This is a genomic window from Algoriphagus terrigena DSM 22685 (assembly GCF_000429445.1).
Classification (GTDB): Bacteria; Bacteroidota; Bacteroidia; order Cytophagales; family Cyclobacteriaceae; genus Algoriphagus; species Algoriphagus terrigena.
In genome coordinates this window covers 1-57,671 of sequence record NZ_AUBW01000027.1, presented here as the reverse complement: position 1 = coordinate 57,671, position 57,671 = coordinate 1, and the positions used below count along the sequence as shown (strand labels likewise).

General features: G+C 46.4%; 46 protein-coding genes and 2 pseudogenes (1 of these 48 running past the window's edge). 14 read left to right on the top strand and 34 right to left on the bottom strand.

The features are described 5' to 3' along the window. The 6 genes and pseudogenes from G459_RS28165 to G459_RS0121050 form a co-directional block, all read right to left on the bottom strand. Positions 1–100 (bottom strand): annotated as a pseudogene (locus tag G459_RS28165) (dihydrofolate reductase family protein) (it extends 455 nt beyond the left edge of the window). 60 nt (positions 101–160) lie between these two features. Then, positions 161–1,279, bottom strand: coding sequence for an epoxide hydrolase family protein (locus G459_RS0121070; protein ID WP_026969400.1), 1,119 nt, complete (start codon positions 1,277–1,279; stop codon positions 161–163). Positions 1,280–1,415: 136 nt separating this feature from the next. Next, complete coding sequence (locus G459_RS0121065) at positions 1,416–2,216, bottom strand: helix-turn-helix domain-containing protein (protein ID WP_026969399.1); 801 nt, start codon at positions 2,214–2,216, stop codon at positions 1,416–1,418. A 145-nt stretch (positions 2,217–2,361) separates the two neighbouring features. Beyond that, positions 2,362–3,228, bottom strand: coding sequence for a helix-turn-helix domain-containing protein (locus G459_RS29180; RefSeq protein ID WP_169725054.1), 867 nt, complete (start codon positions 3,226–3,228; stop codon positions 2,362–2,364). Between the two features lie 120 nt (positions 3,229–3,348). Further along, on the bottom strand, positions 3,349–3,801 hold the full coding sequence (locus G459_RS0121055; RefSeq protein WP_026969397.1) for a VOC family protein: 453 nt from the start codon (positions 3,799–3,801) through the stop codon (positions 3,349–3,351). A gap of 139 nt (positions 3,802–3,940) precedes the next feature. Beyond that, complete coding sequence (locus G459_RS0121050; RefSeq protein WP_026969396.1) at positions 3,941–4,456, bottom strand: YdeI/OmpD-associated family protein; 516 nt, start codon at positions 4,454–4,456, stop codon at positions 3,941–3,943. A gap of 308 nt (positions 4,457–4,764) precedes the next feature. Here G459_RS0121050 and G459_RS0121045 point away from each other — a divergent pair, with 308 nt between their 5' ends. The 7 genes from G459_RS0121045 to G459_RS29170 all read left to right on the top strand — a co-directional run bounded on the left by G459_RS0121045 (position 4,765) and on the right by G459_RS29170 (position 15,708). Continuing rightward, the gene (locus G459_RS0121045; protein ID WP_026969395.1) at positions 4,765–5,361 is read left to right on the top strand and encodes a TetR/AcrR family transcriptional regulator; all 597 of its coding nucleotides are present in this window, start codon (positions 4,765–4,767) and stop codon (positions 5,359–5,361) included. Positions 5,362–5,574: 213 nt separating this feature from the next. Next, a complete protein-coding gene (locus G459_RS0121040; RefSeq protein ID WP_245588222.1) occupies positions 5,575–6,768 on the top strand; it encodes an efflux RND transporter periplasmic adaptor subunit in 1,194 nt (397 codons plus the stop codon). Positions 6,769–6,783: 15 nt separating this feature from the next. Further along, positions 6,784–9,954, top strand: a complete 3,171-nt coding sequence (locus G459_RS28155; RefSeq protein ID WP_035456566.1) for an efflux RND transporter permease subunit — start codon at positions 6,784–6,786, stop codon at positions 9,952–9,954. A 199-nt stretch (positions 9,955–10,153) separates the two neighbouring features. Next, positions 10,154–11,566, top strand: a complete 1,413-nt coding sequence (locus G459_RS0121025; RefSeq protein WP_026969393.1) for a TolC family protein — start codon at positions 10,154–10,156, stop codon at positions 11,564–11,566. 261 nt (positions 11,567–11,827) lie between these two features. Continuing rightward, entirely contained in the window at positions 11,828–13,360 is a 1,533-nt protein-coding gene (locus G459_RS29175; RefSeq protein ID WP_245588221.1) for a sensor histidine kinase, read from the top strand. Next, entirely contained in the window at positions 13,354–14,052 is a 699-nt protein-coding gene (locus tag G459_RS0121015; RefSeq protein WP_211234411.1) for a LytR/AlgR family response regulator transcription factor, read from the top strand. Before G459_RS29175 ends, G459_RS0121015 begins: the two co-directional genes overlap by 7 nt. A 12-nt stretch (positions 14,053–14,064) precedes the next feature. Then, positions 14,065–15,708, top strand: a complete 1,644-nt coding sequence (locus tag G459_RS29170) for a serine hydrolase (RefSeq protein ID WP_051315351.1) — start codon at positions 14,065–14,067, stop codon at positions 15,706–15,708. Between the two features lie 358 nt (positions 15,709–16,066). Here the strand turns inward: G459_RS29170 and G459_RS0121005 are convergent, their stop codons facing one another. The 22 genes from G459_RS0121005 to G459_RS0120890 form a co-directional block, all read right to left on the bottom strand. Next, positions 16,067–16,678 carry a dihydrofolate reductase family protein gene (locus tag G459_RS0121005; RefSeq protein ID WP_026969391.1) on the bottom strand — a complete coding sequence of 204 codons (612 nt, stop codon included), beginning with the start codon at positions 16,676–16,678 and terminating at the stop codon, positions 16,067–16,069. Positions 16,679–16,732: 54 nt separating this feature from the next. Next, positions 16,733–17,155 (bottom strand): NAD(+)--rifampin ADP-ribosyltransferase, encoded by a 423-nt coding sequence (gene arr / locus G459_RS0121000; RefSeq protein WP_026969390.1) that lies wholly within the window; start codon positions 17,153–17,155, stop codon positions 16,733–16,735. Between the two features lie 23 nt (positions 17,156–17,178). Further along, complete coding sequence (locus tag G459_RS0120995) at positions 17,179–17,631, bottom strand: MarR family winged helix-turn-helix transcriptional regulator (RefSeq protein WP_026969389.1); 453 nt, start codon at positions 17,629–17,631, stop codon at positions 17,179–17,181. Between the two features lie 1,690 nt (positions 17,632–19,321). Further along, the gene (locus tag G459_RS28140) at positions 19,322–19,918 is read right to left on the bottom strand and encodes a GrpB family protein (RefSeq protein ID WP_157373400.1); all 597 of its coding nucleotides are present in this window, start codon (positions 19,916–19,918) and stop codon (positions 19,322–19,324) included. A 23-nt stretch (positions 19,919–19,941) separates the two neighbouring features. Further along, a complete protein-coding gene (locus G459_RS0120985; protein WP_026969388.1) occupies positions 19,942–20,430 on the bottom strand; it encodes a DUF416 family protein in 489 nt (162 codons plus the stop codon). Between the two features lie 378 nt (positions 20,431–20,808). Continuing rightward, positions 20,809–22,293 (bottom strand): sulfatase family protein, encoded by a 1,485-nt coding sequence (locus G459_RS0120975; RefSeq protein ID WP_245588220.1) that lies wholly within the window; start codon positions 22,291–22,293, stop codon positions 20,809–20,811. Positions 22,294–22,340: 47 nt separating this feature from the next. Continuing rightward, positions 22,341–23,687: a sulfatase family protein gene (locus G459_RS0120970; protein ID WP_245588219.1), complete on the bottom strand. Its 1,347-nt coding sequence runs from the start codon at positions 23,685–23,687 to the stop codon at positions 22,341–22,343. A 92-nt stretch (positions 23,688–23,779) separates the two neighbouring features. Then, complete coding sequence (locus G459_RS0120965; RefSeq protein ID WP_026969385.1) at positions 23,780–25,258, bottom strand: RagB/SusD family nutrient uptake outer membrane protein; 1,479 nt, start codon at positions 25,256–25,258, stop codon at positions 23,780–23,782. A 45-nt stretch (positions 25,259–25,303) separates the two neighbouring features. Beyond that, on the bottom strand, positions 25,304–28,705 hold the full coding sequence (locus G459_RS0120960) for a SusC/RagA family TonB-linked outer membrane protein (protein WP_245588218.1): 3,402 nt from the start codon (positions 28,703–28,705) through the stop codon (positions 25,304–25,306). 147 nt (positions 28,706–28,852) lie between these two features. Next, positions 28,853–29,863 carry a FecR family protein gene (locus G459_RS29165; protein ID WP_051315349.1) on the bottom strand — a complete coding sequence of 337 codons (1,011 nt, stop codon included), beginning with the start codon at positions 29,861–29,863 and terminating at the stop codon, positions 28,853–28,855. A gap of 177 nt (positions 29,864–30,040) precedes the next feature. Beyond that, entirely contained in the window at positions 30,041–30,709 is a 669-nt protein-coding gene (locus tag G459_RS28130) for an RNA polymerase sigma factor (RefSeq protein WP_051315348.1), read from the bottom strand. Positions 30,710–31,150: 441 nt separating this feature from the next. Beyond that, a complete protein-coding gene (locus tag G459_RS0120945; protein ID WP_026969383.1) occupies positions 31,151–31,876 on the bottom strand; it encodes an alpha/beta fold hydrolase in 726 nt (241 codons plus the stop codon). A 70-nt stretch (positions 31,877–31,946) separates the two neighbouring features. Next, positions 31,947–33,281, bottom strand: a complete 1,335-nt coding sequence (locus G459_RS0120940; RefSeq protein WP_026969382.1) for an O-acetylhomoserine aminocarboxypropyltransferase/cysteine synthase family protein — start codon at positions 33,279–33,281, stop codon at positions 31,947–31,949. Positions 33,282–33,565: 284 nt separating this feature from the next. Then, positions 33,566–34,702, bottom strand: coding sequence for a chromate transporter (locus G459_RS0120930; protein WP_035456565.1), 1,137 nt, complete (start codon positions 34,700–34,702; stop codon positions 33,566–33,568). A gap of 5 nt (positions 34,703–34,707) precedes the next feature. Beyond that, a complete protein-coding gene (locus G459_RS28125) occupies positions 34,708–35,160 on the bottom strand; it encodes a chromate resistance protein ChrB domain-containing protein (RefSeq protein WP_035456564.1) in 453 nt (150 codons plus the stop codon). Positions 35,161–35,221: 61 nt separating this feature from the next. Further along, positions 35,222–36,076: a chromate resistance protein ChrB domain-containing protein gene (locus tag G459_RS0120920; protein ID WP_026969380.1), complete on the bottom strand. Its 855-nt coding sequence runs from the start codon at positions 36,074–36,076 to the stop codon at positions 35,222–35,224. Positions 36,077–36,381: 305 nt separating this feature from the next. Next, complete coding sequence (locus G459_RS28120) at positions 36,382–36,633, bottom strand: hypothetical protein (protein WP_051315347.1); 252 nt, start codon at positions 36,631–36,633, stop codon at positions 36,382–36,384. A 172-nt stretch (positions 36,634–36,805) separates the two neighbouring features. Then, entirely contained in the window at positions 36,806–37,030 is a 225-nt protein-coding gene (locus G459_RS28115) for a hypothetical protein (protein ID WP_035456563.1), read from the bottom strand. Continuing rightward, entirely contained in the window at positions 37,006–37,434 is a 429-nt protein-coding gene (locus G459_RS0120905; RefSeq protein WP_026969379.1) for a hypothetical protein, read from the bottom strand. Before G459_RS0120905 ends, G459_RS28115 begins: the two co-directional genes overlap by 25 nt. Further along, positions 37,434–38,183, bottom strand: a complete 750-nt coding sequence (locus G459_RS0120900; RefSeq protein ID WP_026969378.1) for a hypothetical protein — start codon at positions 38,181–38,183, stop codon at positions 37,434–37,436. Before G459_RS0120900 ends, G459_RS0120905 begins: the two co-directional genes overlap by 1 nt. Before the next feature lie 977 nt (positions 38,184–39,160). Then, the gene (locus tag G459_RS0120895) at positions 39,161–39,811 is read right to left on the bottom strand and encodes a DUF6266 family protein (RefSeq protein ID WP_026969377.1); all 651 of its coding nucleotides are present in this window, start codon (positions 39,809–39,811) and stop codon (positions 39,161–39,163) included. Positions 39,812–40,052: 241 nt separating this feature from the next. Continuing rightward, positions 40,053–40,247: a hypothetical protein gene (locus G459_RS0120890; protein ID WP_026969376.1), complete on the bottom strand. Its 195-nt coding sequence runs from the start codon at positions 40,245–40,247 to the stop codon at positions 40,053–40,055. Positions 40,248–40,693: 446 nt separating this feature from the next. Here G459_RS0120890 and G459_RS0120875 point away from each other — a divergent pair, with 446 nt between their 5' ends. Then, on the top strand, positions 40,694–41,104 hold the full coding sequence (locus tag G459_RS0120875; protein WP_026969375.1) for a lantibiotic dehydratase: 411 nt from the start codon (positions 40,694–40,696) through the stop codon (positions 41,102–41,104). After that, positions 41,071–42,876, top strand: coding sequence for a type I restriction enzyme endonuclease domain-containing protein (locus G459_RS28110; RefSeq protein ID WP_245588217.1), 1,806 nt, complete (start codon positions 41,071–41,073; stop codon positions 42,874–42,876). Before G459_RS0120875 ends, G459_RS28110 begins: the two co-directional genes overlap by 34 nt. 187 nt (positions 42,877–43,063) lie before the next feature. Here G459_RS28110 and G459_RS0120865 read toward each other — a convergent pair whose 3' ends face one another. From G459_RS0120865 to G459_RS0120840, 5 genes are all read right to left on the bottom strand, one after another. Continuing rightward, positions 43,064–43,552: a hypothetical protein gene (locus G459_RS0120865; protein WP_157373399.1), complete on the bottom strand. Its 489-nt coding sequence runs from the start codon at positions 43,550–43,552 to the stop codon at positions 43,064–43,066. 463 nt (positions 43,553–44,015) lie between these two features. Further along, entirely contained in the window at positions 44,016–44,624 is a 609-nt protein-coding gene (locus G459_RS29160) for a hypothetical protein (RefSeq protein ID WP_051315346.1), read from the bottom strand. 158 nt (positions 44,625–44,782) lie between these two features. After that, the gene (locus G459_RS0120855) at positions 44,783–45,652 is read right to left on the bottom strand and encodes a hypothetical protein (protein WP_026969373.1); all 870 of its coding nucleotides are present in this window, start codon (positions 45,650–45,652) and stop codon (positions 44,783–44,785) included. 140 nt (positions 45,653–45,792) lie between these two features. Beyond that, complete coding sequence (locus tag G459_RS0120850) at positions 45,793–46,515, bottom strand: DUF6438 domain-containing protein (RefSeq protein WP_026969372.1); 723 nt, start codon at positions 46,513–46,515, stop codon at positions 45,793–45,795. A 796-nt stretch (positions 46,516–47,311) separates the two neighbouring features. Further along, complete coding sequence (locus G459_RS0120840; RefSeq protein WP_026969371.1) at positions 47,312–48,139, bottom strand: KilA-N domain-containing protein; 828 nt, start codon at positions 48,137–48,139, stop codon at positions 47,312–47,314. 173 nt (positions 48,140–48,312) lie between these two features. Between G459_RS0120840 and G459_RS29950 the strand changes: the two genes are divergently transcribed. Continuing rightward, positions 48,313–48,585, top strand: coding sequence for a hypothetical protein (locus G459_RS29950; protein WP_157373398.1), 273 nt, complete (start codon positions 48,313–48,315; stop codon positions 48,583–48,585). Between the two features lie 290 nt (positions 48,586–48,875). On the opposite strand, the pseudogene G459_RS30460 reads toward G459_RS29950, so the two are convergent. Then, positions 48,876–49,340, bottom strand: a pseudogene (locus G459_RS30460) (endonuclease domain-containing protein). A gap of 389 nt (positions 49,341–49,729) precedes the next feature. Here G459_RS30460 and G459_RS0120825 point away from each other — a divergent pair. The 4 genes from G459_RS0120825 (at position 49,730) to G459_RS0120810 (ending at position 57,323) form a co-directional block, all read left to right on the top strand. Next, positions 49,730–49,987 (top strand): hypothetical protein, encoded by a 258-nt coding sequence (locus G459_RS0120825; RefSeq protein ID WP_026969370.1) that lies wholly within the window; start codon positions 49,730–49,732, stop codon positions 49,985–49,987. A gap of 215 nt (positions 49,988–50,202) precedes the next feature. Continuing rightward, the gene (locus G459_RS28095) at positions 50,203–55,899 is read left to right on the top strand and encodes a PAS domain S-box protein (protein ID WP_035456562.1); all 5,697 of its coding nucleotides are present in this window, start codon (positions 50,203–50,205) and stop codon (positions 55,897–55,899) included. Between the two features lie 304 nt (positions 55,900–56,203). Next, positions 56,204–56,629: a response regulator gene (locus tag G459_RS0120815; RefSeq protein ID WP_026969369.1), complete on the top strand. Its 426-nt coding sequence runs from the start codon at positions 56,204–56,206 to the stop codon at positions 56,627–56,629. Positions 56,630–56,894: 265 nt separating this feature from the next. After that, complete coding sequence (locus tag G459_RS0120810) at positions 56,895–57,323, top strand: hypothetical protein (RefSeq protein ID WP_157373397.1); 429 nt, start codon at positions 56,895–56,897, stop codon at positions 57,321–57,323. Positions 57,324–57,671: the final 348 nt, after the last annotated feature.

The following is a 57,671-nucleotide window of genomic DNA, read 5'->3' as shown; positions in this document are numbered from 1 at the left end:
CCAGATTCTCGGGACTTTGGACGAGGTGGTTAAGTCTGCCGTTTTCGTCCGCCACGAATCCGTCAACTGAGGTATGGATGACTAATACTATTTTTCTCATGGTTTCCACTTAAATCGCCCCCTGCTCTTCAGGGAAAGAGAGAGCCCGGATGTGAGAGGATCAGCCCAAGCCGAAAAAGAATCTTCTCAATTCTTCAGCAAATAGCTCTGGCACCTCGAGTGCCGCAAAGTGACCGCCCTCTTCCATTTTGGTGTAGCTGACGACGTTCACAAATCTCTCAGCCCATTCTTTCGGAAATTGGGCCTCTCTGGGGAACACGGCCACGCCTGCAGGCACATTTGTTTTCTTCAGTGGCTGAGCACCGCCCCAGTGTGCCACAGCGTCTTCCTTGTACATTCTCATGGAGGTGGCGATGGTTTGTGTAAACCAGTAAATCAGTATGTTTGTCAGCATCTCATCTCTTCCGCCGAAAGCTGATTCAAGAGTGTCCGGACTGGCACCGGATGATCCGAAACTTAGAATCCAAGCGGCCAGGCCAACAGGGGACTCATTCAGCCCGTAGGCTAGCGACTGTGGTTTGGTTGCCTGCACCATTGCATAAGCGCCTTCGCTGTACCACCACTGTTGGACAAACTGGGCAAATTGTTTTTCGCCTTCAGACATAGTACCCGGGTCCTCTTGGCCCATCGGGTACCCCAGGTCAGTGAAATGAACTCCAGCCACGACATCCGGATACTTGGATGCGAGCGCCTTTGTGACGCCCATCCCGATGTCGCCACCGGCTGCATAGAACTTTGCGTAGCCGAGGTTTTCTGTCATTAGCTTTGTCCAGAGGTCAGCCACGGCCTCAGTCGTCAATGACTTTCTTTCCGAAAAGCCGAAACCGGGAATGGAGGGAATCACCAGATCGAAATTCTGCTCGCCGGCGGTCAGTAATGGGATGATCTTATGAAAACGATAGTAACTGTCAGGCCAGCCATGTGTAAGGATCAACGGCTTACTGGCTTCTCCGCTACCTTTTATGTATTGAAAATGGATCTTGATTCCATCCACTTCGGCAATATACTGGGGGTAGGAGTTGAGTGACGCTTCCTGTTTTCTCCAATCATAGCTTGTCAACCAATAGTCCACCAGCTCTTTGAGGTACTCTTCGCTCGTACCAAAGTGCCAGTCCGAGCCTTCTGCTTCACCGGGCCACCGAGTGTTTTTCAGGCGGGTATTCAGATCGTCCAGTTCTGATTGGAGAATTGCAACTTCGAATTCGCTTACGTTTTTCATTGTGTTTTATGTTGATAAATAGATGGTTATCAATTTCAAAAGTTAGTCTTAAAGCTCGTTGGGCATTTCCCATTTAGACAGCTCTTTGCGAAGGAATGCAAATACGAAAAAGAAGTATAGAACAAATCCGACATCTTCAGCCGATCAGCAGTGATCCGCTTTCTTTTACAAGTTCATTTTGTGCGAGCAGTGTAAGTGGCGTCATGGCAGAAAACTGCTTAAACTCTCTGTTAAAGTGTGACTGATCCGCATAGCCAAGTTCGTAAGCTAGGTCAGCGAGCGATTTGTAGCACTTCTGCTGGATTCGAAAGAGAGCCTTCTCAAAGCGCAAAACCCTTTTGTAATACGATGGAGTAAATCCAATGGATTGCAAAAACTTCCGTTCAAACTGGCGCTCGCTTATGCTATAAGACTTTAGAAGGTGACCGTAGTGCGTATTGGTGGATAGCTTCGAAAAATTCACCACTCTCCAATCCACTGTTCTTATCACATTCAGTCGCCTGAGCAAGTAGGCCTCCAAGAGCGCTAGGCGCACGTGAGTATGGCGAGCCTCCATGATTTGCTCGATGGTGTAGGGATCACAAAAGTGATGTAAATCCAGTACGGCATCGGCTGTCTCATGGCCATCAATACCGAACAGTGCCTGTATGCTATGGGGAAAGAGAGAGGCCGCAATATGGGAATACGTAGACTCCATGCGGACTAAGACCGGTTTTGTGGCGATGCCTTTCAAACTGGCTGCGTAGACCGCTTCATAGTCAGGACTGTAGAGCGCATTTTTCCCTTCCAGACACTGTATCACGATTCGAGGGTATCGATCAGCCATCACTTGAAGATTCAGCATCGATTCTTCATTCAACTGAACATCCAATGTCCAGTAGTACCTCACATAGTGTTTTAAAGCGGGATGCGGTTGGTGTATCTGGTACGATGCCATATTCTTAGAAAACTAGCCCTTTCCCTCGCTGATTCCTTTATCTCTTACAAAGGAAGCAAACTCAAAAACTCCACGCTGGGCGAAAAGTCGGTAGGACTGGTAAGAACCCCGGTTTTAAAACGGCAGCAGAGCAGGTAGCCATTCTTTATGCCACCCGATATGAGGAAGGAGTGGTGCCGGTTTGTTTCTTGAAGATTTTGGTGAAGGATGATGCATCCTCATAGCCCAAAAAATAGCAAATTTCCTGAATCGAAAGCGGGGTTTGCTTCAATAAGCTCTTGGCCTCGAACGCCACAAACTCATCGATAAATTTCTTGGCACTTTTGCCCAGTTGGCACTGGAGAACCTCGCTCAAGTAGTCAGGGGTGATGTTCAGCGACGATGCATAAAACGCCACCGCTTTATGCTCTCTGTATTGCTCAGCCACCAATTTTCTGAATTGGGCTGCAATACGCTCTTTTGTGGAGTTCGCCTGTGTCTGGTTCTTGTCATCCATTCCAGCATGAATGGAGTTCGCAAACATAATCAAAGAATGAACGATACCCGGTATGACAGATCTGTCTTCCTGCAACTCCTTTAGCGTCCTAATCAGGGCTGTCACTTTTCTAATCTGTTCCTCGGTAAGCGGGATGACATGGCGTCCTCCATGCGAGAAGAAATCCAGGGATTGAAGGAATAAGCTACTACTATATCCATTAAACAACTCCTCTGTGAAGTAGACCGTATCGTGCTCAGCGGAATAGTTGCTGCTCCAAGTGCACACGATTCCCGGGCCGATAGTAGTGAGGCAGCCTGGATGAACCTTGTAATCTACGTTACCAATTTTTACGTCATCGATGCCGCCGGTATATGTGATGCCTATGCCGTAAGTAAATGTCCGGAAGGGGAATTTCACATAGGCATTTTTATAGGTGTTGTTGTCTGCCAAAAAAAACGGAGTGTCCAGACTGTGATTGTTCTGATGCTTCAAGTACTCGTATAGGCTGATTGCTTTCAGATTATTTTTCTTCATCTTACAAAAGTTGATCAGATTTTTCTGCTCGTTTCTTCTGGCGGGCATTGACGGGGCCACGCTCCCGTGCCCTGAAATCTATAGCGCCGACGCATGCCACAGAGGTGCCAATCTCCAAATTTAATTCCCGGTGAGTTCCTCAGCCAGTCCGATCAAAAGCCCCTCGACACCACGGATGTAGCAAAGCCGATAGGCGTTTTCGTACTGGACGACTTCACCTACCAGCTGGGCACCATGCTCGATGAGTTGGGCTACCAGCACGTCGATATTCTCCACTGTGAACATAATACGCAGGTAGCCAAGAGACTGGACAGGCGCTGCCCTGTGGTCTGCCACAGGTGTCGGTGCTAAAAATCTCGAAAGTTCGAGTCGGCTGTGCCCGTCAGGTGTGACCATCATTGCAATCTCCACAGACTGATCTCTCAAACCAGTCACCCGACCGGCCCATTCACCTTCTACCATCATTCTGCCTTCCAGTCTTAGTCCCAACAGGGAGAAAAAAGAAATCGCGTCGTCGAGAGATTCCACGACGATGCCCACGTTGTGCATCCGTGGCAGTTCGTTTCTTGTCATAGTCAACTCAGTTTAAACAGAGCGGGTGGCTCTTTGTACTTATTGGTAGGATTGATTCAGTAGCAGATCTACTGGTTTTTATCATCCAGTATAGTGATCAACGCCCACTTCGGATCGGTATTTTGGATTATGCCGATGATTAGGTTGGATTACTTTTCTTTATCGGATCCCTTCCGACAAACTTGTTTTTGCCCTTCAGAAACCCTATTGCCTTTTCAATATTCTCCCGGATGCTTTTTTCGCTCTTTAGGAACGAGATGTATCTGACGATTTCCTTTTGTAGAGAAGGTGTCAGTGTGTCAAATGCTTCTTTTGCCTCTCTGTCCCCGTTCAAAGCCTGGGTAAGCTTTGGGTGTGGCTCTATGATCCTTTCCACGGGATCAAATTCTACGGTGAGTTCAACAACCTCCCCTATTCTTTTGGGCGAGTTGTCGAGCATACTGGTGTTGATATACAGCCGCCATTGGCCGCTGTATTTTACCAGCGTCTGCAGGTACGGATCTCCGTTGATCGTTCCTCTGACCGGTATCGCACCTTTGTTTTTTTCCGCCTGCCTGAAGATACGCTGCAGTATAACGTCCGGTATGGAGACGAATGGGTTTATTCCGATAATATCAATTTCCGCCGAAAAGGTATCTGTCTTGATCTGATCCATTTTATGTTCTCTTGCGATCCTTTAAAGGAACGGAGCTTAAGTTCAAAACTTATTCTTTGTGCTCAGGTTCAGGTGTCTGGCAGACCTTCGACACTCAGAATGCAAAATAAATTAAGCTGGTTTTCTTCATTCATGGATTTCTATGCCGCTCCGCCAAGTTAAAAATTCAGCGCAGATTGCCAGTAGTATGCCCTGGATTCAATGAGGAGCCGGTCGTTCTAAATTTTTTCAGCAATTTTGAAAAAAAGATAAGTCATTGTGAACTTATTCCATTTAACACTGTTAGACCGTTTAACTCATATAAAAAAATGGGAAGCAAAGACCGAATATTGAGACTGAAAGAGGAGACTAGAAGCAATATCCTCACCGCTGCCTTTGAAATCGTCAAAGAAGAAGGCTGGAAAGGGCTCAGTATGCGGAAGATTGCCGACCGGATCGAGTACACCGCGCCTATTATCTATGAGTACTTCGACAATAAGGACGCCATCTTGAATGAATTGACCAAGATGGGATTCGAAGCTTTGGATAAGGTGTTGGAAAAAGAACAAGCTAAGCATGCAGAACCGGAGAAGCAGCTCTATGACATGTGGCTGGCCTATTGGGACTTCGCCCTCAACAACCGGGAGATCTATCAGGTCATGTTTGGGGTTGAGATGACATGCTGTATCGCAATGGTCGGTGAAGCGCAGTTGCCTTCCAAGCGTTTTTGCCCGGTAATTGACCAATTGATGTCAGGATATGAGCATACGATGGAAGATTGTAAACAGAAGTACTTCACGTTTTTCTCAGTCATTCACGGACTCGTATCCATCAATATTGTAGGCGACGGACTTTCCACTAAAATGAACAACCAGATTCTCAACGATGCTATCGGAGGCATAATCAAAGCAATTCAACAGGGATAATTTTTTTTCCCTTTTTTACTATCAATATAAAATAATCTAACACTGTAAAATACCGGCTCTTTTCGACACCCGATTTTACATTGTTAGCCCATATCCTCTCTCCATTCCTAAAACCAACTGATCCTATGAAAACCAGGACACAAAAACAGAACACCCCTTGCCATCTACTTAACGATGTTAGATTTTCTATTCTAGTTAAACCGGTACTGTATCATGCTTAATCCCACACCCCACAAAACCAACTCAACTTTTCACCACAAAAACAGACACAACTCCATGAAAAGCCTTATCTATATCGTCGCAGGACTAATTTTCCTTGAAGGCTGCAGCCCTGCCCATTCAACTAATCCGACTCCGGCAGCTCCTTCCCTGCCAGTCATCGAAATCAAACAGTCCACCGCCTTCACCACGGTAGAATACCCTGCCACCATAGAGGGCACCGCAGACTTGGAGATCCGTCCGCAGGTCAGCGGCTATCTGGACAGGATCTTTGTGGATGAGGGCTCATATGTTTCAAAGGGCCAGCCTTTGTTTAAGATAGATGAAAACCCCTTCCGTGAGGCGCTGAACCAAGCTCAAGCCAATCTCAGTGGTGCCGAGGCAGCTTTGGTCCAGGCGGAACTGGAAGTAGAGAAATACACGCCTCTAGTTGCAAACAAGGTCGTCTCTGAGTTCCAGCTCAAGACAGCTGTGGCTGCCAAACAGATGGCCGCAGCCAATCTGGAACAGGCAAAGGCCTTGTTGGGGACAGCCAAGATTAACCTCGGATACACGCTGGTGCAGGCCTCTGTCAGTGGCTATGTAGGCAGGCTTTCCAAAAAACAGGGCACGCTGGTCTCCCCTACCGATCCGCTTCCCCTGACGACACTCTCCGACGTACATGAAGTCCATGTTTATTTCGCCCTGGGTGAGACCGCGTTTATCAATTTCAAAAACCAATTTGAAGGTGAAACGCTGGATGAAAAAATCAAAAACCTCCCCGCGGTCTCCATGCTACTGGCAGACCACAACCCCTATCCTGAGACGGGAAAAGTGGATATGGTGGATGGCCAGTTCAACAGAAATACCGGTACGATTACCTTCCGGGCCACATTTCCCAACTCCAAGGGGCTGCTGAGATCAGGAAATACCGGACGGGTGCAGCTGAATCTGCCCCATGAAGATGCCATCCTGGTTCCGCATGAAGCGACTGTCGAGATTCAGGATAAAGTCTTCGTCTTCACCGTGGGCAAAGACAACCAGGTGACCAAGCAGCCCATCTCGATTATAGGAAGAAGCGGACAGGAGTATCTGGTGAGTCAGGGCGTCAAACCCGGCGACCGAATTGTATACAAAGGCTTTGAAACCCTGCAAGAAGGTTCGGTCATCGATCCGCAACCCACTGAGAATTATTTGACTAAGAAGTAAACCACCTCCCAGAACATGTTTCAAAAATTTATAGACAGGCCGGTACTGGCGTCTGTTATCTCAATCCTATTGGTCATACTGGGCGTGCTCGGTATGTACACGCTGCCGCTGCAACAGTTTCCGGACATCGCTCCCCCTGCCGTACAGGTAGTGGCGCTCTATCCGGGGGCCAATGCAGAAACACTCCTCCGGTCCGTCGCTCCGTCTCTGGAAGAATCCATCAATGGCGTGGAAAACATGAGCCATATGAGTTCTACGGCCAGCAATGACGGTTCCCTGATCATCACGGTGTACTTCAGACTGGGCACAGATCCAGACCAGGCCGCCGTCAATGTACAAAACCGCGTGGCACAGGCTACCAGCCAGCTCCCGGTGGAAGTGGTCCAGGCAGGGATCACCACGGCCAAGCAGCAAAACAGCCTGTTGATGGTGGTGTCCCTGTATTCTGAAGACCCTGAAACCTACGATCAGACGTTTCTCGCAAACTATTCCCAGATCAACATCATCCCGGAAATCAAGCGTATCCCCGGAGTGGGTCAATCGATGATCTTCGGCGGCAACAAAGATTACTCCATGAGAGTATGGATGGACCCTGCACAGATGGCCACCTACAACCTTACTCCCAGAGAGGTCGTTGCCGCCATCCAGGACAAAAGTCTGGAAGCTGCTCCGGGCAAACTCGGACAGAGCAGCCAGGAATCCTTTGAGTATGTGGTCAAGTATCAGGGAAAACTCAACCAGCCGGAGCAATATGAAAACATCGTGGTCCGGGCAAATGAGGACGGGACACTGCTGAGGCTAAAGGATGTGGCAAGAATTGAGCTGGGCTCCTATGCCTATGACAATTTCACCAGCGTGGATAGTAAGCCCGGTGTAAACATCGCATCATTTCAGATAGCTGGATCCAATGCGAGCGAGATTCAGATTGCGATCGCTGAATTCATGAAGAAAGCGGAAAAGGACTTCCCCGAGGGGGTGGAATATCTCATCCTGTACAATACCAAGGATTCCCTGGACCAGTCAGTAGACCAGGTGGTCACCACCCTGATCGAGGCGTTTATCCTCGTGTTCATCGTGGTCTTCCTGTTTCTTCAGGATTTCAGATCCACGCTGATCCCGGCCATTGCGGTGCCGGTGGCGATCCTGGGCACATTTTTCTTCATGATGCTGTTCGGGTTTTCGATCAATCTCCTGACCCTGTTCGCCCTGGTACTGGCGATAGGCATCGTAGTCGATGATGCAATCGTGGTCGTGGAAGCGGTTCACTCCAAGATGGAGCATGACCGGCTTCCCCCAAAGGCTGCCACCACATCGGCGATGAGGGAAATCACCGGAGCCATTATTTCGATCACGCTGGTCATGGCCTCCGTGTTCTTACCCGTAGGCTTTATGGAAGGATCCACGGGTGTGTTTTACAGACAGTTCGCCTTCACGTTGGCTATTGCGATCCTGATCTCTGCATTGAATGCACTGACTCTGAGTCCTGCCCTGGCCGCATTGTTTTTGAAAGACAAGCATGCTGATCCAAAGACCGGATCCAAAAACCTATCCTTCAGGGAGAAGTTTTTTGTGGGATTCAATACCGGCTTTGACAAGCTTACGGCCAACTACACCGGAAGCATCCGGTTTATGATGCAGAAAAAATGGTGGAGTCTTGCCGGACTGGCTTTGGTTACGTTGGCTACCGTGGTGCTGGTACAACGGACACCATCGGGATTTATTCCTTCGGAGGATCAGGGCTTCATCGCGGTGTCGCTTTCGCTCCCGGCCGGAGCTTCGCTGGATCGTACCCAGGCCGTGATGCGGGAGGCCGAGGAAATCCTCGGTGACATGGAATTCCAGCGTACGCTCAACATGATGTCCGGATTTAATATCCTTACCCAGTCCGCCAGTCCATCTGCCGGCGTGTCCTTCATCCTGCTCAAGCCGGCCAAGCAGCGGGGCAGCGTCAGTGATATCAACGAGATCATGAAACTGGTCAGCGAGAAGCTGTCGGTAATCAAAGGAGCGAACTTCTTTGTCTTCACCTTCCCTACCGTGCCGGGATTCAGCAACGTGGACGGACTGGAAATCGTGCTCCAGGACAAGACCGGTGGTTCCCTGCAAAAGTTTAGCGAAGTGGGCGGTACCTTTATCTCCGAGTTGATGAAGCGGGAGGAAATAGCCATAGCCTTCACTTCCTTCAGGTCCGACTATCCCCAATACGACCTGGTCGTAGACGAGATCAAGGCAGCCCAACTTCAAGTCAATGTGAAAGATGTGCTGCAGACCATCCAAGCTTACTTCGGCAGTACTCAGGCTTCTGATTTCAACCGGTTTGGCAAATACTATCGGGTGATGGTGCAAGCTGAACAATCGGCCAGGACCGATCTATCCTCCCTGGATGGCATCTATGTGAAAAACATCCGGGGTGAGGCGGTGCCCGTCAACACGCTGGCCAGCCTACACCGGGTATATGGTCCGGAAACCGTATCCAGATACAACCTCTTTAACTCCATCGGAGTCAATGCGATGGCGGCTCCCGGTTATAGTTCCGGAGATGCACTGGAGGCCGTCAGAGAGGTCGCTGCCATTCACCTGCCGAATGGGTACGGGTTTGAGTTTACCGGGATGACCAAGGAGGAAGTGGGGTCCGGAGGGCAATCGGTCATCATCTTCCTGCTCTCCCTGTTATTCATTTATTTCCTCCTTTCGGCACAGTATGAGAGCTATATACTGCCTTTCGCGGTGATACTTTCGATTCCTACAGGGATTTTGGGAGTATTTATGGCAATCGGGCTTGCCGGAATAGAGAACAATATCTACGTGCAGGTAGCCCTGGTGATGCTGATCGGCCTTTTGGCCAAGAATGCGATCCTCATCGTGGAGTTTGCCTCCCAACGAAGAAAGGCCGGCAATTCGCTGATGGCTTCTGCAATTGAAGCATCAAGGCTGCGACTAAGACCGATCATCATGACTTCCCTGGCATTCACGGTGGGACTGATCCCGATGATGTTTGCCAAAGGACCGTCTGCGATGGGCAACCACTCGATCAGCATCGGTGCTGCAGGGGGCATGCTCTCCGGTGTCATCCTGGGCGTGTTCATCATCCCGGTGTTGTTCATCGTGTTTCAGCGCCTGCACGAAAAAATCTCCAAAAGCAGTCCAACGGTGCAAGTCCGCGAAGAGGAGCTGGCTGTTCACTAACCAATCCTAACGATTAATCCCGTCAAGATGTGTTCCGGTACTCCTCAAAAAGGAGGCTGAGCCGTCATGGCTATCTCACTGAAAAAATCCAAGCAGAGTCATTGGAAACCGACCATGCCGGATACAGCATCTGGAGCAAAACCGCGATATCATCGGGGTGCATGGGAGATTCCAGAAGACCTTTAAAAAACATGAACAGATGAAACCATATTTTAATCTTATCTCCGCCTTACTGATACTGGCAGTGGCTGTTTCCTGCCAGGTGTCCAAGGACATTTCAGTCCCCGAAGATGCCATCCCAGAGCAATTCCGGGGGCCGTCCTCGACAGATACAGCCAGCCTAGGCACCCTTTCCTGGGAAGAGTTTTTTCAGGATCCCAATCTGAAAACACTGATTGACAGTGCCATTCAGAAAAACAACGACCTTGCTGTCGCCCACAGCAATATCGAAATCGCACAATGGCAACTTAAGCAAGCCAAATGGGGAAATGTGCCGGAAGTTGACCTTCAGATCGGCGCAGTCTCCAGCAGGTTCTCGGACAACAGCCTAAACGGATTAAGCACAAGCACTTTTCTGGAACGGAATCATCTGGAAGATTTCCTCTTGCAGGGCGCTGTCTCCTGGGAGGCAGACATCTGGGGAAAGATAAGAAGCCAGAAGAAACAGGCATTGGCCGAGTACCTTCAGACCGTGGAGGCCCAAAAGGCCCTGCAGACAGGCATCATCGCCTTGGTGGCAAGAAGCTATTATAACCTGCTGATGCTGGACTCCCAGCTGGAAGTGGCCACAAGTAATTTCAAACTCAGCGAAAACACCAAATTCATTGTTGATCTCCAGTTTGAATCGGGATTGGTCACCTCACTGGCACAGCAGCAAGCCGCTGCCCAGCTGATGCAGGCAGAGCAGTTGATCCCCTTGATCGAGTCCCAGATCACAGTGGAGGAGAATACCCTGAGTATCCTTACCGGAGCTTTTCCAAAGGCCATCCAACGGTCCCGCTTACCGGATACCGTACCCGTTCCTGACTTGCTCGCTACCGGAGTGCCGGTAGACTTGGTACAGGCAAGGCCGGATGTCAAAGCCGCCGAACTGGGGCTGCAGTCAGCAAATGCTGCAGTTGGAGTGGCCCAAGCCAATATGTATCCGAGTTTCCGAATCACTGCGGCCGCCGGGCTCAATGCCTTTGAAGCTACCAACTGGTTTAATGTTCCTGCATCCGTATTTGGCATCGTGGGTGCGAGTGTAGCGCAGCCCATCCTCAACAGGAAAAGGCTGAAGACCGCTTTTGAAACAGCCAAGCTGGAGCGTGAGCAGACAGTTTTCCAGTTCCGCCAGTCCGTCCTGACCGCAGTCAAAGAAGTGTCGGATGCGCTGGTGCAGACTGAAAAACTGAAAGCCCGCCAATCCATCATTGACCGAAGGACGGAGACACTTCAGTCTGCCGTTTCCGATGCGGATATGCTGTTTGAGAACGGCGTAGCCAACTACCTGGAAGTGATTACTGCCCAGGGAAATCTCCTCCAAAGCCAACTCGACCAGGCTGCTGTGAAGCGTTCACAGCTGGATGCCTCCATCGAGCTCTACCGCGCTTTGGGAGGCGGTTGGAAATAGCTTCCCTAACAAAGTGAAGCCCTTCAGGGAATTGGATTCCTGAAGGGCTTCACTGTTTGTCTAGCTTGGGAGGCCAGCCCGTGGCTCAGTTGATCCCTCCCTCCACGGGCAGGCGCAATGACGGTCTATACCAACCCATTTCCAAACCCTTTTATCGTCGCCAATTTTCATTCAGGCACTTTCGTCACATTTTTTAATGGGTTAGTCACTTATCCCGGAAAGAGTCTCTGCCCCTATCTAATATTACTGAAAATCCCCGCTATGAAAGTCAGATGGAGACAACATGAAATGATCGGCATTGCCGTCTTAGTCCTGTGGCAACTCATCCTTTTACTGATGATGGTTAATGACCATTCGATCAATGAGTTGGAGCAGGATTATTCAGCGCCATTTAAGGAGAATGGTATTCCTTTTTCCTTTTGGAAGAACGTCCTGATTCCGCAGTTGAGCGCTCCCCTATTGGTATTTGGAGTCTACCTCCTGATTAACGTTTGGGTCCTGCTTTCTTTCAAACGGATCAACGGAGAAGATATCGAGCGGCTCCTTTCCAAACGAATCTTGCTGGCGCTCTTTTCCCTCCTGTGTGTAGGCTCGCTGCTTGCCATCGGGATCAATGCTATCTCTTTTTATGCCCGGCCGCATTTATTCAATTATGGGGGCTACCAACTGTTGGCTATTGCCGGCTACAATGAGCACCCGATGTCCAATTTATTCTTTGGTTTTGGACGGACCTTGGCAGCAGTAGCGCTGGTCACCGCACTGGCCGGAGCAAGAGAATTGATCATCTGGCTTATTGAGCGAAAAAGGGTGAAAAGAGACTACTGGATCATGGTGGTCAACAACGCGACCCCGCTGCTCATCGTATTTTGGTGCGTTGTGATCATCAGCAACCCACTTCACCAGGACTTCCTCCGATACCTTTTTTTCGTGCTGCCGGTGATCGGACTCTACCTATACCTGACCTTCTGGCTCTTCCCATTTATGGAGGGGAAAGCGGTTTTGTCCCGGCCCGTTCTCCTCCGGATCGTGATTGCGACATTCATCTGTGCTATACCCGGACTCCTGCTGCTTTTCAGCCACCGGCTTATTGTCCCGGTATTCTATTGGGGGTCCTTGATTTTGGTTGCCACCCCGATATTCTGGATAATCTACAACCAGCGAAAAGACCGCATCCTGCAATCCATCAGGATGGAAACCGCTTTGGCCAAGTCGGATGCATCCCTCCAGTTTCTGAAGTCTCAGATCAATCCGCACTTTCTGTTCAATGCACTCAACACACTCTATGGAACTGCGCTCAAAGGCGACTCGGACAAGACCGCCGAGGGTATCCAAAAGTTGGGGGACATGATGCGGTTTATGCTTCACGAAAACACCCTGGACCGGATCCCGATGTACAAAGAGATGGAGTATCTGAAAAACTATATTTCCCTCCAAAAGCTCCGGATAGTGGACTCTCCCCTGATCAGCATTGAAGATGAGATCGAAGAGAGGAACTGCAACAATGAGATCCCGCCTATGTTGTTGATCCCCTTCGTGGAAAACGCCTTCAAACACGGGATCAGCCTGAAAGAAAGATCGTGGATCAGGATCGAATTACAATGCCGGGAAAAACTGGTGGAATTTGAGGTGCGAAACAGCATCCACAAGGACGACAGCGACCCGGAAAAGGAGATATCCGGGATTGGGCTGAAAAATGTGACAGGAAGACTGCAGCTGATGTATCCCAACCGGCATACCTTGGATATTCGGGAAACAGATCGGGAGTTTACCGTTAAACTGACACTGCAATGCTGAAAGCAATAGCCATTGATGACGAGCCCATTGCCTTGGACGTGATACAGGGCCTTACCGACAAGGTGACGTTTGTCGAGATGGTCGGATATTTCTCCAGCGGACTGGAAGCGATGCAATTTCTAAAACCGAATGCGGTGGATCTGATCTTCCTTGATATCAAGATGCCGGACATGTCGGGCTTCGAATTTCTGAAATCTGTTCCCAATCCGCCCATGATCGTCTTCACCACGGCCTACAGTGAGCATGCGATCGAAGGATTTGAATATGATGCCATCGACTATTTGCTCAAGCCTTTTTCGCTGACCCGGTTTCTGAAGGCCTGCAACAAGGCCTATGAACAACATGCCCTTCGGGAAAACCTACCCGCTGCCCCACCCCAGCAGCCCTTCATCTTTGTCAAAAGCGGCTACGAGAATATCAGGGTCGAGTTCAAGGATCTGTTGTATGCCGAAGCCCTGGGCAATTATGTCCAGCTGGTCTTGGAAGGCCGAAAGGTCATCACCCGGCTGACGATGAGTGAAGCGGAAGTGCTGCTTTCAGCGCAAGGCTTTTTGCGGATTCACCGGTCTTATATCGTTGCCAAGAACAGGATCCTGAAATTTGACAAAAAAAGTCTCTGGATCAGGAATACAGAATTACCCATCGGCCCCCTGTTTCTGCCTGAGATAGAAAAGACCATCATCCCCTTATAAACAACTTACATCATGAAATTTCTACTGCTGATGCTGCTGGCTTCCGGGCTGGCCCTGTACTCTTATGCCCAAAAAAACGATTCTTCAAAAATCCAGGACATCGATTCCTTTCTTGTCCGGCAGGAAGGCCTGAACAAGTTTAACGGGACCGTTCTGGTAGCCCAAAAGGGTCAGATTCTACTGAAGAAAGGTTACGGCTACGCCGACTTTGAGAATAAGAAAGCGAATGATTCCAGCGGCATTTTTCAGATCTATTCCATCACTAAGACTTTCACGTCTTCGATGATCTTTATCCTGATCGAACAGGGGAAGTTGTCGCTGGATGATCGCTTGAGTAAGTTCTATCCCGCCTTTCCAAACGGCGACAACATCACCCTTGAACATCTGCTTACCCATACTTCCGGTATCAATGATACTACTGATGATCCCAATGCCCGGGAGACCGAATCCTATCGCGTGGAGCGATTTGGGAAAAACACGGTCAATTTTGCGCCGGGTGAGGGCTGGTCCTATTGCAACGGAGGCTATCAGTTGCTGGGATATATCATCGCGAAGGTTACCGGGGTGAGTTATGAGGAAGCTGTAAGAAAACACATCTTCAGTCCGTTGGGGATGTCAGCCAGTGGATTTGATTTCAAGAATCTCCCGAGCCCTGAAAAGGTCACCGCCTATCATGTCTTCACCGAGGAAATCAAAGAAAAAGCTTCCTTATACGACTCAACAGGCCCCTATGCTGCGGGATCGATCTATTCGACGGTTGGTGACCTGTACAAGTACTACAGGGGTTTTAGGTCCTCTCGGATTATCAGCAAAATCTCACAGGATATAGCCTTCAATCCCAGCAAGACAAACAAAGGATATGGCTACGGCTGGCAACTGAGACAGGACTCTCTCAAAAGTAAAGTGATTTCCCACAGTGGCGGTGCGGCGGGTTTCAGGAGCAATTTTGCCATGATCCCCGAAGACGATATCTGCGTCATTATCTTAAACAACCATGAAAATGCCAATACCGAATTTCTCACCGGAAGGATCATTGACATCCTGAGCGGCAAGGTTTTCGAACCGGTCAGAGAGGTGAAACTGAAAGATGCTGATTTGAAGAAGTTTGTCGGGGTATTTTCGGTTCAGGAGCCACCAAGGATGATCCATACTTCTGTGTTAGCCGGCAGGCTGGCGGTAGAAGTGTCGGGTCAGGGAAAACAACCGGTCATTGCCACCGGGGAGACTGTCTTTTTCCATGAAGAAGCGGATGCAATCCTCGAGTTTGCCTCAGACGAAAACGGCGTCTTTTCCGAGATCACCATCAGTCTGGGATCCCGAAAGATGGTCGGAAAAAGGATAGCGTCTTCTTGGGGTTTGGTTGGAAGTGCCACGCCAAAGGGATGGGATGACTCCTTACCGGACCTTAAGTTTTCCGAAGACAGCGTCAGAAAAGGACTTTGGATATTGAAAGATATTGCTCTCGAAAAGGGTGAGATCAAATTCAGGCTAAACAATGACTGGAATATCAACTATGGCGACACCAAGGGGGATGGTGTCTTGGAGATGAATGGAGAAAATATCAAGGTAGAGGCCGGTGTCTATGATCTTATCCTTGACTTGACAGATGAGTCAAGTCCTCGCTATCGTCTGTTAAAAAAAGCGGGGGGTCGATAGAGCCGCAAAAAAGCTTCTCCCCGCGAGGCCGGACGCCGACCCGCTTCCACCACAGGCGGACAGGTTTGCGTCAGCCCAAGCGCCTATCTGAATTGGGATTTGTTTCCGCCAAAGGGCGGGATTTGACGTCATGACCCAGAGTGGGCGAACGCGTGCCGTAGGTACGGCCGATACCATAGCCTGGGGTTTCAACCCCAGGCAAATGTGGATCAGATATTTCAACCTCGGCGCAGGGATTTGGATTGGAAAAAACGGCAGGTGCCGAGAAGGAGTTGAATACAAATGTCGAGTAGCGTGAGCTCCGGCCTACAGGCTGGCTGCTCGCTAAAACCGCCCTGTCAACGTGAACAACAAAATCTCATTTCAAGACTTTGTATCTGATATGTGTCACCATGCTTGTACCACTTACCTCAATCGGTTCAAGGTTAAGACTTGGCATGCCTTCAAAAAGGCGGGTTCCCGAACCGATCGTAACAGGCACTATATGCAGCCACAATTCATCGATGAGACCAGCTGCCAAATACTGATTGACCGTATTTGCTCCTCCCATGATCTTTACATTCCGATCACCTGCTGCCTGCTTTGCCTTTTTAATCGCCGACTCGATCCCGTCGGTTACAAAATAAAATGTCGTTCCTCCGTCCATTTCTATCGGCGCACGTTCTGTGTGGGAAAGCACAAAAACCGGAGCATGGTATGGAGGATTGCTACCCCACCACCCTTTCCAATCCACGTTCTCTCGTCTGTCCTTCGGACCATACATGTTACTGCCCATTATAAAAGCACCCGCATCGAGGATAGCATCTATTTCCTTTTTATGCCTATGCTTTTCCGGCTCGGCAAACATCCATCGATCAAGCAATTCTGAGTCGAAATTATCTCCAAACGGCTTTTCAAAGCTCTGATTATGACCGGCTGAGTACCCGTCAAGAGACACCGCTAATCCAGCTGTTACTTTTCTTTCGTTCATAGTTTCATTCAGGTTTAGTGCGCTGCTTATCATCGGCTGAAGTCAGTCAATGCTTCAGTTAATAATTATAGCGTTCGGGTTTGCTTTTAATTTTGCCAGATTTTCCTGCCAAGTTTTAAGTTCATCGGGTGTGAGTCTTGTCCAGTCTGTTACTTCGCCAACTATTTTTAAAGGCTCCTTACTGCGATAGGATCGTGTTGGGTTACCGGGAAATTTTTTGTCAGTGACATTCGGGTCGTTTTCAAAGCTTCCGGTTGGTTCAACCATATAGATACGCGGACGGCCGTCACCAGGCGCCAATTCAGCAGCCAGACCTGCTGCACCATTGGGCAGGGCCGTAAAATAAATGTGATTCATCGTCACATCAGGATGGTAATTCGATTTAAACCCCGGTGTTAGCAGATCACCAATTTTCAAATCTGCTTTTGTTCCGTGATAAAACGGCCCAGTATCAAGAATATCATCTTTATCATTCATGTCACCCTGTTTTTTAGTCCTTTTTATTCTTTGAATTTATTGTGGGTTGCTTTCATCAGTGAAATGCCTTTTAACAAGAATGACTGAATAGTTGCAATTTCGCCTGCCGAAAATGTGGCTAACAATTTCTCGGATTCTTCTCGAAACTGCCTGTAGAAAGGCTCAAGTATCTTTACTATTTTTTCGTAATCTGCGACTATCAGAACCTTCCGTCTGTCGCTTTCGTCGTACTCCCTTTTTACAAGGCCCTTTTTTTCAAACCTGTTGATCAGCCCGGTTACGGCACCGGTGGTTAGCCCGGACAACTCAGCAAGGTCACCGGCTGTCAACTTGCCCTTTTGCAGCAGGAAACCTAAATACTTATGGTCAGTACCAGAAAAGCCGGCCTTCCTGGCAATCGCTTCGTGCATTTGAAGGGAGGCATACGCGTATTGCTGGCTCAGTTTTCTCGATTCAATGATGCTGTTGTCATCCATCTGATAGTCTTTTGAAGATATCTTAGTAACTAAGATATATCCAATAGACGATTTTCCCAATGACTGGCAAGGAAAAGATTCTTTACAAAGCGAGGATTTGTGTCTGTCAAGGGCCAGGAGTTGGAGTCTGGCCCTGAAGCGATAGTCCCGATGAATGGACTCTGAAGGAGTCCAACTGTGAATAGCCCAGGGTGCAACCCTGGGGAAACGGTTGAAAATATTTTTCAACCTCGGCGCAGACATTTCAAGGTACGCCGGATCCCATGCCGAGGTACGGAGATGATCTTTGATTGGTAAATAGTCCAGCTTCTGGAGAAGCAGGACAACGGAATATGGCCTCCTTCTCAAAATTTAGCGCTGTGGATAGATTTTTTCCGTTGTCACTTTTTGAAAGCCAAAAAGTAACCCAAAAGCTTCGGGCCTCAGTCTTTACTTCCAATCGGTGGTGTTTTCTGCCGGACAGGTATTGGTGGACGATTGGATTTTTCGTCCTGCTCCAAACCCTAAACCCGCATTATGCATTAGCAATTCTATTACGGCCAGTAATTGCTTCAAAATCAGTCACTACGTTGCTATTTTCGACTTCATCATAGCGGTGCTATGACTCAGTCTCCAAACAGCCTGATTTTATTGCAATTACTACCCTCACTACGAAACCTAATGCAAAATAGGGTTAAACAGGTGGATCTCCCCTCCCTGCAACCTGGCCCAAACCTAAAACAGCCCACCGGGCTGTTTCCTAACGGTTTGTCCTCCTGCAGGGCCCTTCCGTAGCCGAATACGTCGGGGTATCGACCTATATTTCGCTTACGAATGAAAAATCTTAGCCTATCATTTGGATTAAGAGGCCAAAAACTAAGAAGGCGGACGAGCTCCGTAGGAGCGGAATATTTGTAGCCTGGGGTTTCATGTGATGTTTGATTGATATCTAATGGTCACATGGAATCTCGCATGGAGGAAATTTATGCATGGATATCATACAGTAGGTCATGCTCGATTTTAACCCCAAGTAAATGTGGGTATCCGTGATTTGCCTCGGCGCAGGAATATGTTGAGTATGTGGATGTCGATGTCGAGGAAAGGAGATGGAGGCCTTCGACTATCCCAAAACAAGTCCTCCGGCCCCGTTGGCAGGATCTGAGGCTTCGGATTTTTTTTGAGTTGTCACTTTTTGAAAGCCAAAAAGTAACCCAAAAGCTTCGGGCCTCAGTCTTTACTTCCAATCGGTGGTGGTTTGTTATTCATCCAATGTGAGTGGGCGATTGGATTTTTGCCGCTGCTGAAAACCTAAAAACAGGTGGATCTCCCCTCCCTGCAACCTGGCCCAAACCTAAAACAGCCCACCGGGCTGTTTCCTAACGGTTTGTCCTCCTGCAGGGCCCTACCTTCGTCGATTGTGTCTGGTACTTTTTTGTATTCGCTATATGTCTGATACGGCTTAGGGACCACATCAAAGCGTGCCGTAGGTACGGCCGATGCCATAGCCTGGGGTTTCAACCCCAGGAAAGAAGGGTTTCAGTATGCCAACCTCGGCGCAGAGATATTGATTGGAAAAAACGGCCGGTGCCGAGGAACGGAGATGGTGGTTGATTGTAAATAGTGCAGCACCGATACGAATCGATAGAGAAGCAGGACAACGAAGATACTGGTGCCGAGATGAAACGTTTTACCTTGACATCCACGCCCTCACTTATACATTTGGTGAGTTCACTTTTTCTTTCTCGATAATCTCGTCAATAAAGCCGTTAACAGTCAATTCTTTCATCTCTGCATAAAGTCTTTTATCCTGGTTTGCTTTTTCAGCCAGTTCATATTTCATGTCCTGATACTTAATTCTAGCCCAATCATTTTTTCTTAAAAAATCCCGCATCAGGATGTGTCTTTTTAAAGGCTCGCTATCCTTTGGACAAACGTACAGGTGGTGAGGAATTGAATCTAACAAACCGTTCGATGAATATTCGCCTCGTTTAAACACTTCTCTCTTTTTAATCCCCTGATCTCCATTATGATAGTATCCGAGTTTGATTAATCCGGTTTTTACCTTCCCAAATTCAGACTCGTTATCATAAACAATGTCAATATCAATAATTGGCTTGGCGTCCAAATTTGATACAGCAGTACTTCCAACGTGTTCTATACGATAGTCAAGTCCCCTCAATCCGCTTTCAATTTCGCGTTTTAGATCTTCAAAATCCTTCATCCATTTTGATGTGTATTTCTCGATTAGCATTCTATTTTTCTGAAAAGGGTGTACAATAGCGACCCCGTATTTGGCTTTAAGAGCCACACAAACATAGTTGTTGTACGCCGTTATCGGGACATCTCCAACAAAAACTCCCGTGCCGAAATCATGTCAGTATTGTCGTCAATCTCCTCGTCTGTTAAATCATCTTCCTCTTGGATTTTAAAATCAATCGTATCAGTCAGACATATTCCAACGGAATAAATATGTTCTGCTTTCCGATCTGCAAGAAACTCTAAAGTCTCAGCTACTGCAACACAACAATTCAAGGCATAACTAGCATCTTCGAAATTTTCAATGTCCGGTGTTATTGATTCAATTTGATTGATTTTAGATTGCAATAGAACTGGGTCAATTTTTTCGTCTCCAAACTGCTCTATGAATCTAATTGTGTCAAGAACCAATTCAGAATCTCCCCAGTTATTGACTTCCGAAAATTTTTGATAGTCACAGAAAAGCCTTTTGCAAACCAAAAGTGCCAAATCAAACTGCCTTTGATATGCAAGAGATTCTGTTTGAATTCTAAATTGTCTTGTGAATTCTTTGTATGTAAACATTGTCAAAAAAGTAGTATGCAACAATTCTGGTTACAAAACTCCTTCAGTCCCTATTCCGTCTGTACCTCATTTGCCGAAGGATTCTTGCCCTGTCGCGAGAGCAAAATAGTGATTTTGGCCAAACTGTCTAGCGGGCTTTGAAGGTTTTTGTTGGTGATGGACAGGATGTGGTTTTTTCCGACAATGTCAATATCAGTCCAGTCCACCGAACAAATTTCAAAAAAGGAAAGACCTCGTCAAAACTGGTTTCAACGAGGTCTATCCTTCACGGCTGATAATCCGATCGGTATAGCAGACTAGTTCAACACCATACCAATCAGAAGACGAGTGAAGTATGGACGTTAATTTGATTGATTGACGCTGATAGTCCGCTAAGCGTCATCTATTTACCTGCAAATAATTCTCATTTCTGAGACTGTCTTTATTGTCATATAAGTAGTTCCATTTCGTCATATAGTAATCGGCAGGCAAAAACTTATCGTTTGTTTTCTTCAGCATAGACTGAAGCACTTTTTCCATGGTGCCCTGTAGATCTTTGAACTGAGGCAATCCTACCAGATTGTTTTGCTGAAAAGGGTCTGTTTGGTTGTCGAATAAAAGCCATGGGCCAGCCAAGTCTTTCACATAGGTATATCTGTCAGATCGGATCCCCCTAAATTCTCTGCCCCCGTTCATAAACTGCCATTCATGGAATGGAACAGGCAGCATAATCAGTGCGCCATCGTTGGAGATATCCTTGCCTTGAATCAGGGGCTTTGAGAAATCTTCGCCCTCTACAGATTTCGGTACAGCAATCCCGCTAAGCCCAAGCAAAGTAGGAAGCAAGTCGGGTGTATTTATCGGGCCGGTGATATTGCGCGGCTTTGAAAGCTTTTCGGGGTACCTAATTAACATAGGGACTTTGATGGATTCGTCATAAGGCCGCTGCTTTCGCAAAACACCCTTGGACAGCAACATGTCTCCATGTTCTGAGGTAAATACAATGATGGTGTTGTCCGATAAGCCCTCCTCTTCTACCGCTTTCAGAAGGTCACCCATCGCCTTGTCCAAAGCGGTGATGTGGGCATAGTAGTCAGCAATGATTTGCCTTGCACTGTCCTGAAATTCCTCGGGTACGTTTTGCCTCAGCGCAATCTTGGCCGGATCATATAGCTTCCTGTATTCTTCCGGGGCCGTATGATAAGGGTTGTGGGGAGGCCCCCATGAAAGCATGATCAGAAAGGGATTATCCTTGTTTTTTCTGATGTATGAGATGGCGCTGTCCGTCTGGGGAAACGCGTCGTAACCTTCCCAGGTTTGCTTCTCATCATTCTCATCAAAATAAAAAGAGTTGTTATAATCGTGCGTTACTTCCCTTACTTTCCAATAGTCGAATCCCTGTCTACGATCCTTCGGCACCGGCTTATCCCTGGCGCTGAATGCATGTTCACCTCTTCCGTGGCCATTCAGATGCCACTTTCCTATATATCCAGTCTTGTAACCCTTCTCTTTGTAGATCTCAGCAAGCGTCAGGGCTTCATTGGGAAGAGGCTTGTCGTTGTAAAAAACGCCGTTGGTGAGTGGGTATTGCCCGGTCAAAAAGCTTGCTCTCCAAGGTGCACATACGGCCATTACTGTGACCGTATTTTCAAAAACCAAACTCTCTTTGGCCAGTCTGTCCAAATTTGGTGTAATAACATCTTTGTTTCCCGCATATCCCACCGCGTCCGATCGCCATTGATCCGCCAGCACGAAGATAACATTAGGCGGGGTCGTTTTTTGCGGCGGAGATTCCACTTTCATTGATATAAATCCAAAGAGATAGAATACTCCCAGTACCAGAAAGAGTAGCGTATAGTAGTTTTTATAAATTCGATTATACATGGTGTTTCGTGAATTGATGAGTGATTTATTTAGGAAGAGACTGGATTTTAATTCAGTTTTTTGGACACCAGGTCCTTCGCCATCGAATCAAATCTGGTCCTCATTTCAACAAGTTTTTCCTTAAAGCTTTCATTACCGGCCAAATTGTTGATTTCATCCGGATCATTGACCAAGTCATACAGCTCCTCATGTTTCAGATCATTTCTGTATCTGAAATATTTCCAGTCCGTCGTTCTTATCCCTTCACTCGGAGGAATTATAGCAACCTCCCAGAGATGTTCGGCTACAAATTCTGTCCTGTCAGCCAGTGCGGGGACTCCGCTAGCATCAGGAGCCAAACTCCTGCCTTGCCATTCTTTCGGAATGTCAATTCCGGCAAAGTCAAAGATGGTGGACGGAACATCGATATTGAGGGCTATACCAGTCTCGCGTCGGGCAGCCGGGTTTCTGGGATCGTAGATGATCAAGGGCACCCGCAGGGAATTGTCGTACATCAACCACTTACCGGCCAATTGTCTCTCTCCCAAAAAATAGCCGTTGTCACCCATCAGGATGATTACTGTATTTTCGGCGAGGCCCTTTTCCTCCAATGCCCGGCGGATTTTTCCGATTTCGGCATCCACCTCAGAGATCATCCTGAAATATCCTTTGACACTGTGCTGGTATTTCTCCGGCGTATCGTATCTCCAATGCCATCGGGTTCGGTTCTCTCCCGTCCGGACATATTCGGGCTGTGCCTGGAAATAGGAATCCTCCTTGAGCAAGGGATCGGGAATCACCAAATCTTGGTACATCGTATCGAATTCCGGAGACCAGAAATATTGCTCTTCGGCTGGATCATGGGCATGCGGCGCACTGAAACTGAGTGAAAGCATGAAAGGCTTTTCCTTGGAGGATTCCTGAATAAAGTCAATCGCCTGCTGGCCGGTATACCGTGTCAGATGTACCGTGTCCTGTCCAATCGTCTTGAAAAAGTACCCTCTCCTGTCCTTGAATACACTGTTCCTGTCATAACTTTCACCCACGTCAAAGAGCTCGTTAAACCCGGGGTAATTCACACCAAACTTGCCGTAGAATCCTGTGAAATATCCCGAGTCTTTTAACAACGCCGGGTAGGAAAGCTGAATATACGCCTGCTTAATCTCTCCTTGACCGAAGGTGTAGCCGTGTGTTCGTTCATACATTCCGGTCAGGATACTCGCCCGGCTAGCCGCACAAATCGGGGTAGTGACAAAGGCGTTCTCGAAATAAGTTCCTTCCGATGCCAAACGGTCCATCTCGGGAGTCCGGATCAGTCTGTTTCCCGCAAAACCCAGGGCATCCCAGCGTTGATCATCGGTCAGAATAAAGATGATATTTGGCCTTTTATCCTGAGCTGCCAGTTTTAACGGCATCCACAGTGAGACAAAAATGCAAAAGCTTGGACATCTGAACAGTCGAAGGCCAGCCAACCAAACACGGTTAAAGTTCATGGATCTGTTCATGTTCAATATCCGGGATTTTGCTCCAACCCATTGATCAGTATTTGCTCCGCAGGAAGCGGTGCCAATAATTTATAAGCATCAATCTGAAAAGCAGAACTGAAAAGAAAGTCTTTTTCAGCCTTTTCCCTCTGGCCATGGGCTGTCATGACTTCGATCGCTTTGCCGGTCCTTTTTATGTCATACCACCTTTGATTTTCAAAACAAAACTCGACCTGGCGCTCTTTGGCAATCAGATCCCCAAGGGTGGTTTTGTCAAATCCCGACAGGGGATTTTTTAACCCAGCCCTCTCCCTAACCTGCTGAACATACGCCATGGCTTCTCCTGTCCGCCCCTGCTCGTTCAAAGCCTCCGCATACATCAGCAACACATCAGAATATCTCAGAACAGGCAAATTGTCACCGGTTCGGTCGTCAGGAGCTGATATGGGACGCTGGAATTTCCCGGTATACGGGATATCTCTCACCACTCCATCCCAATCCCTTCCATTCCAGATTTTAATCGAAACACCCTTCCTCAAGTCTCCTTCTTCGAAGGCGTTCAGCAGATCCGTGGTGGGCATATTCCAACCCGCAGAAGTCATGTTGATACTGGGTCTCATCGTGATGCTGCCCCCAGAGGTCCATGGGGCAAATATGAAGATGAACCTGTTGGAGAGTTCCCGGTTGGTTTCTGAATACTGGACACTGAAGATGGTTTCTTTAAAGTCCTTCTTGTTGGGGTCAAACAAGTCGGCATAGTTGGGAAGAAGGGAGTACTTGTTGGAGTCAATGACTTTTTTCAAAGCAGTTTCCGCATTGGGGTAATCTCGGCGTGTCAAATAAACCTTTCCCAAGAGCGCATAGGACGAATACAGGTTGGCCCGCCCATTTTCATTCAGATTGGTGGCACCTTCAAACTGTGCAATAGCTGAATTGAGGTCCTGGACAATGCTGTTGTAAATCTCATCCTCCGTGGATCTCCCCATTGTCAATGCCTCCGCCGCGCTTATCGGAGTCAACACCAAAGGAACCCCACCGAACTGCCGCACAAGATTAAAATAGTACAGTGCCCTAAGGAAGAGGGCTTCCCCTGTCGACCGGTTCTTGTATGCCAAATCCGACCATTTCACCTCAGGCCTTTCAATTTCCAACAAAAGCTTGTTGCATCGGTTTATTCCGTTGTAGGACAAGTTCCAGAAATCGGCATAGGCCCTGTTGTCAGAAGTGATGATAAATTGGTCGATCACTCCCCGTACTGCTTCCCCCGTGGTATTGTTATATTGAAAGCTGGTATTGTCGGAAATGAGTTCTGAAATGACCCAATGGGTATTTTTCTCATATTCCCGCAACGGAATATAACACCCGTTTGCCAGTACTATAAACTGATCCTGGGATTCGTAGAAGTTTCCCTCGCTTAACGTAGTGTCAGGGTATATCTCCAGAAAATCATGGGAACAGGAACAGATGGTAAGTAAAGAGACTATATAGATCAACTTTTTCATGTCGCTAAAATTTAAGATCAGAAATAAAGAGCGGATAAAATCCGATTAGAAAGAGAGGTTTATACCCAATGACATGGTCCTGGAAAGCGGATAGGAAGTCATGTCAAAACCGGGAACCAAGGTATTGTTTTGGTTTGCCGCCTGCCCTTCAGGATTTGCCCCCTTGTATTTAGTGAACATCGCCAGGTTTTGAATTGTGAAATACAGCCGTGAGCTTTTCACCACTTTCATCTTCTCGGCCAGGCTCTTAGGAAGGGTGTAGCCCAGTGTGAGGTTTCCGATCCGAAGATAGGAAGCGTCCTCCACCCACAGGGTGGACACCCGGTGTCCCCAACTTGGTCTGACTTTAGGCACTCCGGAGTGAATGCCATCCCCCGGCTGATCCGGGCCTCTCCACCTGTTTTCCCAATCGCGGTCTATATTGAAGAATCCCTGGAGGTTATCGGTAGTTTGTCTCAACCCGTTCATCACCTGGCCGCCATACTGGCCGTTGATGATAATTCCCAAGTCAAGGCTCTTGTAGGAAAAATTATTGGTCAAACCGAAGATGAAATCCGGATGCGGATTGCCGATGATGGTATAATCCAGGACGTCATTGACGATCCCATCCCCGTTTACATCCTTGTACTTCACGTTCCCTTCGTACACCTGGGGTGAATTGATGACGCCAGGCTGGCTCAGATATTCTGCTGTGTAAATTCCCTCGAGCACGAATCCGAAAAACTGTCCGATCGGCTTACCTACTACAGAGATATGGGTGGGGTTATTGTCATTGTTTCCGGCAAGTATCCGCACCGTATTCTCATTCAAAGACAGTATCTCGTTCCTGTTGAAAGCAATGTTTCCATTGACATTCCAGGTGAAATCACCGGCAACGGGTGTTCCGCCAAGGGAAATTTCAATCCCTTTGTTTTGCACACTCCCCTGATTGATTGTCTGGGTATTAAAACCTGTAATGGCTGGAATCACGTCCTGAAGAAGCATATTCTCACTTTTTCTCAGGAACAGATCGACATTGAAGAACGCACGGCTTTTGAAGAACTCAAAGTCCACTCCTATATCAACTTGATTGGATTCCTCCCAGGTTAAGTTTGGGTTGGAAAGCCCCACGCTAAAACCGTTTACCTGGGTATTGTTAAATACATAGGAACCTGCGCTGATGTTGGCCAAATGGGCGTAGTTACCGATGTTGTTATTGCCGCTTTTGCCATAGCTTACCCTAAGTTTTAGCTCATCAACCCAAGAAACTCCCTCAAAGAAGTCTTCCTCGGAAATCCGCCAAGCTCCGGCCACCGATGGAAACATCGCAAAACGGTTGTCGCTTCCGAACCTGGAAGAGCCGTCTGAACGGAAGGTTGCCGTAAACAGATACCGTTGCCTAAATGAATAATTCAGCCTACCCAGATAAGAGATCATACTCCATTTTTCTACTCCCTCTCCCCAAGTATCTATTGCTTGGGCGGCGTTGATGGTAGTGATGAGGTCATTTTGATAGGGATTTGCGCTAAGGTTGAGACTGTTAGCATTGTACTTCTGTACGGTATATCCCAACATTGCATTGAAGGTGTGATCACCTTTTGTCAGATCGTAGTTCAGGGTATTTTCCACCAGCCAGTCAAAGCTGTTGAAGCGGTTATTCCTGGATCTTCCCGTACCGGGAGTGGGTGGGCGGTTAGATCCGCCTACGGTGCTCGGGACGTATTCGAAAAACTTGGAGGCTTCGAAGATTGTATTCAGTGAGGAGTTTAACCGGAGATTGGGAAGTATGCTCCACTCCAAAAACGCAAGTCCGAAGTTTTGAAAGGAATTCTGCTCGTTGGTCGTTTCCTGAAGCACAAAAAGGGGATTTGCAAAACTCCACGCCGAATGATATTTACTCTGGGGTGCAATCACATAGGGTTTCAGATTCCCGTTTTCGTCGTAGGGTGTGGATATTGGGTTTGCCCAGATGCCCACCCCCAGCACATCCTCCCTGTTAAGGTTGGTGTTTGCCCGGTTCTGTGTAATAAAGGTAGGCTGGATTGATGCTCCGAGTTTTAACTTGTCGTTGAGATTGGATTCGATACCGATCTTGCTGCTAAACCGCTCGATGCCGGTCTCTTTCACTACCCCCTGCTGATTAAAATACCCCAAACTAAAGTTGATCCTGGTGTCTTCTGTTCCTTTTTGCAGATTGAAATTGTAATCCTGAATGGGGGCTTCTCTGAGTAGAAGGTCATACCAATCCGTGCCATCGCCGGTCAACGCATCCAAGTCCCGGTATTCCAAAGGATAGTCTTCCAAGGTTGCTTCTCTCTTTTCCCTCAGCTCAACCTCAATGTCAATCCGATCCCGCTGAAACTGCGCAAACTCTCTTTGATTCAGCATGTTTGGCCTGCCTTTCTCAGGCACTTTCTGGACTCCCACCATCGCTGAAAAAGTGACGTTGGTCATGTTGTAAGATCCCTTTTTGGTAGTGATCATAATCACTCCGTTCGCTCCTCTCGATCCATAGATCGCCGTGGATGAGGCATCTTTCAGGATGGTAATGGATTCAATGTTATTGGGATCAATAAACATCAGAGGGTTTAAGGTCTGATTCATCCCTGCGGAATAGGGCATCCCGTCCACCACATACAACGGTTCGTTTCCAGCACCCAGTGATCCACTTCCTCTGATTTTGATTGAAGTGCCGGCACCGGGAGCGCCGGATACCTGCTGAATCTGGACCCCGGCCACCTGCCCGATCATCTTCTGGTCAACGGATGAAACCGGAAGGTCCTTTACCGTCTTTTCATTCACTGTGGCAATAGATCCGGTGACGTCTTCTTTCTTTTGGGTGCCATACCCCACCACTACCACTTCCTCCAGCGCCTGTTCGTCCTCCAGCAGGACCACATTGATTTCTGATTGGTTTCCAACCCCGATTTTCTGCGATTTGTATCCGATAAAAGAAAAGACCAACTGATCCCCTGCTTCGGCCGCAATCGTGTATTTTCCGTCAATATCCGAAACGGTACCCGCGGTAGAGCCCTCTACGATAATGGTGACTCCGGGAATGGGTACACCGTTGCCGTCTGTGATCAGCCCAACTACGCTAATTGGGGACCCGGTATTCGATTCCTGCTCCGCATCCCCGCGGTTTTCAGGAAGCCACATGGATATATTCCTGTTTACCTGTTGAAAATTGAGCCCCACCTGCCTTCCGATTTCTTTCAGAAGCTCCTCTACCGAAATATTTTCCCTTTTTATTGTGACCTTTTTCCTGAGGTATTCTTCATTTTCCTGGATTGTAAAATGGAATTCGGTTTGCCTTTCTATTTCCTGTAGAACGTTGACCAGTTTTTCTTCCGAGAAGTTTATGCGGACGTAGACTTCATCGATTTTTTGGGCACTGATGGAATGGGCAAGTGCCACGCTAAACAGAAGCATCTGAATCAAAAAACCATAGATGGAATACTTTGTCATTTGCAGTATTAGCTGTATTGATTTATTTATCATAATTTCGGGTGTTAATGTACTGACCAGTATATTAAAAGGTTAACAAAACATCTTCCACAAGATTTGTTAACCGGTTCAGAATCAATGGGGTGCGAACCCATTGGTTCTGTTTTCCTAGAAGGATATTGTTATCTTGGATTCGTCTATTTCATAGGCAAATTTTTTAGAGTATTGGAGATCAATTAATACATTTTTCAGCGATTGGTCCTCGTATACGGTGCTTACTTTCCAGTTTGCGGGCACGTTTCCCCTGACCTGAATATGAACTCCGTACCATCTTTCAAGCCTTCGGGTGACCTCCTCAAGAGAAGCATTGTTGAAAACCAACTTGCCATCCTTCCAACCGGTCACCTCGTCGAGATTGAATGGCATTTCCAAAAAAGACCTTGTTTCCGGGACGATTACAAGCTCCCAACCGGGATTCAAAATGACGGTCTTATCGTTGTTTCCAATTTGGTTTACCTTCACTTCCCCTTCCACCAGGGAGACCCTGACCACTTCGGAATCGTCAAAGGCATTGACGTTGAAAGCTGTGCCCAGCGCAATGGTCTCCACTGTTCTGCTCTCGACGACAAAAGGTTTGGACTTATCCTTGGCAACTTCAAAAAATGCTTCTCCTTCAAGCACAACCCGTCTCTCATTCCCGATAAAGCCGTTTATGAATTTGATGCTGGAGCTACTGTTGAGATAAGCTATCGTGCCGTCGGGAAGAGTAATCTTGGTTTTTTGGCCTGCCTTATTCTCCCTTAACACATAGCTTGGAACACTGGCAGGCAGTTCAACCTGAGGGGTTTCCCCGATTTGTGTCCAATGAAAAATCCCGAATGATGAACCCACCAAAAGTATAGCTGCCGCAGCGTATTTGAAAAGGGGAATTCTTCGCAAATCACGCTCTTTCTTTTTCAGATTTCCCTTCTGCCAGATCTCATTTATTCTATCCTCAGCATTGACCAAGATGGGTTCGGCATTTTTCTCATTCCAAGCCTTCTTTAGGGTTTCCATCAACTCCAGATTCGCCTCATCCTGGCTTGCCCAGTCTTTTAGGACTTGAAGTTCTTCGTGGCTGGCCGTACCCGTCAGCCAGTTGGTGAGAATTTCGTCAATTTGATCTTCAGGTCCTTTCATATCTTAACAGACAATCTCAGCTGCGAAAAGGCGTAACGTGACTTTGTTTTTTTTAAAATATTTTTTGCCAAAAGACCAAAACTTCAATACAGACTATTTAAAAATGTCTGATCAGAAGAATATTCTGATTGCTTGGTTTGGATCAGCGAAACTCGAAACTGGGGGTAAAAGCCGGAATCAGGAAGGTTTTCCGACCAATCCGAAGAAATTGGAAATCACCAGAAGAGTCGATCCCAAGCTTCCAACCTTTGAAATAATCGATATGATCTTGGTCTGTTTGAAGCAGTTCGATTGGTATTGTTCGATTTCTGCTCTCAAATCCCGAACGGCCAGCTCGAGGTGCTTCTTAACCGTCTTATCGGCGATATCCAGCAACTTGGCGACCTCCGCTATCTTCAACCCGTCATCCTTGATCATCTTATAGACCAGTTTTCGTTTGTGGGGCAAACTATCCACGCAGGATGCTATTCTCTGGCGCAGCTCCATCGTCAGCAGTTGTTGGAGCGGCTGTGTATATTCTCCTGTGCTGAGATCCTGGTAGTCGAGTTGGGTAAACAGTCTGTTTTTCCTCTTGTTCTTCTTCAGCTGATTCAGGCATTGGTTTTTGACCGAGTAATAGAGATAGCCTTCGAAGTTTTCGATATCCTGCAGTTGTCCTTCTTTTTGAAGCAGCTTAACAAACACCTCTGACACCATATCTTCTGCCTCTTCATAATCCGTCAAAAAACAGGATGCGAACGAAACCAATTTGGAATGATACCTTTTGAAAAGCTCCGAAAAGGCCTCTTTGTCCGAATTGGCGGAAATTCTATGTAGAAGAAGCTTGGTTGAACAGGGAAACGTCATCAGGCATTGGGTTATTAAAATGTTAATCGGCTCATGTATCTTAGACAGGTAGCATCTGACCCTCTTTAAAATAAACTTAAATCCATTGTACCCTTCGTGAGATGACCTAGCTAAAGCCATCATCAAAAATGGCGGGTGGGGTGTCTTTTTATTTTTTTTTTAAACTGGCAATCCCCATCCTGTGCTATCGGGTGTAGCACTTCATCGGATCAAGACCATGGAAAGAGCCTCAAAACTGCCGTCAGATTCTAAAATTTTAAAAACACCATCCCGCTATCATTTGTCTGCATCCGCCCGTGGGGCAACCAAACCAACAATGAGATGTAAGCGGACAAGATTTGGATCAAAGCGGGAAGCATTTACGAGTTAGGTGGATGCTACCGGAGATTGACCCGTGTTCGAAGAAGGCATGGATTGGGTGCTTGGGGCTGACTGACTGTCTCATGCTGTTCTTGATCTCAGTGACTTGTAAGAATGAGATTGAAGAAACTCCTTTGCAATGGCACTGAAATACCAAGGGTTGTCTTTCATGCTGAAGTGGCCCGAGAAGCGGATGACTTCCAGATTGAGATTTGCATCGGAGAGGTTGGACCAGTTGGAAAACTTTTCCCTTGAGAAAAACCGGTCAGTTTCACCGACGATCATCAAAAATGGCGTTCGCTTGAGCACTTCTTTTGCCTCATTGAGGAAACTCAGCTGGCAAAAAACCTGGTCAAACCAAAAAGAAGACTGGTCTGTCGAAGCAGGATTTCTTTTTCCGGCCAGTACCTGATGCAATTGCTGAAAAGAGAACCTGTCCTCGATCGCTGAAGGGAGATTGGCAAGAATGAGTTTGGTAACACGTTCCGGGTGGGTCGCCGCCAGTCTCAGGCCTATCCATGAACTGACCGAATGCGCCAGGATGGAAAACCGGTCGATGGACAATTCCTCCAGAAGATTTTCCAGATAGAAGATCGGATCAGGACTTCCGGTCTGCCTGTCCAGGATTGCCTTTGAAAAGGAAGGAATGATCAGCGTGAAATTGGAGGATAACAGTTCAAGTGCATTTTCCCAGTCGTCTGAAGAACCACCCAAAATCAACAGATTTGGACCTTTCCCCATGATTCGAAACCGGTAGTGCTTACTGCTGTCTGATTTGGGCCGGATATTCTCAAAGTTATTTTTCATCTTACTTATACCGTTTTAGTATGAATACAGGTTCAAAAATTACCTCTTCCGGGAAAGAGGTTTCAAAGCACTAGTTGATGTAGAGGCTTATGTGCTCTTCCACCTGGTTAAATGCCTGCTGGAAATCTGCACGGATATCATCAATGTGTTCGATCCCTACCGAAACTCTCACCAAGCCTGGCTTTACCCCGGCAGCGATTTGCTCGGCATCGGAAAGCTGCTGGTGGGTGGTGGCTGCCGGTTGGATGATCAGTGTCTTTGAATCCCCGACATTGGCCAGATGATTGACCAGTTTCAGACTGTCGATCAGTTTGTTGCCCGCTTCAGTTCCGCCGATGACCTGGAAACTCAGCACACCTCCGGCACCGTTTCTGAGGTATTTTTTCCCGAGTTCATAATGAGGGCTGCTCTTCAAGCCGGGATAGTTTACCGATTCCACCAGCGGGTGGTTTTCCAGCCATTTTGCCAGATTATAGGCGTTGTCAGAGATCCGCTGAACCCGAAGTGAAAGGGTTTCCAAGCCCTGGAGCAAAAGAAAAGAATTGAAAGGGCTGAGCGCCGGTCCGAAATCTCTCAGGCCTTCTACCCTGGCTCTGATCGCAAAGGCAATGTTGGGCAAACCAAGCGAGTTTCCTTCCCCGAAAACATCCCAGAATACCAGGCCATGGTAGCCCTCAGAAGGCTCAGTAAACTGTCTGAATTTCCCGTTGCCCCAATTGAAGTTTCCTGCATCCACGATTACTCCTCCGATGGATGTACCATGTCCCCCAATCCATTTGGTCGCAGACTCCACCACCACATTGGCTCCATGATCTATCGGCCTGAAGAGGTATCCACCGGCACCAAAGGTATTGTCGACCACTAATGGAATACCGTGAAACTTTGCAATGGTGGAGATCTCCTCAAAATCCGGAATATTAAACCCGGGATTACCAATCGTCTCCAGATAGATCGCCTTGGTGTTGCCATCAATCAGGGAAGAAATGGAAGCCGGACTGTCTCCGTCTGCAAACCTGGCCTCGATCCCCAGCCGCTTAAATGCCACCTTGAACTGGTTGTAAGTTCCGCCATACAGCAAAGATGTGGTCACGAAATTGTCTTCAGCCTCCAGGATATTGTTTAGCGCGATAAACTGTGCCGCCTGCCCGGAGGCTACCGCCACAGCTGCTACCCCACCTTCCAGGGCTGCAATCCGCTTTTCAAAAACATCCGTCGTTGGATTCATGATCCGGGTGTAGATGTTTCCAAATTCCTTTAGCGCAAAAAGATTTGCCCCATGCTCCGCATTGTTAAACACATAGCTGGTGGTCTGATAGATAGGAACTGCCCTGGAATTGGTGGCTTTGTCCGGCTCCTGTCCGGCATGCAGCTGGAGCGTTTCAAATCGATAATCTTGAGTTGGCATAGTATAGAGTGGTTAATGATGTAACAAGGTTAATGAATCAAAAATAAAAAGACAAGTATTCCTACCTGTTTTGTAGGAATTATTTTCTAACCACACTTAACCGCGGGTCAACATGCTTGCCAGCTCATCAAAGGCCACCTTTTCCACCAAAAAAAATCTTCTACTTCCGCTAGCGGAGCTTGTGGGAATGAGGTGAGGCGTTTAGATAGCGGAGGAAGCCTTGCCGCTTGAGAGGATTGAAGCGCCTCCTTTGATGGCTGTTTTCTTGAGAAAGTCTTTGCGGTTTATAGTAGGAGTTTTAATGTGATCCCGATTAGGGCGGCCACGGCGATGATCAGTGGCTCTTGGAGTTTTTTAAACCTAAATAATATAGCGATGGTGGTCAAGGCGATAAGCACAGTCGGCAGATCGGTCAATGTCCTCTTGCCCAATACCAACACAGCACCCGCAATAGCGCCAATAGCTGCGGCAGTTACCCCATCCACAAATGCTTTGATCGCGGGGTTCTTGCCGTACTTTTTAAAGTAGGGAGCCGGAATCACGGTGAAAAGGTAACAGGGAAGAAAGGTGGCCAACGCAGCTACACAGGCACCCGGGACACCCGCTACCAGATAGCCGATGAATCCCACGGTGATCACTACCGGACCTGGTGTGATCATGGCCACCGCCACCGCATCGAGAAACTGTTGTTCGTTCAGCCATTCGTATTCCTTCACCACCCCGCCGTACAGGAAAGGAACGATGGCAAGTCCGCTACCAAAGACAAAAGCCCCTGCTTTGGTAAAGAACCAGGCGATCTCCCAAAGTTTGGATTCTGTCGCGATCGGTTGAAGCTGTAAGAACATGATGGGAAAAATTCCATTAGCACCTGAGGCCATCCATCTTGGCGGGGCTTTGGCAAACCAGACAGCCACTCCAGCCAACAGGATTACCCACAAAATTTCTTCTTCGGTGATAAAAGTAGTAACAGCCAATGCAATGAATATTACCCACAACAGTTTGTCATTCCCTATGCTCTTGAGGGTGAGTTTGTAACTGCTCATCGCAATGATCCCAATCACTGCAGCGCCCACTCCATAAAACACCGCCTGCATCCAGGGAAGGCCGCCATAGGATACATAGGCATATCCGATCGCCAAAACCATAAAAAACGAAGGAAGTACGAAGGCAATTCCTACCAAGGTGGCGCCCAACAAACGGTAATGAACGAATCCCAGATAAATCGAAAGCTGTGCGGCAAGTGGCCCGGGGGCAAGCTGGGAAAGCGCGAGTCCTTCCTTGTAATCATCCTCGCTGATCCATTTTTTATTGCTGACCAAATCGCGGTGCATGTAACCCACCAAAGCCACAGGTCCTCCGAATCCCCAGGTGCCCAGCTTTAAAAAGTAGATGATTAAATCCTTTAATGAGTAAACAGGCATGTGTTTCAGATTTTAGATGACCAAGTGTGTTTTTCATTGTGGACATATCTTGCCCAGCTGTAGAGGGCATCGTAGATCTTCATCCCAAGGACAAGCTGTTCATGATCGTCTTTGATATTGTGGGAAAGTCCGGCAGATATTGCCCAGAGTCCCGCGGCTTGTGGAGCCAGATCAAATCTGTCCGTATCTGCTCCGCGGACGATCAATGCAATCTGATCAAGTGCAGGATCGGCCAGTTGATGCCGTCTGATGATGTAATCAAAGGTGCAGAATTCGCCTTCATGGGAATATTCAGCTCCCGGAATGTCATAAGGAATGGCATCCAGTTCCTCGGCTTTCGCAAAGACATCTTCCTTGGGAACATAGATGAACTTAGCTTTGTGGTCCACAAAGTTCCTGATCAGCCAGGGACAGGCGATCCGGTCGATCTTGGGGCGTTCACGGGTGATCCATTTCATAGTCTGCACGGTTTAACCGTACAAGGCTACAAATAGAAACAATGGGGAAATAGAACAGAATTTACCGGTTTGTATCCGTTTTACTTTTCAGCAAACTTTTCCGGTATTCGGATGGATTTTTGCCGGTATATTTTTTAAAAATCCGGTTGAAGTGGCTTTGATCAGAGAATCCCGTGAGGTAGGCGATTTCTGCAAGGGTGTGTTTGGGATCGTCGAGCAGGATGATTGATTTTTCTATCCGGAGTTTGCGGATGTAGTCACCAAAGGACAAGTCGTCAAAATACTTGGAAAACTCCCGCGACAGATAACTGGGATGGACATTCAGACTTTCGGAAAGCTCCCTCAAACTCAGCGACAGATTGGTGTCAATCTGGTCCTGAATTATGTCCTTCAATTCTTTCGCCCACTCCGGTATTTTACCGGATTTGTGTTTGAGAAATTTCTTGTAGACATCCAGCAAGAGGTTTTCGATCGGGTTTTGGGTGTGCTTTTCGTTCTGAAGATATTTTGCCCAGCTGTACAAGGCATCATAGACCATCATTCCTTTTTCGAGGAGCAGACTATCATCTTTCACATTGTGTGACAAGCCTGCGGATATTGCCCAAAGTCCCGAGGATTGGCTGGCAAGGTCGTGGCGGTCCGTATCGGCCCCGCGAACGATGACGGCCATCACTTTCAAAGCGGGATCATCCAGCTTATGCTTTTTGACAATATAGTCAAAGGTGCATTCATCCCCGTAATGCGTGTACTCCACACCGGGCAGGTCAAAAGGAATGGCATCAAACTCCTTGGATTTTGGAATCACCTCCTCAAACGGGACATAGATGAACTCCGCTTCCTGGTCCACAAAACGCCTGATCAGCCAGGGACAGGCGATTCGGTCAATCTTGGGACGTTCGCGGGTAATCCATCTCATACAGAATTAAACTTAAGGTTGAAAGGTGAGAAACATGGAAGTGGGTTTGAGGCGTCTGCCTGTACCGTTTGTTGCCCGGATGAATTTAGGCTGAAAAGCTAATCTTACCCAACTCTGTTTTTTTTGAATTCGCGATGTTCCATTAGACCGAGGGAAGGCTTCTCTATCCGGGTCCCGTAATTCAGGTACACTTCCACTCTGATTTCAAGATATCAGCAAGCGGATGCCCAAAACCCGGATCAAACACAACAAAAAAACCCGGACAAGACTCCTGCCCGGGTTTCGATTAGTAAGGCTTTACAGGTTTACTTCACTGCCTGCAGCAGCTTTTCCTCCAGTCGGGTTTCATCGACGGTGAGCTGGCAGATGCTGATCAGGATGGTGCCTGCCGTCACTGCATGGCCTGCATAGGCCATGAGGATCTCGGGTACTTCTCCCGGTGCGGTCAACATTGCCGTGCCGATGGCGGCGATCAATAGTCCTGCCTTCTTCAGCAACTGGAAGAAAGGAGGGGTTGGGGCCAAGGCCCGGTTTTTTACTTCGCTTAGTATGTTCATAGTGAATTTGTTAAGTGTTAAGATGTTAAGCGTTAAGAGACTAGAGTCGAGAGCCAAGAGCCAAGAGTCAAGAGTCAAGAATCTGTCATGCTGAGCGGAGTCGAAGCAAAGAGAAAAGAATCAAGAGTCAGGAGTCGAGAGACCATAGACCCTAGTCGGGATATCAAATACCCTATTGGCTTCGCTTGCTTTTGAGTTGGCCGCGGTATTTCTCCAACAGGGATTTGATCACCACCTGCTCGGATTCGAGCCGGATCACCGACTCCTTGAGCCGGGACAGTTCGGTACTCATCCGCCTAAAATCCTCAATCAGGAGCTTTAGAAAGTAGGCGATCACCGAGAGCAGCAGGGACACCAGGGCCCCCAGGATGCTCAGGAATAGGACGGTTGCCGACACGATTCCAGGACGTAAGGAATGCCAACTGACACCACCTGCAACTCAACCACCTCTCCCCGCTCCCAGACTGATGACAGTTCGTCCAACAGCTTCAGGAAAGCCAGGCGGGTAAAGAGCGGCGTGCCGTCTGCACGGTAAGCCGTGACTGGACAGAGTTCCTCCTTTTCAGGAGTATGGTCCGGCGGCCGGGAACGAATCCAGCCTCTTTCCCCTACCTGTATCCTCCAGCCCTCGGCCTCCGTGTGCACCGGTTCCAGTTCGTACACTCCCTCTTCCAGACAATGGACATCGGGATCGTAGCAGGACTTCGGAGCCTCCCGGATGAAGCACAGCTGTCGGTTGCCGAGGAAGAGCCTCCCCGGAGTGCCCCGGGGAGTGTATCTCCGCTTTAGCAGCAGGCGCATTAGGCAGTCGTAGTTGCAGTCAGGATCTTTCCTGCATTGTGGTCACCGTTGTTCATGTGGTAATCCGTAGTATTGACCGTGAGGTAAAACTCTACACTCAATACAAACAGGAAGTGGGTACCACTCAACTGTGACTTATCAATGGAAAGCACAGCGGCTTCTACAGGCGCGGAAACCGGAAGGACTCCCGTTGTCGCAGTGACGATAGAACGGGTGCCTGCATCGAAATCCAAGCCTACTCCTGTCGCAGTGATCCGAAAACCCTGCGCATCTACAGGATGAACGATTTCATCACTGGGCACTAACGCCGGAATCTCCACCTGCCAAGTGGTAGGCGAATCCACTGGATCGAATTTAAATATCAATGTCTTTGACAATGATGCACGGATATTCAGCTCCATTCCTCCCAGCAAATTCCAGTTGCCATTTTTCACCTTCCGCTCTCCCCGGACGCTTACCGCATCTGACTTGAGGACTTTCATCATCTGCTGATTCAGCCGGAGACCAAGGCGTTGATCACTGACTTTGGAGATCACCGGACGAAGGGCATCCTTCACCAACTTGGTGGAGTTGGCATTGTCGGTGAACTCCCGCATATTCTCCCGGGTTCTGGCGTATCTCGGATCATTCATGATCCTGGATTTCTCCACGCCCCCCTTTTCCCGGGCCAGGTAGCCATCCTTGGTTTTGTAAAAGGAAAGTCTCCCGACCCTCCCCTTCAGTGTAATTATACTCGCTTGTTTTGCCATAGTAATATGGGTTTTGGTGAAACATGACACCAAGGTGATAGCCTTCGAAATGATTATCAACTAAACATGCATTCCTTGCTTTTCTCTGCACTCTTTGCCACTTCTTGCTCTAGTTATTAGGTGGTTTTTGAATAAAAAAAGGCCGGGAACAACCTTCCCGACCTTCATGGCACCTCAGTAATGATTCTTCTCAAAAATAATTCTCGCAAAGACGGTAAGTCGCAAAGGATTAAAAGTCCTGCTTCTGGAGAAGCAGGACAACGGAGCAGATGAATTGAAAAATTTTGAAATTCTGGTCTTTTTGGCAGAATTTTGAGGGCTTTTCTAATTTTTTCCGTCGTCACTTTTTGACGCAAAAAGTAACCAAAAACTTCGGGCCTCAGTCTTTACTTCCAATCGGTGGTGTTTTCTGCTAGACCAGTATTGATGGGCGATTGGATTTTTGGTGCTGCTTCAAACCTAAAAACAGGTGGATCTCTCTCGCCCACTCGAGAGCTAACCTGTTTTTTATACGGTTTTCCGCAGCACCAAAAACCGAAAATCCTGAAGGGCCCTACCATCGCCGATTAAGTAAGGTATTTTCCAGGAATTTGATTACGTCTGAAAAAATAGGTAGCGGTAGAATTCCTTACTATGCAATGCCGGAGGCATGACCGATACAATAGTCCGGGTTTGAACTCCGAGTAAAAAAATGAGCCCGATTTTCCAACCTCGGCGCAGAAGAATAAAAGGACCGGAAAGTCGATGCCGAAGGTCAACCTCACCCCCAGCCTCCCGATCCGCTTCACTTCTCGGGACAGGCTCTCTCCTTAAAGAGAGGGGAGCTTGCGGCGGAATGGTCTGAGAATTTGTAATTCAAATGATTTTACCATTTCCTGCGAACAAAGGCTGAAGGCCTGACATAATCAGGCCTTTGGAGACAACCTCTGATCTTCTCTTGATTCCAGATTTATCTGAATCCCTGTCTTTCTAAGTTTTTATGTCTCCAGAGCGATACATACCGAGTCTGAAAACCTTCTTTTATTCCCGGTTAGTTGACGATAAAAGGATAGGTACAGGTAGGTTCCTTCCAGATTGAGTCTTGGGGATAGTGTAAGGATCTGGGATTGGGTTCTGCGAAAGGCTCCGCCAGTAAACTCCTCTACTATCCCCTGATCCGGATTATACAACACGATCCAGCTGAGATCAGAGTCTCTGGCGTTTCCCTGATTTCCCTGGGATTCCCAGTGAAGACTCAGCTCCCGTGTTCCGACCCAGGCAGTTTGAAGGTTGAGTACCGGGCTCACAAACCCTGATGAAATCAACATGGATTCATAATTCACACTGACGGTTCCTTGGGTTTCAAGCATTGCGAATTTTAGCGTTTGGGACAGTGCCAGATGAAATCCCTTTCGGGTAGAGGTCACATATTCCCCATATCCTGTATCCAACACTTTGAGCAGCGGACGAAGCGCTGCGGTCGCCAGTTTAAATTTTTGCTGGTACAGGCGCTGGAGTGCCGTCGCCTGGTAGCTCTTTTTCCATTGTGGTTTTTCACGGACTACCGTCTTCCCATTGAGCTGGTAGATGACCAGATTGCCCAGTTTCCCTGAGATCCGGCCTATAAAAGGATGATTTAATTGTGCCATAGGTTGTTGTCATGTTTAGGTTAAAACAAATTATTGGGTACTTCCCAGCCGTCTGAAGGCGGCCTTAGTGATGATGCGGTTTGGTTACCGAGTATTTACCGGGATACTATTGCCGGAGGCAATACCCAGACCGTAGCCAGACGGTAGAGCGACGGTACAAAGTCCGAATGAAGTATGGGACCCGTAGCGGATTGATATGCCTTTGCCTGCACGCTGCCTGCCCGTAAGTCTAGCTGTGGGATTAGTTAAGGTAATCTGACACTTCTGATTCCGGTATCCCGGAAAAAGCAGCGAATTCGGCTACCGTCACATACTGCCCCTTCTCTTTCTCCGTCAGATGGCGGATCTTCCGGATCACCTCGTGGCTGTACCGCACACTCCGGCCCGTGATCCGTTGGATGTCTTTTGCATAGATTACACACCGTTTGATGTTCATGGTCAATTAGAAATGAAAGCGACTAAAAATCAGACTCTGAAATGAAGTAAGCCAGCGGCCAATTGCCTGCTGCCCTGCTTCCAAAAAAGCCAAACTGGGCTTTACCAAAAACCTGTCGATACCCTTTAGCTTGCCAGGGACCTGTCTTTGCAATTGCGGGGAGCTAAAGTGCTGGGCGATTTTAAAAAATCAAAACACCGGGTGGAATCCGTGGATTCTGTGGATTCTGTGCACTCTATGTACTATGTGGAAAATATGGACTGGCCCTGGAATGAAAAAAATACCGCCATTAATACTCAATAAAGTCCTTTCCAGTATGACCCGAAAGAGCGCTGCCTAAACAAAAATCAGCTGCAAACATCTCCTCATCCAAGGCATAACGCTCTCCGTCCGCATTTTTTTGGGCTGTTGGCTCCGATCAATAAAATGTCCGGAAAAAAGAGAACATGGACTTTATCTACCGCATTCCCCTGCTGGGATTCGATCCACGGGACGACTCCAAGGTCATGCAACATTGGGAGGACATCAAGACCAGAATCCGCTCTTCCTCCCCCAGCCTGTATGCAGCGATCCAAGACAAAACCTACGACAGGCTGGACGAAGACACCCGGCTAACCGTCTACAAATACCTGCTCCGGGGGAAATACCGAAGTACGCCCTTCGGAAGGTGGGCAGCAGTCGGCACTGCCGGATGGAGTGATAAAACTGAAACCATCCTTCCCCTCAACACCCAGGAAATCGTCCAAAACCCGGATACGGCGGAAACCGATACATTCGTTTTGGCACAGGGAATTGACATCCGGGCGGAAAGACTCCGCTGGACGTGTTTGGGGAGATCGTGGATACCTATACCATGACTGAGTCGGTGATGGATGAGATCACGGTGCGGATCGTCTATGAAGGGCGCTCTGCCAAGGTCCTGTTGGAAAACAGCAAGCTTCAGGAGATCGAGCAGTATTATTCGATGGTGGCGGAAGCCGGTGCCAACGAATACCAAGTGGATGAAAGCAAACGGCAGATCACGCAGATGCGGACGATCCTCGGTGATCCGGGACGAATTGAGGCGATTGCCAGGGACTTTGTGGCCCATTACGAAGCCCGAATCGAAGAAGGCAGTACGCTCCTGGGCAAGGCGATGTTTGTGTGTAGCACCCGGGAGATCGCCTATCAGCTGTACCAGGAAGTCATCGCCCTGAGACCTACGTGGGCGGAAGTGTTGGCAGCGGACTCGGGTGTAGAACTTTCTGAAAAAGACAGAAAAGAACTCAAGCCGATGGCGAGGGTCAATATGGTGATGACGAGGTCCAAAGACGATTCGGAGGTATTGTGGAATGCTTTGGGCACTCAGGAATACCGGAAGGAACTCGACCGGCAGTTTAAGAATGCGAAGAGCAATTTCAAGATTGCCATCGTGGTGGATATGTGGCTGACGGGGTTTGATGTTCCCTTTTTGGATACCATGTATATTGACAAACCGCTACAGGAGCACAGTCTGATCCAGACGATCTCCCGGGTAAACCGGAAGTTTGAAGGAAAGTCAAAAGGCCTGGTGGTGGACTACATCGGGATCAAGAAGCAGATGAATCTGGCGCTGAAGCAGTATTCCACGATTGACAGTCAGAACTTTGAGGACATTGAACAGTCGATCATCGTGGTCAAAGACCATATGGATTTGTTGAATGCCGTCTTCCACAACTTTGATGACAGCCTCTACTTTTTCGGTTCGCCGATCCAGCAGCTGAACACCCTGAATAAAGCGGCGGAGTATGTGCAGCTGACGCAAAAGCTGGAGAAGCGCTTTATGAATCTGGTGAAGCGGATGAAGGCAGCCTATGATATCTGCTCGGGTTCGGCGGCGTTTACCAATACTGAAAAGGACAAGATCCATTTCTACATCGCGGTGCGCTCCATCGTCTTCAAACTGACCAAAGGTGAAGCTCCGGACACTGATCAGATGAACGCCAAGGTGCGGGAGATGATCCAGGAAGCTATCAAAAGCGAAGGGGTGCAGGAGATTTTTAAGTTGGGTGACGGTGATCAAAAGGAGGTGGATATCTTTGAGGCGGACTACCTGGCCAAGATCGACAAGATCAAGCTGCCCCATACCAAGATCAAGTTGCTGCAGAAGCTATTGGCGAAAGCCATCGATGATTTCAAGCGGATCAACAAGATCAAGGGCGTTGATTTTTCCAAAAAGATGCAGCACCTGGTAGAGAAGTACAATGAACGGAAGGAGGCCGATGTGCTTCAAAGTGAGGTGTTGGAAGACTTCACCAATGAGATCATTGACCTCTACTACGCGATGAAGAAGGAGAAGGAGTCCTTTGCTGAATTGGGGATAGACTTCGAGGAAAAAGCTTTTTATGATATCCTGAAGGCTCTGGCCATCAAGTATGATTTCGTCTATCCTGAGGACAAGCTGGTTCACCTGGCCCAGCAGGTCAAGGACGTCGTGGATGACAAGGCCAAGTACACCGACTGGAGCAAGCGTGACGACATCAAGGCCGAGTTGAAGGTGGATCTGATTATCCTTTTAGCCGAAAACGACTACCCTCCTGTTGACCGGGATGAGGTGTATAAGGAGATCTTTGAGCAGGCGGAAAATTTTAAGAAGTATAGTGGCAGGTAGACGGCTGCGATGGCCAGGTTTAAGCGCTCTTGCTGGGAGCAGTTGAATCAGTGTCGGGTTGGAGGGGATTTGTAATTCTTCCCCTCTATCAGTTCAGAATTCACTTCCTAGACTTGAAAGGAAACTGATCCAACTCTAAAACCACTAACCACAGCCGATTAGATTGGACGGCGATGAAGCCTTTATTTCAATCATATATCCATTCACTTATTGTCAACAAGTTGGAACCTCTGTCAACGGAGATGATAAGAAAGTAATATGTATAGGCCCAACTCTCAGGTTCGACTACTTTTTCATCGTCTTTGTCAAACCAGTCTTTCGAAATTATGTAAAAATCAATCCCCGCTGACGTATTGCAAGTCTCAAAGTATCTGTCAATCAGTTTAGCAAAGTCATTTCTGTCGTCGCCCCAATCCGGTTCGTTTAGGAGGTCAGAAAGGAATTGCGCAGCTCCTTGTTTGTCCGTTTTCTTGAAGTCGGAGGTTTTTATTTTGTCAACGTCAAAAGCTTGTCTCAAATATCCTTTCTCTGGTTCGGCCTTCACGCAATCACGTAGACTGTCAAATGAGAATTGTTTTGAATGAATGAAGGTATCGACAATTTGGTCGTTGCTAATTAGCCCGTCAACCCCAATAGCAAAAACTGTCAAGTTTATACCTTGATAGCCTTCGTTCATTTCTATATGTTGTTTGGTCGAGAACACAGACATCAAAATAGATCAAAATGTAGTGGGTTTTAAAATCAATCCTCAAAAAAGAGGCTCCAAGTGTGTGTGGACTCCGTGGACCCCACTCGGCGAAGTATCCCTCAGCACCAAAATCCGTCAACACTTTCGTTCCATTTAGACTTTTAAAAATCGAGCTGTTTGTTTCCACAAGCATCTGAAAAGCAAAGACAGAGTATTATCATCAACCTTTTCATCCTTCTTCAGTCCAATCACAACTATAAAGTACGAATAGCAGAGCTATAGTCAATATTTTAGTTATCGGTCTCATTTTTCAGCTTGTACACAACGCTTGTTCATAAGAAGTGGCGTGCTTGAAACCGCTTCCCTGTCCACGATGCCGGAGTAAGTTAGATGAAACACTTTCGCCTTAGAATATCCGCGCCATTTTTTTGCATGTTGTTGGCAGCAGTTTTCATTTCTCGCGTCCGATCCAAACATGTCCTACCTTTCTTGTATACATCGTCTCAGATTGTCCATTTATTACTGTTTCTTCGGTCTTGAATCCTAATTTCCTTAATTCTTCAATTTCCTCACAACTAAGTTCCTCAATGTTTTTAAATCGAAGATCTTCGTCATCATACAGTGTCCACTCAAATCTTGAGAGGTCATATGTTTTTGATTTCCATTTAAGAGTCGGGAACTCTACATTGTCTTTGCTTTGTCGATAATAGTTATCTCTTTTTATTCCTGTCCTCTCAACTTTTGCACACACCACTTGACTTCTTATCGTATTTGGATCATTCAGCCAAATTTGTAGATCAAATGGTTCTTTTAAAACGTCATAACTTTTTTTCCAATGATCATGGATGTCAATCAACCTTTGAACTATAAGTCTGAAGTACCAATTTGGAGGAACCCTCTCACATAGTCTATTCCATGGATTAATTCTTACTTTAACATAATCTTCTCCACGGCTATGAAATGATTTAAAGTCAGGTGTCGTGTAGGTATGGAACCAAGAATCCACGTGTCCTATTCTCCTTTTCCATCCTCTTATTTTCTTTCTATTGGTATGTATCATCTGTCCAATGAAAATTGATGTCAATGTTTTGGTGTTTGGGAAAGGTGGCAATTTTCAACACAAATATTAATGTGAAGAACCAAACTGTGATTAACCACAAATGTGTCTGCGGAGCACTAAACGCCATTTTGCCAAGCGCCGGTTATAGGGCGTTTTTCTTAGAACACTTTCCACCATTTCTCTTTCTTAGTCAGTTGTTTGATAGTTAAAATTTTCGTCGGTTTCGGTTTTGTCCTTTCAGATTCGAATTGTCTTTCTGCTGCATCATTCATACTCCAACCTGCCGTGTACAAAGGTTTGAATAAATATCCTTTTCCTTCATAATTCTTTATATCATACTCTAAGTCCACTGAGATTTTGCCAATATTTTCATATACGTCAGCATAGTCTTTATAAAATAAATCAGGCATATACCAAGCTACATCTACTCTGTCTTGCCACTGTCCGAAATTGCACATTAAAACTTCTGCATTTTCAAAGTTCTTAAGTGTCGGTTTGTCACTTTGATTTAGCCTTGTTGTTGCCACTAAGTTGTATGCAGTTTCAGGATTTTTGTCTGTCGCTAAAACAACGGCTCCACCATAGTTGCCATTTTTCAATTTAAAAACCAAGCAGTCCCCATTTGCGAAAACGGGTATTCTGAACTTTGCTTTTTTTCGCGGTTTAGCCTTTGATCTCTCTGACTCAATTTTTTCAAGGAATTTGTCAAGTGCAATTTTTCGCTTTTTAATATCTTGTTCACTTGCCCCAAGTTCAAGCCAAATTTTCAAGTCAACACCGGATGTAATTATGTCTGCAACTATCGACAATACTTTTGGGTCTAGCGATTTTGTTTCCCATTGGGCTAGGGCTAGAGCAAACCAGAAACTATTCTTCTCTTCTTCTATTTCAAGAATTTCCCAATTGTCGTCGAGGATTTTTTTGGAAATGATGTCGGGTTGCCCGCCTTTATTATACAGATCGAAAAATTCGCTGTAAATGTCAGCAAATGCGTCACTGTCCTTTATGGCTGTTCCCCAAGTCCCCATGTCCGTGTCGTCTTTTTAAAATGGCTTATACGTGATTCTGGTTGGATACGGCCGATTCGAAGTCGTGATCTCCATGCTCTTACTTTCACCTGACTTCTTAAAGATACCGCCGACTGGATCCAAGTTCATATAATGGATGATTACTTTAGTCCTTCCTCTTTCAAGTGCTTCTCTACCAAATGAAATATTGGCTTGAGTCTAAAAGGAACTCCAAAATCTGTTGTTGAAAAGGCAATTGATTCGTTGTCATTATAATTGATATCAAATTTTATTGACCAACCATCCATTGCAACTGGAACCGATCTTGGGTCAATGCACTTTAAGTTCGACCACTTAAAAAGGCTATCTACTTTCCCAAGCAAGTTGTCATTCATTTTACTTTCCCTAACCCCAATGGTTTGGGTATTATATTTACCATCAAAAACTTCAAATCCATTGCTTTCTAGTCTATAATCAAACTCCCAACACAAATCCATACATCTATAAGTAGATATTGAAATAGAGTTAAATTTTAGGTCTTTATCATACTCTAATCTCCTTGAGTAGAACTGGATTACGTCTCCATTTCTTTCAATTGTTAGACTATCCTCGGTAAGATTGAGGATGGTGAATTCAAAAATCCCATCAGATTCATCTGTTATAATGCGATTTTCTATAATTGAATAAGGGCCCTTTGCCAGCAATCCAAAATCACTTATTTCATATGCGGTATCGTTCTCAAATCTAAGTCCTAACCAATCATAAACCCGCTCAGTTTCTTCACATACTTCTATCCAATCTCCTTCTATTGATATTGGAAATTTCTCATCCTTTTTAGGGAAAAAGAGAATGAATATTATACAAATCAATGCCGGGTATTTCATTGTCCTATTTGCCGCTCGCTTATTTGCGCCATTTTGTGAGGTTTATCGTTCGCTGTTGGATCGCTAATTGCAATAAGTCTAGGAAAGCTATGACGTTTGCCTTTTTGTTTTTTTCGAGATTAACGATTGTATTTCAATGACTTACCATATTCACTACACACTCCGGTTTCTGCAAAAACCGGAATGCAGGGATCATCGGGGGATAAACGGGTTGCAAATCGGTGGTAGAGAAGTTGGTACACCAAGAAAAGAATTAGTTATGAGAAAACCAACTCCCGATATGCTACGCTATCGGGACAGGCTTTGCAGGCTGGCTTCCCGATCCGTTGCACTTCCCGATTCTAACTATCGGGATTAAAATCTCGGGACTGGCTCACATGGAGAGGGAGCTTGAGCAGTGGTAGAGAGGGATATTCGAGTCCATTCCGAGATGGCCTCAACCTGAATCGAAGCCATCAACCGAAAAGACCGATGGAATATGTGCCGTCCCGATGGGACTCTAGGATCTATTTTCTTCCTTTTTCCAGCCATTAAAATGGCTGGCTATGGAATCGGACGTCCCGATGGGACTTTTTGGATGGGTATTGCTGGGCACCTCACCCAAACTCCCGCTGCGCTTCCCGATTCTTAAACGATCGGGATTAAAATCTCGGGACAGGCTCTTTTACCTCACCCTCCACAAACCCACCCTGCAACCTGGCCCAAGCCGTACAAGGTATTTTTAGTTGAAACATGAAGGAAATACAAGGTTTTTCAGTACTTCCATAGAAGTATATCTTTTAGTCCTTCTTTGCTTTCATTTCAGTTTCTTAATAGCAGTAGTATGACTTAGCAGCGACCTCATCTGGGTAATAGCCATTTCGTTAAGCTGGATAAGCCGTTCGCTTTGCTCCATCCCTTGATGTAGCAATAATGCATTTGTACTTTCCATGTTGGATAGGACAACCAGTTGCTCAATGGCGGCGTAATCACGAATATTTCCATTGAGATCTGGATTCTCATTGCGCCACTGCTTGGCGGTCTTACCAAAGAGTGCCATATTAAGTACATCAGCTTCACTGGCGTAGATAAAAGATGCCTGTTGTTTGCTGATTGCATCCGGAATCAGTTTTTCTTTAATGGCATCGGTATGGATATGGTAATTTACTTTGGCAAGCGTTCGCTGGAAATTCCATCCGAGTTTTAAACGGTCGCTTTCACTTTCTTTTAATCGCTGAAATTCTTTGATTATGTAGAGTTTAAACTCAATGGAAACCCACGAAGCAAACTCAAAAGCGATATCCTTGTGGGCATAGGTTCCTCCATACCTGCCAGATTTTGATACCATTCCGATAGCGTTGGTAGTTTCAATCCATCGCTTAGGTGTCAGCACAAAGCTATTTAGGCCAGCTTGTTTTCTAAACCCGTCGAATTCGACGGGTTTAAAATCCGGATTATACATTTGCTCCCAAAAACCCAACAACTCTATCGTATTTCTATTCCGCAGCCAGTTTTTGATAATATCGTCCGTATTGGTAGCATCTTTATAACGGGCAATATCAGTCAGCGAAATATAATCATCCATTTCAGCTTTGAAAATGGTGATTTCTGTTCCTTTTACTTCTATTTTTTTATTCTTTGCCATATCAATATGCTTGACTTTAGGTATTACACTATTAGGGATCGGGCAGTGCATGACCAATAATTATGCTCCACACACCATAGATTTAACATCGAAAATTCAAGTCCTGAAGATCAGGTCAGATTTCGATTGGTTTAAAGTTTGCAAATCTTTGGTAGTGAGTTGGTTGCCAATAAATGGAAAAATCTGGAACTAAACAACCCTGCTCCCGTACAGCTGTCGAGACAGGCTCTCTCCTACCTCATCCCTCCCTTCACTACCTCACCCCAACCCTCTTCCCGATCCGCTATGCTACTCGGGACTGGCTCACATGGAGAGGGAGCTTGAGCAGTGGTAGACTGGAAGATCCTGCTCCAATCCAAGCCACTCCCTACCGAAACTATCAGGAAAAGAGAAAATCGAGGAATCCTCCCTCAGCTACCGATATGCTATACTTCCCGATACTCTAGCGATCGGGATTAAAATCTGGGGACAGGGTCTACTCTACCTCACCTCCTCACGGCCCACCCTGCATGCTGGCCCAAGCCTAAAATCTTCCACCGGAAGATTTCTTGACGGCTTGTCCCCCGTCTCCTTTAGGAGAGGGTGCTTGAGCAGTGGTTAAATACAGTTTAACAGTCCGAGTTGGGAAGGCATAATACCATCCTTTTTGGATATTGAATTACGATTTGAATGAAAAGTATTGACAGTCCTCTGCTCTAGTGCCCTCCCTTTAAGGGGAGGGTTAGGGTGGGGTAAATCAAGGCAGAAATGCTTTTACTTTTTCTACCACGTTTTTAGGATCATTGATGACTTCTTGATTTTTGAATCTAAGGACTCTGACACCGAATTCGCGGATCACCAGGTCTCTATTGGTATCGTGTTCTTGTTGGTCTACTTCCTCATGTACTTCGCCATCGAGCTCTATCACCAGACGGAGTTTGTGGCAGTTGAAATGCCCATGATCCCGCACGTACGGGATCACACAGTGGAGTGATTATTTTGGGCATTCCCTGTGGCCAATTAAAATCAATTATAAACACATGAAATCGGCAATATATCGGTAGATCGGATGCTGGCGACGGAACTTGTACCCTTCCAGTTGTGTGTTTTTGAGAACTTCCCAAAGTATCTGCTCAGCGGGAGTAAGTGATTTGCGAAGCTCTCGGGCTCGTTGGTGGGTTACTGATGAAGCACCGTAAAAAAGGTTTTGGGAATAGTCCATAACTACTTCTAAAATAAAGAGTTGAATCACCAAATCAAATCCCAATTCCCATTGGATAGCTTCGCCTCTTTTCAACCTCACCCCACCCCTATTCCCGATTCTCTGGCGATTGGGATTAAAATCTCGGGCCAAGCTCTCTTCTACCTCACCCTCCACAAACCCACCCTGCAAGCTGGCCCAAGCCTAAAATCTTCTGCTAGAAGATTTTTTGACGGCTTGTCCCCCGTCTCCTTTAGGAGAGGGAGCTTGAGCAGTGGTAGATTTGGAGATCTGTGTTCTTTCAAAACTGCTCTCATCCAAAGCCGAAGCGATCAGGAGCAAGAAAAAGATATGTGCCGTCCCGATGGGACTCTGAAATTTATTTATGTTCCTTTTCTCCAGCCATTAAAATGGCTGGCTATGGGATCGGACGTCCCGATGGGACTTTTTGGATGGGTATCGATGAATACCTCATCCCGCCCCTATTACCGATTCTCTGGCGATTGGGATTAAAATCTCGGGACAGGCTGCTCATGGAGAGGAAGCTTGAGCAGTGGTGGTGGGAGATGCTGGTTCTTTCAGAGTTGCCAGAGTTTTCACTTACTTTTCTTTTACTATCCGGTGCAATAATCTTCTCAGGAATCGGAGAAATTGCACTCAGCCAATGAAAATAGTAAACTTTATAAAGCCTTTTTCAGGAATTATACTCGGTACATCGCTTAAAAGAGGTTCCTAATCGGATTTCGAATTCAATTTTTTGTAACTATATAACCTTCAAGGACATTGTTAATCAAACTGGAAACAATTCAAACGTTTTCGAGCCGTGCATATTCTACAGATTAACAACTGATATTCAGTACATTAAGAGAAAATGATTAGTCTTATGGAATCAATCACTACCGATTACAGTAGCCTTTTTTATTATAGCCCATTTCCAAACTGGGTATATGATCTCAATACTTTTGAAATCCTGGATGTCAACGAAGCCGCGGTCCAATCCTTCGGCTATTCCCGGGATGAATTTTTAAACCTAACCATCAAAGACCTCCCGCTCAAAGAAGAGATCCCCGAATTGGTAGCGGCACACATCGATATTGATTCGAAGTTTGGAAACATTCATTTTGGGGTCTGTACTCATCAGAAAAAGAATGCCGAAAAGATAAGAATGAAAATCAATGGACACAGGGTTGATTTTCAGGGTAAAAAATGTGTCTTAATGGTATGTCAGGATATCACGCAGGAAGAAAGACAATCAATGGCCATCAAGGAGTCCGAAGAGCGGCTAAGAGCGACTTCATCGATTGCCAAACTGGGTTATTGGAAGCAAGATTTGATCACAGATTGCCTGACTTGGTCTGACGAAATATTTAAAATCTGGGAAAGAGACCGTTCAACATTTGAGGTAAGTTTCAACAATTTCTATGAGTCCATCCACCCGGATGATCGGGAGGCCTTTAAACTTGCGCAAAAATTAACGTTTGAAGGCGGAAAAGATTTAGATTTTGTCCATCGTATTCTCCTACCTGATGGAAGGATAAAATGGGTGCACGAACTGGGACGTCAGTTAAAAGACAAAAACGGGAAACCCGTAATATTAGAAGGCACCGTGCAGGATATTACCACTCAGAAAAAATCAGAACTTGAACTAAATCAGGTAAGTGGGCAACTCATAGAAAGTGAAGCCAATTTTAGAACCATTTTTGAGATCGCTTCTTTAGGAATTGCGCAGGTTGATCCGGCCAAAGGCAGAATAATTTTGGTCAATTCCTTCTATGAGACCATCACGGGCTATACAACAGAGGAACTTTTGCAAATGAATTTTGCAGAACTCACCCACCCCGATGACCGGGAAAAAGATTGGGAAGTATTCAGCAAAGCCCTGCGGGGAGAAGGAGAATACCGGAACGAAAAACGCTACATAAGAAAAGACGGCTCCATTGTTTGGGTTCGCCTTCATGTGGCATTCATCAAAGATGAGCTCGGAAAACCAATCCGTACTGTTGCCATCTGTGAGGATATTTCTTATCGGAAGGCAGAAGAACAACAGCTAAAACTGCTCGAAAGTGTCATCACCCATACATCTGATGCAGTCCTAATCACCGAGGCTGAGCCATTTGACGAGCCTGGCCCGAGGATCGTCTACGTTAATGAAGCCTTCACCAAAATGACCGGATATTCTCCTGAAGAGGTGATTGGAAAAACTCCCAGAATCCTCCAGGGCCCAAAGACTGATATGGAGAAGATGGCTTTGCTGGGCAAAGCGCTCCGAAACTGGGAAGCCTGCGAAATCACAACCATTAATTACAAAAAAAACGGCGAGGAATTCTGGATCAATTTTTCAGTGACACCGGTTGCCAACGAAAAAGGCTGGTTTACCCATTGGATTTCTATTGAGCGTGATGTCACTGAAAAGCAAAATCAGGAACTGGAGCAGAATTTATTAAGTCAAATCAGCTTGATCTTCAGTGAAGAAAAAAAGCTGGCAGACGCTACGCAGCGAGTGTGCGACACGTTTGCAGACTTTGGAGATTTTGATTTTGTAGAGATTTGGGTTCCCAATCTGGAGAATACCAGAATCCAATTGCTAAGCTACAGCAACAATTCTCCGCTGGCGGCTGATTTTTATGGCCAGACTTTGGCATTCAGAGCCTTTGAATCCGGCGAGGGTCTACCGGGATCAGTATGGGAATCCAAACAACCTGTTTTATTAAATTCAGCTGAAAATTCGGGTATCGTACCCCGTATTAAAGCTGCTGAGGAAGCGGGGTTAAAATCCTTTTTAGGCTTGCCCCTATTGGTTAATGACAACATTGTTGGCGTGCTTGTTTTTGGGAGTTCCAAAGATCCTCAAAGCATGAGTCGCTTTGTTAATCTTTTCCGGAGGTTGGAGACATTCATAGGCTCAGAAATCAATCGAAAGTCGCTTGAAACAACCCTTCAAAATTTATTCGAAGCCATTCCCGATATTATCTGCCTGGCAGATTTCCAGGGGAGATTTCTCAAAATGAACAAAGCAGGCTGTACGCTCCTTGGTTATAGCAATGAGGAAATAGTATCTCATTCCTTTGATGAGTTTGTCCACCCGGAGGATAAGGACATCTCTGCCAGTAAAGTGACAAACCTGGGAAAGGGAGAAACTACCTTCAAATTCGAAAACAGATACATTACCAAAAAAGGTGAGATTGTCTGGCTCAGCTGGACCTGCAATTCCGAAGTAGAAGCGGGAGTAATCTATGCTTCAGCAAAGGACATAACCAAAGAGAAAAAACTAAGTCAGCTCAATGCTCAAGCCACTTCCCTTGCAAGAGTTGGAAGTTGGGAAATCGACCCGATTGAAAGGAAAATATTTTGGACAGATATGGTCCATATTTTACATGAAACAGATCCTAAATCATTTCTCCCTGACCTGGAAAGAGGCATTGATTTTTACCGGGAAGATTTCCGTGAAATGATTAAAGAAAGTATTACTGCCTGCATTTCGCTGGGAACACCCTTTGACTTTGAAGCTGTTTTGGTGACCGCCAAGAATAGGGAACAATGGGTCAAAGTCATTGGAAATGCCGAATTGATAAACGGGAAGTGCATCCGAATCTTTGGCAGCTTCCAGGACATTCATGAACGCAAAGAAGCTGAAAACCGACTTCGGTCACTGGCGGATAACCTCCCGGGAATTGTATTCAAATACATCATCCATCCTGATGGCACCGACAGAATAAAATATGTCAGCCGTGGAGCAAAGGAAATCTGGGGATATAGTGCCGAGGAGTCCATTGGTTACAATAATCTGATCTGGGATGGAATAAAATCCGGAGGTGATTTTGAGGTCGTGCGAGCAAGTATCGATGGATCGATAAAAAACAAATCAAAATGGATCGCAAGATGGCGATATATCATGCCAAGCGGCGAACTCAGGTTCCACCAGGGCTATGGTACCCCGGAATACCTGACTGACGGTTCTGTTATTTTCAATTCCCTGATATTGGATATCACAGAAGAGAAAAAGACGGAGGACCTACTGGAACAAGTGACAGCGATGGCCAGAATAGGTAGCTGGGAACTGGACTTGATGACCAAGAACAGGAATTCGATGTATTGGTCTCCTATGATTAAAGAAATCTTGGAGGTAGACGAAGGCTACGATACGTCAATTTCCGGAGGTTCAGAATTCTTGGCCGAAGACAGTAAAATCCAAGTTCGATACTTCATGGAAAAGCTTATCAATTCTGGAGAAGAGTTTGATTTGGAAATCCTTTTAAAGACAGCTAAAGGAAATGACTGCTGGATAAGATGCATAGGTAAAAGCGAGCGAATCCATGGAAAATGTGTCAAAACATATGGAAGCTTCCAGGACATTCACAAGAAAAAGGTCGATGAAATAGCCTTACAAAAAAGTCTGAAGACTCTTGAAGATTATAAATTTTCCTTAGATCAGTCTGCAATTGTTGCCTTTACAGACAGTAAAGGAGTGATCACCTTTGTGAATGAAAACTTTTGTGAAATTTCAGAATACACAGAGCATGAGCTTATTGGAAATACACATCAACTCATCAACTCCGGACATCATCCCAAAGAATTTTTCATAGACTTATGGAAAACTATAGCATCGGGCAAAGTTTGGCGCGGTGAAATTAAAAACAAGGCAAAGTACGGCACCTATTATTGGGTAGACACTACCATTGTCCCATTCTTGGACGAGAAAAATAAGCCATTTCAATACCTCGCTATTCGATTTGATGTCACTTCCAGAAAAATCGCCGATGAAACTAGCTTGAAAGCTCTTGAGGATAAAAACAACATCATTGAAAGTATCGCAGATGCATTTTTTACGATGGACCGAAACTTCACAGTGTCTTACTGGAACAGGGCGGCAGAAGAACTGATTGGGGTAAAGCGGGAACAGCTGATTGGAAATAACCTATGGGAAATTTTCCCTGATGCGGTAGCCTTGCCTTCTTATACCAACTACCACAAAGTCCTGGAAACGGGACACCCCATAACTTTTGAGGACAACTATGGCATGTGGCTGGAAGTAAATGCCTACCCCTCTGAGGACGGGATCACCGTTTTTTTTAGGGATATTTCCTTGCGAAAGGAGGCCGACAAGCGACTTTTAGAGGCCCTAGAGGAAAAAAACACCATCCTTGAGCGAATCACTGAAGCATTTGTAGCCCTCGATTCAAACTGGTGTTATACCCATATGAACAAAAGAGCCGGAGAGGTTTTCAATCGTGATCCAGACCAGATGATTGGAAAACATATCTGGACGGAATTTCCCGAAGGGCTCAACCAGCCATTTCACCATGCTTATGAAAAAGCTATGGCAACCCAGCAATATGTACATGTAGAGGAACACTATAAACCTTACGATTTGTGGTTTGAAAATCATATCTATCCTTCAGCGAATGGACTGTCGATTTTCTTCAGGGATATTTCAGAGCGAAAACGAAGCGAAGAAACCCTACGAAAGGCCAATGAACGGTTTGAAAAGGCCACCGAAGCAACCAATGATGCGATATGGGATTGGGAAATCGAAAATCAAACCTGTTTTCGAAGCAATGGCATCGACAAATTCTTTGGAGAAAACACCTACAAATCTCTGAAGGAGGATGAATTTTGGACAGACGGGTTCTATCCTGAGGATCTTCCTTTAATCCAACATAGCATCCAGGAAGCTATCAATGATCCGCTTGTCTCCCGATGGGAGATGGAATATCGGATCCGAAAGCAAACCGGAGAAATTGGGTATGTCGTAGACAAAGGAATCATCATTCGAAACAAAGAAGGAAAGGCCATACGGATGGTAGGAGCTATGACAGACATTTCGGATCGGAAGACACATGAAGTAGAATTGTTGAAACTCAACGAATCACTGGAAAAGCATGCACATGAGCTCGAGATCACCAATGAACAATTGGAACAGTTTGCATTCATCGCTTCCCATGACTTACAGGAACCACTGCGGATGATATCCAGCTTTCTGGATCAACTCAAGCGAAAATATGCGCATCAGCTCGACGACAAAGCGAATCAATACATCCATTTCGCAACAGACGGTGCCAAGCGAATGAAGCAAATTATCCTCGACCTACTTGAATACTCAAGGGCCGGGGAAATCAATGAAAAAGCATCAAAAATCAACCTTGAAGACCTGATCAAAGATTACAAATCATTGAGGAAGAAAGTCATTGAAGAAAAATCTGTGGTTTTCATCCATCCACATCTGCCGTTCATTGAGGCGCACAAAGCTCCATTTACTCAAGTATTGCACTGTCTTTTAGACAATGCCATTAAATATTCGAGGGAAGGAGTTCCACCCAGAATCGAGCTAAAGGCGGAGGAAACAATTACCGAATGGACTTTCTCAATAAGCGATAATGGGATAGGAATAGATTCATTATTCTTCGACAAAATCTTCATCATTTTCCAGCGCTTGCACAATCGGGATCAATATGGAGGCAGTGGGATAGGTTTATCGATTGTGAAGAAACAAGTCGATATCTGGGGAGGAAAAATCTGGCTGGAGTCAACCCTGGGAGAAGGCTCCAGATTCTTCTTTACACTTCCTAAAAGATCTGATTAAAGTTTAGGGAAACCATGAACAGGATTTTAACTAAATTAAAAAGTAAAGTGGATCAAAACTGCATCTCAAAGAGACAGCAGTATTACGTCTCTAAATTGTTGAAATGAAGTAATATTTGAAAAAAGTGTCTTTATCGTGATTTTTTTTAGCTCAGGGGCCTTTTTGCCCAGTTTATTTGTCAGCTTTTAAGATGATTTTCATTTGTTGTGAGAGGGACAACACGGACGAAATATTTGGGTCGAATCTGAATCAGACACAGATTCTTCCTTTATCTTTCATATAAATTCCACAGCCTAAGATAACTATGAAGCCAGCACACATACTTTTGGTAGAGGATAATGAGGGAGACATCATTTTAACACTCGATGCCTTTGAAGAAGGTAAAATAAAAACTGAAGTCAGCGTGGTAAGAAATGGCCAGGAAGCGTTGGATTTCTTATTCCAAAGAGGGCAATTTGCGGAGGTTCAAAAACCCGATTTGATTCTTTTGGATATCAATATCCCGATATTCAATGGCCATGAGGTTTTGAAAATGATCAAAGAAGAGGAGTCAACCAAAAAAATTCCTGTGATCATGCTCACCACCTCCTCCAGTCAAAAGGACATCAATCTCTCCTATGCGAATTACGCCAACAGTTATGTAAAAAAACCACTGGAGATGGAGGAATTTCTCCATGTTGTTCTAAAAATTGAGGAATTCTGGCTTCAGATTTCCAAACTTGCTGATTAATCAAATCACTGCCTCACGTAAGAACCTGACTTTCGGTATTCTAGAAATTTCTTTGACGGCAGCAATTGGAAGTTTTCATAATACCAAAATTCCAAAAGGAATAAACTTCTCGCTCTCCTCGAGGAGCGGGCGATTGAGCGGTGGCAGGCTTGAAGATACCGGTTCAATCCAAATTTCGAGGAATGGGAAATCTTCTCCATCCTTGTAGCGAATAAAAATTACGTTTCGTCATATCGACAATGTTTCACTAGAAAATTCTGGCTATATGAATCGATTCCTTATTTTATTGCTGTTTTTGTGCAGTTTTTGTATTTCATGTGGAAATGAAGAAGAGCCCGAAATTCAAGTTACCTATGAGGTCCTGACAACTGGTGGAGTAAAATGGTCGGGAGAGTTTGACGATGAAAACGGAAATCGAATCAACACTTTTCAATCATTTGGGGGGTTGTCGGATAGCGGATGGACCTATACTTTTGTTCCCAAAGAATCACCCGCGACGCTGACCATTCATGGCACGGCAGAGTGTCCCGAATGCAATTCCGCTGTGGAGCGCGAGCCTTCGGAAGACATTACGGTAAATATCTACATCAATGGTGTTTTAAAGCAAAGCCAAACTAATGAATGTAGGGATTGCAGCACCGGCCCAATAAAGGGACTGGCTACCGCTTGGATGAATATGCCTGAGGAGTTGTGAGTTTAATGTGTCTATTCCGGTGATGCTTGGATAGTTATGGGGCAATTTCTGTAGAAGGAACATCAATGAAATAGAGTGATTATTTTTACCCGATACGCTATGCTTCCCGATACTCTGACGGTCGGGATTAGAATTTCGGCACGGGCTCTTGCTACCTCACCCTCCACAAACCCACCCTGCAACCTGGCCCCAGCCGTACAAGGTATTTTTAGTTGAAACATGAAGGAGATACAAGGTTTTTCAGTACTTCCACAGAAGTATATCTTTTAGTCCTTCTTTGCTTTCATTTCAGTTTCTTAATAGCAGTAGTATGACTTAGCAGCGACCTCATCTGGGTAATAGCCATTT

Excerpts from the sequence above, each read along its gene's own strand:
- G459_RS0121070 (WP_026969400.1), bottom strand. The coding sequence starts at position 1,279 with ATGAAAAACGTAAGCGAATTCGAAGTTGCAATTCTCCAATCAGAACTG.
- G459_RS0121065 (WP_026969399.1), bottom strand. The coding sequence starts at position 2,216 with ATGGCATCGTACCAGATACACCAACCGCATCCCGCTTTAAAACACTAT.
- G459_RS29180 (WP_169725054.1), bottom strand. The coding sequence starts at position 3,228 with ATGAAGAAAAATAATCTGAAAGCAATCAGCCTATACGAGTACTTGAAG.
- G459_RS0121055 (WP_026969397.1), bottom strand. The coding sequence starts at position 3,801 with ATGACAAGAAACGAACTGCCACGGATGCACAACGTGGGCATCGTCGTG.
- G459_RS0121050 (WP_026969396.1), bottom strand. The coding sequence starts at position 4,456 with ATGGATCAGATCAAGACAGATACCTTTTCGGCGGAAATTGATATTATC.
- G459_RS0121045 (WP_026969395.1), top strand. The coding sequence starts at position 4,765 with ATGGGAAGCAAAGACCGAATATTGAGACTGAAAGAGGAGACTAGAAGC.
- G459_RS0121040 (WP_245588222.1), top strand. The coding sequence starts at position 5,575 with ATGCTTAATCCCACACCCCACAAAACCAACTCAACTTTTCACCACAAA.
- G459_RS28155 (WP_035456566.1), top strand. The coding sequence starts at position 6,784 with ATGTTTCAAAAATTTATAGACAGGCCGGTACTGGCGTCTGTTATCTCA.
- G459_RS0121025 (WP_026969393.1), top strand. The coding sequence starts at position 10,154 with ATGAAACCATATTTTAATCTTATCTCCGCCTTACTGATACTGGCAGTG.
- G459_RS29175 (WP_245588221.1), top strand. The coding sequence starts at position 11,828 with ATGAAAGTCAGATGGAGACAACATGAAATGATCGGCATTGCCGTCTTA.
- G459_RS0121015 (WP_211234411.1), top strand. The coding sequence starts at position 13,354 with ATGCTGAAAGCAATAGCCATTGATGACGAGCCCATTGCCTTGGACGTG.
- G459_RS29170 (WP_051315351.1), top strand. The coding sequence starts at position 14,065 with ATGAAATTTCTACTGCTGATGCTGCTGGCTTCCGGGCTGGCCCTGTAC.
- G459_RS0121005 (WP_026969391.1), bottom strand. The coding sequence starts at position 16,678 with ATGAACGAAAGAAAAGTAACAGCTGGATTAGCGGTGTCTCTTGACGGG.
- arr (WP_026969390.1), bottom strand. The coding sequence starts at position 17,155 with ATGAATGATAAAGATGATATTCTTGATACTGGGCCGTTTTATCACGGA.
- G459_RS0120995 (WP_026969389.1), bottom strand. The coding sequence starts at position 17,631 with ATGGATGACAACAGCATCATTGAATCGAGAAAACTGAGCCAGCAATAC.
- G459_RS0120985 (WP_026969388.1), bottom strand. The coding sequence starts at position 20,430 with ATGTTTACATACAAAGAATTCACAAGACAATTTAGAATTCAAACAGAA.
- G459_RS0120975 (WP_245588220.1), bottom strand. The coding sequence starts at position 22,293 with ATGTATAATCGAATTTATAAAAACTACTATACGCTACTCTTTCTGGTA.
- G459_RS0120970 (WP_245588219.1), bottom strand. The coding sequence starts at position 23,687 with ATGCCGTTAAAACTGGCAGCTCAGGATAAAAGGCCAAATATCATCTTT.
- G459_RS0120965 (WP_026969385.1), bottom strand. The coding sequence starts at position 25,258 with ATGAAAAAGTTGATCTATATAGTCTCTTTACTTACCATCTGTTCCTGT.
- G459_RS0120960 (WP_245588218.1), bottom strand. The coding sequence starts at position 28,705 with ATGACAAAGTATTCCATCTATGGTTTTTTGATTCAGATGCTTCTGTTT.
- G459_RS29165 (WP_051315349.1), bottom strand. The coding sequence starts at position 29,863 with ATGAAAGGACCTGAAGATCAAATTGACGAAATTCTCACCAACTGGCTG.
- G459_RS28130 (WP_051315348.1), bottom strand. The coding sequence starts at position 30,709 with ATGACGTTTCCCTGTTCAACCAAGCTTCTTCTACATAGAATTTCCGCC.
- G459_RS0120945 (WP_026969383.1), bottom strand. The coding sequence starts at position 31,876 with ATGAAAAATAACTTTGAGAATATCCGGCCCAAATCAGACAGCAGTAAG.
- G459_RS0120940 (WP_026969382.1), bottom strand. The coding sequence starts at position 33,281 with ATGCCAACTCAAGATTATCGATTTGAAACGCTCCAGCTGCATGCCGGA.
- G459_RS0120930 (WP_035456565.1), bottom strand. The coding sequence starts at position 34,702 with ATGCCTGTTTACTCATTAAAGGATTTAATCATCTACTTTTTAAAGCTG.
- G459_RS28125 (WP_035456564.1), bottom strand. The coding sequence starts at position 35,160 with ATGAAATGGATCACCCGTGAACGCCCCAAGATCGACCGGATCGCCTGT.
- G459_RS0120920 (WP_026969380.1), bottom strand. The coding sequence starts at position 36,076 with ATGAGATGGATTACCCGCGAACGTCCCAAGATTGACCGAATCGCCTGT.
- G459_RS28120 (WP_051315347.1), bottom strand. The coding sequence starts at position 36,633 with ATGAACATACTAAGCGAAGTAAAAAACCGGGCCTTGGCCCCAACCCCT.
- G459_RS0120905 (WP_026969379.1), bottom strand. The coding sequence starts at position 37,434 with ATGCGCCTGCTGCTAAAGCGGAGATACACTCCCCGGGGCACTCCGGGG.
- G459_RS0120900 (WP_026969378.1), bottom strand. The coding sequence starts at position 38,183 with ATGGCAAAACAAGCGAGTATAATTACACTGAAGGGGAGGGTCGGGAGA.
- G459_RS0120895 (WP_026969377.1), bottom strand. The coding sequence starts at position 39,811 with ATGGCACAATTAAATCATCCTTTTATAGGCCGGATCTCAGGGAAACTG.
- G459_RS0120890 (WP_026969376.1), bottom strand. The coding sequence starts at position 40,247 with ATGAACATCAAACGGTGTGTAATCTATGCAAAAGACATCCAACGGATC.
- G459_RS0120875 (WP_026969375.1), top strand. The coding sequence starts at position 40,694 with ATGGACTTTATCTACCGCATTCCCCTGCTGGGATTCGATCCACGGGAC.
- G459_RS0120865 (WP_157373399.1), bottom strand. The coding sequence starts at position 43,552 with ATGAACGAAGGCTATCAAGGTATAAACTTGACAGTTTTTGCTATTGGG.
- G459_RS29160 (WP_051315346.1), bottom strand. The coding sequence starts at position 44,624 with ATGATACATACCAATAGAAAGAAAATAAGAGGATGGAAAAGGAGAATA.
- G459_RS0120855 (WP_026969373.1), bottom strand. The coding sequence starts at position 45,652 with ATGGGGACTTGGGGAACAGCCATAAAGGACAGTGACGCATTTGCTGAC.
- G459_RS0120850 (WP_026969372.1), bottom strand. The coding sequence starts at position 46,515 with ATGAAATACCCGGCATTGATTTGTATAATATTCATTCTCTTTTTCCCT.
- G459_RS0120840 (WP_026969371.1), bottom strand. The coding sequence starts at position 48,139 with ATGGCAAAGAATAAAAAAATAGAAGTAAAAGGAACAGAAATCACCATT.
- G459_RS29950 (WP_157373398.1), top strand. The coding sequence starts at position 48,313 with ATGGAAAAATCTGGAACTAAACAACCCTGCTCCCGTACAGCTGTCGAG.
- G459_RS0120825 (WP_026969370.1), top strand. The coding sequence starts at position 49,730 with ATGGCTGGCTATGGGATCGGACGTCCCGATGGGACTTTTTGGATGGGT.
- G459_RS28095 (WP_035456562.1), top strand. The coding sequence starts at position 50,203 with ATGGAATCAATCACTACCGATTACAGTAGCCTTTTTTATTATAGCCCA.
- G459_RS0120815 (WP_026969369.1), top strand. The coding sequence starts at position 56,204 with ATGAAGCCAGCACACATACTTTTGGTAGAGGATAATGAGGGAGACATC.
- G459_RS0120810 (WP_157373397.1), top strand. The coding sequence starts at position 56,895 with ATGAATCGATTCCTTATTTTATTGCTGTTTTTGTGCAGTTTTTGTATT.